General features: G+C 71.9%; 33 protein-coding genes (2 of these 33 only partly in view). 17 read left to right on the plus strand and 16 right to left on the minus strand.

What is annotated here, in order from left to right:
- Positions 1-387, plus strand: the final stretch of a protein-coding gene (locus WMF43_RS31655) for a hypothetical protein (RefSeq protein WP_437670440.1). 1422 nt of this gene lie to the left of the window's left edge; only the last 387 of its 1809 coding nucleotides appear in the window; the start codon falls outside the window, past its left edge; it ends in the stop codon at positions 385-387.
- A gap of 148 nt (positions 388-535) precedes the next feature.
- On the opposite strand, the gene WMF43_RS31660 is transcribed toward WMF43_RS31655, so the two are convergent.
- Together WMF43_RS31660 and WMF43_RS31665 are read right to left on the minus strand one after the other, a co-directional pair.
- Positions 536-1054, minus strand: a complete 519-nt coding sequence (locus tag WMF43_RS31660) for a hypothetical protein (RefSeq protein WP_437670444.1) — start codon at positions 1052-1054, stop codon at positions 536-538.
- Between the two features lie 800 nt (positions 1055-1854).
- The gene (locus tag WMF43_RS31665; protein WP_437670446.1) at positions 1855-2655 is read right to left on the minus strand and encodes a hypothetical protein; all 801 of its coding nucleotides are present in this window, start codon (positions 2653-2655) and stop codon (positions 1855-1857) included.
- A gap of 539 nt (positions 2656-3194) precedes the next feature.
- Between WMF43_RS31665 and urtA the strand changes: the two genes are divergently transcribed.
- The 5 genes from urtA (at position 3195) to urtE (ending at position 8324) form a co-directional block, all read left to right on the plus strand.
- On the plus strand, positions 3195-4496 hold the full coding sequence (gene urtA, locus WMF43_RS31670; RefSeq protein ID WP_437670448.1) for an urea ABC transporter substrate-binding protein: 1302 nt from the start codon (positions 3195-3197) through the stop codon (positions 4494-4496).
- Positions 4497-4595: 99 nt separating this feature from the next.
- Entirely contained in the window at positions 4596-5492 is an 897-nt protein-coding gene (gene urtB / locus WMF43_RS31675) for an urea ABC transporter permease subunit UrtB (RefSeq protein ID WP_437670450.1), read from the plus strand.
- Between the two features lie 13 nt (positions 5493-5505).
- Positions 5506-6678, plus strand: a complete 1173-nt coding sequence (urtC, locus tag WMF43_RS31680) for an urea ABC transporter permease subunit UrtC (RefSeq protein ID WP_437670452.1) — start codon at positions 5506-5508, stop codon at positions 6676-6678.
- 71 nt (positions 6679-6749) lie between these two features.
- Positions 6750-7619, plus strand: coding sequence for an urea ABC transporter ATP-binding protein UrtD (urtD, locus tag WMF43_RS31685; RefSeq protein WP_437670454.1), 870 nt, complete (start codon positions 6750-6752; stop codon positions 7617-7619).
- Positions 7620-7622: 3 nt separating this feature from the next.
- Positions 7623-8324, plus strand: a complete 702-nt coding sequence (gene urtE, locus WMF43_RS31690; protein WP_104983759.1) for an urea ABC transporter ATP-binding subunit UrtE — start codon at positions 7623-7625, stop codon at positions 8322-8324.
- A gap of 451 nt (positions 8325-8775) precedes the next feature.
- Here the strand turns inward: urtE and WMF43_RS31695 are convergent, their stop codons facing one another.
- Both WMF43_RS31695 and WMF43_RS31700 read right to left on the minus strand, forming a co-directional pair.
- Complete coding sequence (locus tag WMF43_RS31695; RefSeq protein WP_437670456.1) at positions 8776-9144, minus strand: hypothetical protein; 369 nt, start codon at positions 9142-9144, stop codon at positions 8776-8778.
- Positions 9145-10167: 1023 nt separating this feature from the next.
- Positions 10168-11235 (minus strand): hypothetical protein, encoded by a 1068-nt coding sequence (locus tag WMF43_RS31700; protein WP_437670458.1) that lies wholly within the window; start codon positions 11233-11235, stop codon positions 10168-10170.
- Positions 11236-11375: 140 nt separating this feature from the next.
- On the opposite strand from WMF43_RS31700, the gene WMF43_RS31705 reads away from it, so the two are divergent.
- The gene (locus WMF43_RS31705; protein ID WP_437670460.1) at positions 11376-12524 is read left to right on the plus strand and encodes a formylglycine-generating enzyme family protein; all 1149 of its coding nucleotides are present in this window, start codon (positions 11376-11378) and stop codon (positions 12522-12524) included.
- A gap of 17 nt (positions 12525-12541) precedes the next feature.
- Here the strand turns inward: WMF43_RS31705 and WMF43_RS31710 are convergent, their stop codons facing one another.
- Positions 12542-12967, minus strand: a complete 426-nt coding sequence (locus WMF43_RS31710; RefSeq protein WP_437670462.1) for a hypothetical protein — start codon at positions 12965-12967, stop codon at positions 12542-12544.
- Between WMF43_RS31710 and WMF43_RS31715 the strand changes: the two genes are divergently transcribed.
- The 4 genes from WMF43_RS31715 to WMF43_RS31730 all read left to right on the plus strand — a co-directional run bounded on the left by WMF43_RS31715 (position 12966) and on the right by WMF43_RS31730 (position 18580).
- Positions 12966-14585, plus strand: a complete 1620-nt coding sequence (locus tag WMF43_RS31715; protein ID WP_437670464.1) for a protein kinase domain-containing protein — start codon at positions 12966-12968, stop codon at positions 14583-14585. The genes WMF43_RS31710 and WMF43_RS31715 overlap by 2 nt on opposite strands.
- 264 nt (positions 14586-14849) lie before the next feature.
- Positions 14850-15827 carry a hypothetical protein gene (locus tag WMF43_RS31720; RefSeq protein WP_437670466.1) on the plus strand — a complete coding sequence of 326 codons (978 nt, stop codon included), beginning with the start codon at positions 14850-14852 and terminating at the stop codon, positions 15825-15827.
- Positions 15828-16137: 310 nt separating this feature from the next.
- Positions 16138-17037, plus strand: coding sequence for a hypothetical protein (locus WMF43_RS31725; protein WP_437670468.1), 900 nt, complete (start codon positions 16138-16140; stop codon positions 17035-17037).
- A 340-nt stretch (positions 17038-17377) separates the two neighbouring features.
- Positions 17378-18580, plus strand: coding sequence for a formylglycine-generating enzyme family protein (locus WMF43_RS31730; RefSeq protein ID WP_437670470.1), 1203 nt, complete (start codon positions 17378-17380; stop codon positions 18578-18580).
- A 16-nt stretch (positions 18581-18596) separates the two neighbouring features.
- Here WMF43_RS31730 and WMF43_RS31735 read toward each other — a convergent pair whose 3' ends face one another.
- Positions 18597-19565 carry an ornithine cyclodeaminase family protein gene (locus WMF43_RS31735; protein WP_437670471.1) on the minus strand — a complete coding sequence of 323 codons (969 nt, stop codon included), beginning with the start codon at positions 19563-19565 and terminating at the stop codon, positions 18597-18599.
- A 267-nt stretch (positions 19566-19832) separates the two neighbouring features.
- Between WMF43_RS31735 and WMF43_RS31740 the strand changes: the two genes are divergently transcribed.
- From WMF43_RS31740 to WMF43_RS31760, 5 genes are all read left to right on the plus strand, one after another.
- Positions 19833-21704: a DUF4215 domain-containing protein gene (locus WMF43_RS31740; protein ID WP_437670473.1), complete on the plus strand. Its 1872-nt coding sequence runs from the start codon at positions 19833-19835 to the stop codon at positions 21702-21704.
- Between the two features lie 45 nt (positions 21705-21749).
- Entirely contained in the window at positions 21750-22817 is a 1068-nt protein-coding gene (locus WMF43_RS31745) for a hypothetical protein (RefSeq protein WP_437670475.1), read from the plus strand.
- A 646-nt stretch (positions 22818-23463) separates the two neighbouring features.
- Positions 23464-24039, plus strand: a complete 576-nt coding sequence (locus tag WMF43_RS31750; protein ID WP_437670476.1) for an HPF/RaiA family ribosome-associated protein — start codon at positions 23464-23466, stop codon at positions 24037-24039.
- A 215-nt stretch (positions 24040-24254) separates the two neighbouring features.
- Positions 24255-25997 (plus strand): hypothetical protein, encoded by a 1743-nt coding sequence (locus tag WMF43_RS31755; RefSeq protein WP_437670478.1) that lies wholly within the window; start codon positions 24255-24257, stop codon positions 25995-25997.
- 233 nt (positions 25998-26230) lie between these two features.
- Positions 26231-26911, plus strand: a complete 681-nt coding sequence (locus WMF43_RS31760) for a hypothetical protein (RefSeq protein WP_437670480.1) — start codon at positions 26231-26233, stop codon at positions 26909-26911.
- A gap of 45 nt (positions 26912-26956) precedes the next feature.
- Here the strand turns inward: WMF43_RS31760 and WMF43_RS31765 are convergent, their stop codons facing one another.
- Positions 26957-29797 carry a protein kinase domain-containing protein gene (locus tag WMF43_RS31765; protein WP_437670482.1) on the minus strand — a complete coding sequence of 947 codons (2841 nt, stop codon included), beginning with the start codon at positions 29795-29797 and terminating at the stop codon, positions 26957-26959.
- A 143-nt stretch (positions 29798-29940) separates the two neighbouring features.
- Positions 29941-31524: a sigma-54-dependent transcriptional regulator gene (locus tag WMF43_RS31770; protein ID WP_437670484.1), complete on the minus strand. Its 1584-nt coding sequence runs from the start codon at positions 31522-31524 to the stop codon at positions 29941-29943.
- 591 nt (positions 31525-32115) lie between these two features.
- Between WMF43_RS31770 and WMF43_RS31775 the strand changes: the two genes are divergently transcribed.
- A complete protein-coding gene (locus WMF43_RS31775) occupies positions 32116-35148 on the plus strand; it encodes an nSTAND1 domain-containing NTPase (RefSeq protein WP_437670486.1) in 3033 nt (1010 codons plus the stop codon).
- A gap of 219 nt (positions 35149-35367) precedes the next feature.
- On the opposite strand, the gene WMF43_RS31780 is transcribed toward WMF43_RS31775, so the two are convergent.
- The 8 genes from WMF43_RS31780 to WMF43_RS31815 all read right to left on the minus strand — a co-directional run.
- Positions 35368-37539 carry a serine/threonine-protein kinase gene (locus WMF43_RS31780; RefSeq protein WP_437670488.1) on the minus strand — a complete coding sequence of 724 codons (2172 nt, stop codon included), beginning with the start codon at positions 37537-37539 and terminating at the stop codon, positions 35368-35370.
- A 602-nt stretch (positions 37540-38141) separates the two neighbouring features.
- The gene (gene ccrA, locus WMF43_RS31785; RefSeq protein ID WP_437670490.1) at positions 38142-39404 is read right to left on the minus strand and encodes a crotonyl-CoA carboxylase/reductase; all 1263 of its coding nucleotides are present in this window, start codon (positions 39402-39404) and stop codon (positions 38142-38144) included.
- Between the two features lie 116 nt (positions 39405-39520).
- Entirely contained in the window at positions 39521-40597 is a 1077-nt protein-coding gene (locus WMF43_RS31790; protein ID WP_437670492.1) for an HAD-IIIC family phosphatase, read from the minus strand.
- 13 nt (positions 40598-40610) lie between these two features.
- Positions 40611-41792 (minus strand): acyl-CoA dehydrogenase family protein, encoded by a 1182-nt coding sequence (locus tag WMF43_RS31795; RefSeq protein ID WP_437670494.1) that lies wholly within the window; start codon positions 41790-41792, stop codon positions 40611-40613.
- Positions 41793-41820: 28 nt separating this feature from the next.
- The gene (locus WMF43_RS31800; protein ID WP_437670496.1) at positions 41821-42078 is read right to left on the minus strand and encodes an acyl carrier protein; all 258 of its coding nucleotides are present in this window, start codon (positions 42076-42078) and stop codon (positions 41821-41823) included.
- A 29-nt stretch (positions 42079-42107) separates the two neighbouring features.
- Positions 42108-42959 (minus strand): 3-hydroxyacyl-CoA dehydrogenase family protein, encoded by an 852-nt coding sequence (locus tag WMF43_RS31805; RefSeq protein ID WP_437670498.1) that lies wholly within the window; start codon positions 42957-42959, stop codon positions 42108-42110.
- A gap of 24 nt (positions 42960-42983) precedes the next feature.
- Positions 42984-45566: an FkbM family methyltransferase gene (locus WMF43_RS31810; RefSeq protein WP_437670500.1), complete on the minus strand. Its 2583-nt coding sequence runs from the start codon at positions 45564-45566 to the stop codon at positions 42984-42986.
- Between the two features lie 116 nt (positions 45567-45682).
- Positions 45683-57671, minus strand: partial view of a type I polyketide synthase gene (locus tag WMF43_RS31815; protein ID WP_437670502.1) — the 3' portion only. Its footprint extends 4634 nt past the window's final position; 11989 of the gene's 16623 nt are visible here — the last part of the coding sequence; the start codon falls outside the window, past its right edge — the gene reads right to left on this strand; its stop codon occupies positions 45683-45685.

Below are 57671 nucleotides of genomic sequence, written 5' to 3' on the forward strand. Positions count from 1 at the left end.
CTCGGGGCGGCGGGCGAGCACCACTTCAGCCTCGCCTACCGGGCGAGCGCGGCGCCGCGCCTCGTGTTCGAGCCGGACGGCGGGCTCGCCCTCGCCGGCGACGTCGAGGGCCCGACCGACCTCGGCGGCGGTCTGCTCGACGTCGGCACCGGCGGCTTCGACATCGTCGCCGCGCGGCTCGACGCCGGGGGCCGCCACGTGTGGAGCCGCCGGTTCGGTCCGGCGCCGGGCAGCAGCGGCGGCCTGCGGCGCGCGGCGGGCGTCGCCGTCGACGCGGACCGCGGCCGCGTCCTGCTTGCGGGGACGGTGAGGGGGAGCATCGACCTCGGCGGCGTCGACGCGCTGTCGAACGCCGCCGACGTCCTGCTGGTCTGGATGACGCGGTAGGCGCTGTCGGACGGACGTCGCGCAAGCCCGAGCCGGAGCGAGCGAGCAGGCGCGCTCCAGCAGAGAGGGCGAGCTCATCGGCGGCTCAGGCTGCCGAGGGTCGTCCGACAGCGTCTGGGCAGGGAGAGGGTGAGCGCCTCTCAGCCGCTCACGGCCCGCAGTCGGCCCCGCACGTGGTGAGCGCCTCGCAGTCGTCCTCCTCCGCGCAGGAATCGAGGGCCGCGAAGTAGCAGTCGTCGTCCTGCTGGGCCTGCGCGATGCACGCCTCGCAGTTGGCGTTCTCCACCTCGAGCATGGCCGTATCGGTCCCGCAGACATCCGTGGTGGCATCCTCGGTGTTGCACTCGGTCGCGCAGACAGCGTCCTCCACGCAGCCGCAGTTCCAGTAGACCAGCTTGGTCAGGACCTCCACCTCGGTCGGGTTCGCCTCGGCACAGCAGTCGACGCACGCCTGCTCCTCCAGCTCCGCGCACGCGTTCACCTCGCCTCCACCCGCGCCGCCCCCTCCCTCGTCGCCGCCCCCGGTCGTGGAGGACGACGTCGTCGTCGAGCCGTCCGAGCCCCCGTCGCCGCCCGAGCCGCCGTCGCCGCCCGAGCCGTCGCCGACCTTACACGCCGCCATCGCGCACACGCTGACCAAGATCGCCGCGAAACCAAGAGCCTTCATGATCTACCTCCACACAAGAAGGGTTGCGCTGCTCGGACGAGCGTCGCGACGTCGCCGAGCAGCGCTTCCTTTGTTTTTCAGCGCCATTCGGGCGCCGGGGTTTGTTCCTACACCAAAAATTTTCGTGACGGTATCCGCTGCGTGCTTACAGCGGCGCGCCTCTGCCCTCAGGGGCCTGTCGAGCAGCGGCGCGCCGCAGATGTGCATCATGGTGTTCAAATCGTCCACCAGTCGCCTGTTACAGCAACAGCAGATCGTAGCACACGAGGTCTGAGGGCGATCAAGCACCCTCGCGCGGATAACCTGCTTTGAGGGAATGCACTACATGCCCTGCCGTCCTCACAAATCAGGTTCATGGACGGCTTGACCGGCAGAGCTCGCCTGAAAGCCGTCGCGCCTCACGCAGCCTCTCCCCAGCTGTCGAGTCCGCTCGTGTGTTGCGCGGCTGCGGCGATACCTCGCCTGATCCGAGGTCGCCCTCCAACAATCCCGGCAAGCCAGGGGTATCCGGGCACATCCGAGCGCATAACGGCGCGAGCAGCGCGCGAAGGCGATCTCACGTCCGGCGAACACCGCGGTTCGCCTCGATGGCTGTCAGGAGCGCGGGACTGCGGAGGAGCACTGGACGCCTCCTCCGGGCACGGAGGGCCGCGAGGTCTGCGCCTCCCGTGCAACTCGACTGCTCCGCAGCTCGTCCAGCACCGTATTCCGCTTCGCCCCTGGCTCGCGGAGACGTCAGGCCGACAGCGAGGGCGCTCGTCCCGCGCGCCCCCGTGCCCCTCGGCCGCGTCGTACGGCGACTATCCGCCGGTGGCGCGCCGCATGGCGCACGCGAGGTCGCCGTTGCAGGGATCCCCCGACGCGGCTGCGCCCCCCTGGCGCTTCGCCGGCGCCGCCTCGGCCGGCGCCGGGCTGCGGCTCGCCGCCGCCCGCTTCTCCGCCGTCTTCGCGCCGCCCCCGCCCGCCGGCGCCGCGGCCCGGGCCTTGTCGCCCCGCTGCGCGCGCTCGCGCGCCTTGTCGCCCTGCTTGCCCGAGGACGGCGCCCCGGGGATCGCCGCCGCCGGAGGCGCCTCGACCTTGGGCAGCCGCGCCCCTGCGGCGCGCGCCGCGTGCCCCACGCCGGCCTGCGCGGCGCCGTGGAGCGCCTCGCGCGGGGCGCCGATCCACGCCGCGGCGGCGATGACCGCGGCGCCGACGACCGCGAGCGCGCCGTAACGAAGGCGCCCGCCCGCCGCCGGCCGCCCGCCCCGCGGGAGCAGGTCGATCGGCACCTCGGACGGCACCGGCGTGAGATCGGGCGGCCTGAACGCCGGCAGCTCGGCGGGCGCGCCGAACGGGAACAGATCGAGGTAGCTGGCCCGCTCCTGATCGCCGCCGGCGGACAGCCCGTCGATATCCACCACGCCGGCGCTCCTCGCGCCCTGGTCCGACCTCGCGCTGGCCGTCTTCGAGGCGGCGGCCTCCTCCACGGCGAGCAGCGCGCTCAGCGAGATGATCACCGAGTTCTCGTCCCGCGGCCCCGCGGCGGCGCGGCCCTCCGCCCCGCCTCCAGGCGACGATCGTCCTTCCGTCTCACCGGCCAAGTGCTTGGTGCTTTCCATACGCTCCACCCCGCCTGCGCTCGCCCGTGTCGACCGAGCACAGGGCACAGACAGCGTCCACCACTCTACCCGAACTCAACCGCTCTTGATAGAGAGTTCTCGCCGCACTGGAGAGTGCGACTCCGCCGCACCGGCACCCGAACGGCGGTGGATCGTGCACGCGGCGCCGAGGGCTGCGCACACCATGCGCCGCTCGGGGCCGCGCTCGACGCCCGCGCTCGACGCCCGCGCTGTGTCCTGGAACCCAGGACGCGCCGGCAAAACGCGCTGCGTGGCCCGGCCGGCCGAGATTTTATCTCGAAGAAACCTCGTGGAAACACGAGCCTGGGCAAAAGGGCTACACCACGTCGTCGTGTCGCTGGCCGTCGCCCGAGGTCAGAGCTCTGCTGTGCAGGGCGGACCTCCGGCGCCCAGCCGGGAGCCTTCCGGCGGTCGCCGACTCCCACACTTCCAAACGGCTCTCGTGCATTCGGATCGCCGCGCCGCGTCGATGCAGGGCATCGAACGGGCTCCCGGCACCCAAGGAGGATGCGTTGAAGATGATCACGTCTGGTCTAAGCGGTGAGGAGCGGCCGGCGGTGGGCTCTTTCGGGCGGCGGGCGCTCGGCGTCGCGGCGGCGGCGCTCGCGGGCGCGGCCCTGCTCTCCGCGTGCGGCAAGGGGGGCGAGGAGGCGCCGGGGCCGGGCGCGGCGCCCGCGGCGGCCGCCCCCGAGGGCGCCACCATCAAGGTCGGCGTGCTCCACTCGCTGAGCGGCACCATGTCGATCAGCGAGGTCGCGGTGAAGGACGCGACGATCCTCGCCATCGAGGAGATCAACAAGGCGGGCGGCGTGCTGGGCAAGCAGCTCACGCCCGTGATCGAGGACGGCGCCAGCGACTGGCCGACGTTCAACGAGAAGGCGCGGAAGCTCGTCCAGCAGGACGGCGTGGCCGTCGTGTTCGGCGGGTGGACCAGCGCCAGCCGCAAGGCGATGTTGCCCTCGTTCGAGGAGCTGAACGGCCTGCTCTTCTACCCGGTGCAGTACGAGGGGCTCGAGCAGTCGCCCAACATCTTCTACACCGGCGCCGAGCCCAGCCAGCAGATCGTCCCCGCGGTCGACTACCTGCTCGAGAAGGGCAAGAAGCGCATTTACCTGCTCGGCTCCGACTACGTCTTTCCGCGCACGGCCAACAAGATCATCAAGGCCCAGCTCGCGGCGAAGGGCGGCGAGCTCGCCGGCGAGGAGTACCTCCCGCTCGGCGGGACCGAGGTCAGCACGATCATCAGCAAGATCGCCGCGGCCAAGCCGGACGCGATCTTCAACACGCTGAACGGCGACAGCAACGTCGCCTTCTTCAAGCAGTTCAAGGACGCCGGCTACACCGCCGACAAGGTGCCCGTCCTCTCGGTCAGCGTCGCGGAGGAGGAGGTGCGCGGCATCGGCGCCGAGAACATCGCCGGACACCTCGTGTCGTGGAACTACTACCAGACGACGGACACGCCCGAGAACAAGAAGTTCGTCGCGGCCTACAAGGCGAAGTACGGCGACGCCCGCGTCACGGACGATCCCATCGAGGCGGGTTATTTCGGGGTCTACCTGTGGAAGCTGGCCGTCGAGAAGGCGAAGTCGACGGACGTCGCCAAGGTCAAGGAGGCCGTGCAGGGCGGTGGCGTCGAGTACGCGGCGCCCGGGGGCCTCGTGAAGCTCGACGGCAAGAACCAGCACACCTGGAAGACGGTGCGCATCGGCATGGTGCGGAAGGACGGCCTCATCGATGAGGTCTGGAGCTCGGGCAAGCCGGTCCAGCCCGACCCGTTCCTCTCCGCGTTCGCCTGGGCGAAGGACCTCGCCGCGAAGTAGCGCGCTCGGGCCGCCGGGGCGCCGGGGCGCGCTGCCGCCCTGGCGAGCCCGGCGCCCTCTCGCTCTCTCCCTCTCTGCCAGCTGATCGGTGCTGCTCTCATGAACGAAGTCCTCCTCCACGCGTTCAACGGCCTGAGCCTCGGCTCGATCCTCCTGCTCATCTCCATGGGGCTCGCGTTCTCGTTCGGTCTGATGAACGTGATCAACATGGCGCACGGCGAGTTCATCATGGCCGGGGCGTACACGACGTACGTCATCGGCAAGGCCGTCGCGCCGCTCGTCGGGGGCACGGAGGCGGGGCTCTGGTTCCTGCTCGCGTTGCCCGCGTCGTTCCTGGTCGCGGGCCTGCTCGGCCTCGTGCTCGAGCTCACGATGATCCGGTTCCTTTATGGCAGGCCGCTCGACACGCTGCTCGCGACGTGGGGCGTCGGCCTCGTGCTGCAGCAGGCCGCGCGGAGCCTGTTCGGCGCGTCGAACGTGCAGGTGTCGAGCCCGTCCTGGCTGAGCGGCGGGCTCGCGCTCTCGGGCGGGGTGCAGCTGCCGTACAAGCGCGTCTTCCTGATCGCGCTCGTGATCGCGTGCATCACCGCGGTGTACCTTTATCTCCACCGCTCCGCCGGCGGGCGGCGGCTGCGCGCGGTGATGCAGAACCGGCAGATGGCCTCGTGCCTCGGCGTGCGGGCGCGCCGGGTCGACGCCGCGACGTTCGCGCTCGGCGCCGGGCTCGCCGGGGTGGCCGGGTGCGCGCTGACGCAGCTCGGCTCGATCGGGCCGTCGCTCGGGACGAACTACATCGTCGACGCCTTCATGGTGGTCATCCTCGGGGGGCTCGGGCGGCTGCCCGGCACGGTGATCGCGGCGCTCGTGATCGGCGTCGCGAACACGCTGCTCGAGCTCTCGACGACGGCCTCGCTCGGCAAGGCGCTCGTGTTTGCGCTGGTGATCGCGTTCTTGCAGTGGCGGCCGACAGGCCTGCTCGCCCTGCGCACCCGATAGAGAGGACACGGACATGGGCCCTAGAGACTCGACGCTTCGCACGTTCCTCTGGACCTGGGGGGCGCCGCTCGCGCTGGCGCTGCCGCTCCTGGTCGCGCCGCTCGTGCTCTCCGACTTTCGCCTGAACCTGCTCGGCAAGTTCCTCACGTTCGCCATCGTCGCGCTCGGGCTGGATCTCATCTGGGGCTACGGCGGGATGCTGAGCCTCGGGCAGGGGCTCTTCTTCGGCCTCGGGGGTTACGCGATGGCGATGTACCTGAAGCTGGAGACGTCCGGCGCGCGCCTGCCCGATTTCATGAGCTGGAGCGGCCGCGAGGCGCTGCCGTTCTTCTGGGAGCCGTTCCGTTCGCCGATCGTGGCCGTCTCCGCCGCGGTGCTCGTGCCGATGGCGGTGGCGTCCGCGGTCGGTTACCTCGTGTTCCGGAGCCGCGTCCAGGGCGTGTATTTCTCGCTGATCACGCAGGCGCTCACGCTGATCGCGTCGATCCTGTTCATCGGCCAGCAGGCGGTGACCGGCGGCACGAACGGGATCACGAACCTGAAGACGATCTTCGGGTTCGCGCGCGGCGGCGCCGGGACGCAGACGGTGCTGTATTTCGTGACGCTCTTCTGCCTTGGCGCGCTGTACCTCCTGTGCCGGAGGCTCACCCAGTCGCGCTTCGGGCGGCTGCTCGTGGCGATGCGCGACGACGAGAACCGGGTGCGGTTCCTCGGCTACAACCCGGTCGCGCTGAAGACGCTGGTGTTCGCGCTGTCGGCGGGCATGGCGGGCGTCGCGGGCGCGCTGTTCGTCTGCCAGGTCGGGCTCATCTCGCCGTCGTCGATGGGCGTGATGCCGTCGATCGAGATGGTGACCTGGGTGGCGGTCGGCGGGCGCGGCACGCTGGTCGGCGCGGTGCTCGGGGCGATCCTCGTGAGCCTGGGCAAGAGCGCGCTGAGCGAGTCGTACCCCGAGGTCTGGCAGCTCGGCTTCGGCGTGTTGTTCGCCGCGTCGGTGATGCTGCTCCCGACCGGCGTCGCCGGCTTCGTGCGCCGCGCCGCGGCGAAGCTCGGGCGGCGCGACGCGAGCGCCGCCGGCGCGGGCGTGGGTGCGGCGCGCGACAAGGTGGCTGCGGCGGGGGCGGCGAGCGCGGGCGAGGTCGACGCGGGGGCGGGCCCCGAGGCGCCGGCGGCGCCGGTGCGCTGAGGGTGAGGGCGCGGATGGGCGGGGACGGAGATCTTGGCGTGGAGGGTGGCGACGTGGAGACGAGCGACGGAATGAGCCGCGGCAACATCGTCGAGGTGCAGCAGGTGACGGTGAGCTTCGACGGCTTCAAGGTGCTGGACGGGCTCGATTTCTCGATCGGCCGCGGGGAGCTCCGGTTCCTGATCGGCCCGAACGGCGCCGGGAAGACGACGCTGCTCGACATCCTGACGGGCAAGACGCGGCCGTCGAGCGGCCGGGTGGTGTTCTTCGGAGGTGGGGAGTCCGGGCGAGAGGCGGTGGAGGCGCACCGCCTGTCGGAGCACGCGCTGGTCCGGCTCGGGGTCGGGCGGAAGTTCCAGACGCCGGCGGTGTTCGGCAGCCTGACGGTGCTCGAGAACCTCGAGGCGGCGATGGGCTTCCGGGAGAGCTCGCCGCGGCTCTTGCGCGGGCTGTCCGAGCGGCAGGAGAAGGAGATCTCCGAGACGCTCGACCGCATCGGGCTCCGGCGGCGCGCGGACGTGCGGGCCGCGGTGCTCGCGCACGGGGAGCGGCAGTGGCTGGAGATCGGCATGCTGCTCGTGCAGCAGCCGAAGCTGCTTCTGCTGGATGAGCCGGTGGCGGGGATGACCCGGCGCGAGCGGGATCGCACGGGGGAGCTCGTCCAGGAGATCGCGAAGCACCGGTCGGTGCTGGTGGTGGAGCACGACATGGAGTTCGTGCGAAAGTACGCGAGCACGGTGACGGTGCTGCACGCCGGCAGGCGGCTCTGCGAGGGACCGGTCGAGGAAGTGCAGCGCGACGCGAAGGTGATCGAGGTCTACCTCGGGCGGGCGCACGGCGCGGGGGCGGCGCACGACGCCGGGGCGACGCGAGGCGGCGCGGTGGCGGCGCACGGCGCGGGGGCGGCCCGAGGCGGCGCTGCGGCGGCGGAGGAGCGGTAGGACATGCTGGTCGTCGAGGATATCGCGGTCTATTACGAAGAGAGCTGCATCCTGTCGAAGGTCAGCCTGGACGTCGCGCCCGGACGGGTGTCGTGCCTGCTGGGGCGCAACGGGGTCGGCAAGACGACGCTGCTCAAGGCGATCATGGGCGTGCTGAAGCCGCGGCGCGGGAAGGTGATGCTCGACGGGGCGGACATCACGTCGAGATCGCCGAGCGACCGGGCGCGCGCGGGGATCGGGTATGTGCCGCAAGGCCGGGGGATCTTTCCTTATTTGACGGTGCGCGAGAACCTGCTCATGGGGTTCGAGGCGTACAAGGACCCGACGCCGAGCCCGGCGGCGCTCGAAGAGATGATGGCCATGTTCCCGATACTGAAGAAGTTTCAGGGGCGGGCGGCAGGGACGCTGAGCGGCGGGCAGCAACAGCAGCTCTCGCTGGCGCGGGTGCTCCTGAGGAAGCCGAAGCTCCTGCTGCTGGACGAGCCGACGGAGGGGATACAGCCGTCGATCATGCAGGAGATCGGGGAGGTGATCAAAGGCCTCGGGAAGAAGGGGGATATGGCGATCCTGCTCGTGGAGCAGTTCTTGGACTTCGCGCTGTCGACGGCGAGCGAGTACTTCATCATGGACGGCGGGGGGATCGTGCGGCGGGGGGACGTGGCGCAGTTCGACGACGAGATCGCGAGGGAGTTCCTGGCGGTGTGAAGAGAGGGCGGCGTGCCGAGCGGGACGCGCCGCGGGGTGGGGCCGGGCTCGCCGGCGTGGCGCGGGCGGGCGCTGGCGATCCGCCAAGGCGGGGGCGGGAGAGCTGAAGCTCAGAACACCGCCCGGCATGTCTCCCTTCGGGTCTTGATGACTGAGACGTTATGGTGCGCGCCACACAAGGCGCGCCTGAGGCGTCGAGCCCTCTGGGAGCTTATGGCACCTCGGTCGGTGCTCAGCGCGCCCGCCCGCGCCACGCCGGCGAGCCCGGCCCCACCCCGCGGCGCTTGCCGTTGTAACGTGAAAAGAGGGTCGAGGGGGGCGCGGAAGGCTGCGGTCACTGCAACGGCCTGCGGCCCGAATCGTTGCGGTTGTTGTTCCTAGAGGAGCACTCCGCCCGAGCGGCTCCTCTTGCCACTCCACGGACTATTGGCGGCGCGGTCGTGCGTGGGGATTATGCCAGCGCGTCTTCTGCGCTGGGCGCGATCACGGCCCGGTCATGCCAGCGGTGCAGTGTGACCAGATCGGAGCAGGCGTCGATCTGCGCCTCCAGCTCCGTGCTGAGCGCGAGCCCCCGCCGCGCCAGCACCCTGCGCAAGCCGGCGCGCGCTTCGGCGAGCTGGCCCTGCTCGATCCCCTTCTCGATCTCCTCCTTGAAGAACTGCTCCTTAAACTCCGGGCTGTCGGCGAGCAAGGTTCGGAGGATCCACTGCCTGCGCGCCTCGATCTCCGGGTCGCCGGAGCGCCCAAACTTGCGCATCAACTCCTCACGTACCTCCGGTGGCATCGGCCTGTGCTGTACCATGTTGAGCACACATTCCATTTCTCGCCGCGGTGCGACCCACCGGGCGAAGTCGTCGAGGCCTGTCCCGAGCGCGCTGTCAGGAAGGGCACCAGCTCGTCGCACAAGGGCAGCTCGCTAGCGGCGATCCACAGAAACGGAAACGACGAGAGCCCGATGCAGTAACAGCCGGCTGCGCAGCGCTCCAGCACCCACACGGTGTGCAGCCAGGATGACACGTGAGGAGCGACCAACCATAACGGCTCCTCGCCCATCCAGGGCGGCGAGCACTCCTCGACGCGCTCGACCTCGCGCGCCTGCCGGCGGAGCAGCACCCGCTTGAGCTCCACCACGCTTACGCGGGTACCGACGACCTTCAGCTCGACCAGCACGTCCTCGTGGTCTCGACCCTCCGGCCAGGGCACCGCCAGGGACGCCAGGTCCTCGGGATAACCCCCGCAGATAGCCGTCGGCCAGCAGGCGCTCACGCCCTACGTCGCGCGCCTACCGCCAGGCGAGGCCGGCTTCGGGGCATGTGCCGTCCCCGCCGCGAACGTCTGCTTCGCGGCCCCATCCAGTTTGCCCATGCCGCTCTGGTATCAGCGCGCAACCGGCGATGCACGTCCAATAACCGCTCTGCCTGGCAGATATAGAGACACGATTCCGGCAGCGCGCGCGTAAACACGCGACCGGAGGCGACCGGGAGAGAGGGTGCAGTCAGGGTCGCGAGCACATCCAGAGTCGGCGCGATCACGGTCGCGTCGAGCGCGATGCTCCATAGTCCACCCTCGCGGCGCCGCAGCCCTCGGGGCGCGAAGAGCGCCTGCGCCGCCCGGCGGGCGCGGGACGGAGCCGGCGATACCCGGCTCGAGCAGCGCCGCGGCACCACGCGGCGATGTCTGGGTCGGGTGCGATGACGATTCAGCGAAGTTCAAGGTCCGGCAGCACGCGGAGCGCTCGGCCGCCCCGCCGACGCTCGCGGTCGGCCGCGAACGCCTGGCCGCATCGCCTGGCCTCCACGATCGACGCTGGGGAGTCGGCGAGGCCGGAGGATGGCGCGGGGATCTACGCCAGCGCGTCTTCTGCGCTGGCCGCGATCACGGCCCGGTCATGCCAGCGGTGCAGGGTGGCCAGCTCGGAGCAGGCGTCGATCTGGGCCTCGAGCTGCGCGGTGAGCGCGAAGCCGCGGCGTGCCAGCACCCTGCGCAGCGCCGCACGCGCTTCGGTGAGCTGGCCCTTCTCGATGAGCTGCTCCTTGACCTCCGGGCTGTCGGCGAGCAGGGCTTGGAGGATCCACTGCCGGCGCGCCTCGATCTCCGGGTCGTCGGAGCGAGCGAACCGTCGCAGCAAGTCCTCACGGGTCTTCGATGACATCGGCAAGTATTCTAGCATAGAGATCACCCATTCCACATCCCGCCGCGGTGCGACCCACCGGGCGAACTCGTCGAGGGCCTGTCCTGAGCGAGCGATCAGGAAGGACACCAGCTCGTCACGCAGCGGCAGCTCGTTGGCTGCGATCCAGAGGAACTGAAACGGCGAGGGCCCGACGCGGTAGCAGCCGGAGGCGAACCGCTCCAGCGCCCGGACGGTGTGCAGCCACGACGGCAGGTGGGGAGCGACGACCCAGAGCGGCTCCTCGCCCATCCAGCGCGGCTCGCGCTCCTCGACGCGCTCCACCTGGCGCGCCTGCCGCCGCAGCAACGCGCGCTGGAGCGCCACGACGTCGACGTGGTCGCCGGGCATCTTGATCTCGACGAGCACCTCGTCATGGTCGCACGCCGCCGGCCAGGGCGCGGCGAGGGCAGCGAGGCCGTCGGGCCGCAGCACGCGGAGGTAGCCGTCGGCCTGGACGCGCTCGAGGCGGATCTCGGGCGGCCGGTGCCATGCGGCGGAGCCGGCGGTGAAGCGCGGGGCCTCCTCGGCGCAGGTCTGCTTCGCGAACCCCTCGAGATTGCCCACGGCGGAGGTGATATCAGCGCTCCGGGAGGAGTGCATTCGAAATATCGCCTCTGAATGGGTGAAATAGAGACACCATTTCGGCAGATCGCGCGTAATGGCGTGAGTCTGCGTATCCTGCTCGCGGGCGGCTCGCCCGACCTGCGGTGTTTCCGGGGCTGCTCGGGCGCGTTCCATCTCGGCCCGAGACTCGCTCGACACGAGGGGGCGGCCGCGGAGCGCCCCGGAGCCGCGCGACGGCTGGCGTGCGCAGCAGGGCGCGGCACCGGTTATGCGCGGCGGTGGACAACCCTGGCGCTGGGACTGTAAGACGAGGCATGGGGAAGATGAAGCGCGCGGCATGGCTTTGGTCGGCGTGGGCTTTCACTGCGGGCGGGTGCGCGGCGCTGGTGGGGCTGGACGACGGGTATTACTTGCTTGACGAAGGCAACGGTGGGACTCGCAGCTGCACGCCCGGCGGCCAGGAGGACGTGCGCTGCTGGGAGAACCGCCCACAGCGGTGCGATGAGAGCGGGCAGTGGGAGGACGCGGAGCCGTGTCCGAAGGCGGCGCCGGTGTGCCGCGGAGGGACGTGCATAACGCCGCCGAGCTGTGACGGGTTGGCTGAGGCATGTGGGCCGGAGGGGAGCAGCGAGGAGAGCTGCTGCGCGAGCGTGGCGGTCCCCGAGGGGAGCTTCAACCGGAGCAACGATCCAGAGTATCCCGCGACGGTAAGCGGATTCTTGCTGGATCGCTTCGAGGTGACGGTGGGTCGCTTCCGGAGGTTCGTGGAGGCGTATCCCGAGAGCAAGCCCGTGCCGGGCTCGGGGCAGCACCCGCATATCGAAGGGAGCGGATGGAATGTGGAATGGACGGAAATGTTACCTGCGAATGAGGCGGAGCTGACGGCCGACGTGAAGTGCAGCTCGACCTACCAGACGTGGAGGGATACCGACGAAGGTACCGAGCATCTGCCGATGAACTGCTTGAGCTGGTACGTGGCGTTCGCATTCTGCGCATGGGACGGAGGCCGTTTGCCAACAGAGGCGGAGTGGAACTACGCGGCCGCTGGTGGGGAGGAGCAGCGGCCGTATCCATGGTCGAACTCGGCCAGCGATGACAAAGTCGATGACAGTCACGCGGTGTATGACTGCATGGCAGATCGGGTCATGCCGAGGTCGTGCGCGTTCAGCGACATCCAGCCGGTCGGGTCGAGGTCGTCGACGGGAGATGGGAGGTGGGGGCATGCCGATCTGGCCGGGAATATGTGGGAGTGGGTTCTGGACTGGCACGCAGAATACCCGGACGCATGCAACGACTGCGCCAATCTGAAGGGATCTTCATATCGGGTTTTCCGGGGCGGTGGCTGGGGCGACGGTGAGTCGGGTCTGCTCTCCTCCCGCCGCGGCAGCGACGACCAGTCGGGCAGCGACAACCCCTCGGACAGAGACAGCTTCGCCGGGGTCCGATGTGCGAGGACACCGTAGTTTTTGGGCACGATGTTTTAGACAACATGGCACTTCGTTTGCAACTCGATCTTAATCAAGCAAGGATCCCGACCGATGTCGGACGACGGCAGCTGGAATGGATGAAACCGGGGTCCGGGGGCGGAGCTCCCGGACCGGCTGCCGCGCCAGTGACCACCGTCCGCATGGAAGCGCTGCCCGCCTGCGTGGCAGAACGCGTCGCCCAATACCCCTGCCATCACTGCTTCACCGTGGCCGACCACCTCTTCCACACCTGGCTCCACATCATCGAGAACGTCGGCGAGGCCTGCTGTCGCCTCGACGAGCGCGCCGACCTCGCCGTCGCCTCGTCCGCTCGCGTCCTCATGCGGCTCGCGCAGAATGACGCCCAGCACCTCGACGAGGACGTCCGCGGCGCGCGACGGGCAATTCTTCAGGAGGTGCACGAGGATCTCGTGCGCCATGGACGGTATCGCTACGTTGCTGGAACGCGGACGCACCGGAGGTCAAGCATCAGCAGATGCCGCGGTCCGAAGACGCAGCTCGCTGACGCTCGCGTGCAGCGTCTCTCAGGCCTCGTGGCTCCTTGACGCCGCCCGCCCGGCGCGCGAGCCTTACGCCGTGTCGGTCATACTTGCGGAGGGGACCGTCTTCGCGCGCCGTTACCGCGTGGTGCGCCTCATCGCGGCCGGCGCGATGGGGGCCGTCCACGAGGTGGTGCACCTCGAGACCGAGCGCCACCGGGCGCTCAAGGTGATGCACGCGCACCTCTTCCAGAGCGAGGAGATGCGCGAGCGCTTCAAACGCGAGGCGCGCATCGCGGCGAAGGTCGACAGCGAGTACATCGTCGACGTCTTCGACGCGGGCATCGACGAGGCGACCTCGATGCCCTTCCTGGTCATGGAGCTGCTCCGCGGCGAGGAGCTCGGCGAGCGCCTCAAGCGCGCCGGCCGCCTGCCGCCACAAGAGGCGATGACCTACCTCTACCAGACCGCGCTGGCCCTCGAGCGTACGCACGCCGCGTCGATTGTGCACCGCGACCTCAAGCCCGCGAACCTCTTCCTGTCGCAGCGGGAGGACGGCTCGGTCCGCGTGAAGATCCTCGACTTCGGCATCGCCAAGCTCGTCGCCGAGGGCACGACCGCGGCCGGCGACACGAGCAGCCTCGGCACGCCGATCTACATGCCCCCCGAGCAGTTCCTCGGCGGCACGAGGCTCACCGCCGCCGCGGATATCTTCGCGCTCGGCATGATGGCCTATACGCTGCTCGTGGGCATCCCGTACTGGCAGCCCGAGGCGAGCAGCGCCGAGAACGTGTTCGCGTTCGCGATGGTGGCGGCCCGCGGCCCCGATGAGCCACCGGTGCAGCGGGCGCGCTCGCAAGGCGTGGTGTTGCCGCCGGGCTTCGACGCGTGGTTCGCCCGGGCCACGGCGGGTGATCCGGCGGCGCGGTTCCGCCGGGCCATGGAGGCGGTGCAGGCCCTTGGCGAGACGCTCGGCATCCCCGTAGACGGCGGCCGGGGGACCTTCCAGAGCGCGCCGTCCTGGCCCGGGGTGGTCCCCGCCGCCATCGCGCTGCCCGCGCCGCTGGTGACGACCGTGCCTGCACCGCCAATGAGCCCGGGGCGCGACGCGCGCTCGCCTGGCCTGACGCTCGTGGGAACATCGACCGGCGCCGCCGTCTCCGCCCTGCCGTCCAGGCCGGCGAAGCCGAGCCGCGGGCCCCTCGTCGGCGGGCTGGCGGTGCTGGGGCTCAGTGTGCTGCTGGGTTCTGGAAGCTGGCTCGCTCTGCGCGCCGGGCGCGGCGGTGTGCCAGCGGCAGCGGGGCCGGAAGTGACCACCGAAAGCGCGGCAACCCCAGAGCTGACCACCGCGGCGCCAGCTACGACCACCGCGGCGCCAGCTACGACCACCGCGGCGCCAGCGCCAAGCGCTGTGCCTCAGCCCGTGTCGTCTCCGGCGAACACCCCGCCACGCGAGCCTACGTCCAAACCCACGCCGACCGGACCCAGGCCATCGTCAAGCTACAAAAAAACCACCCCGGCCCCTGTACCGTCGCGTTCGCTGTACGGACGGTTTTGACCTGACTGTCCGCCGCCATGTCGCCGCGCTTCAACGGCCCGATTTGCTCCGGATGACCTTGCATGTTGTCCAGAAAGCAGGAAGCCGTTCATCTAGCCTTCTCCCCTGCTGACTTGATGTTCAGCATCGTCCACGACCCGCGCGTGCGCGCGCACGTGTTCCGACGTCTCCTACCCCGCTGAGCGCCAGAGCATGCCCCCTAGGTTTCACAAGTCTACGCATCGCCTGGCCGCCCTCGGCCTGCTTCTGCTCTCCGCTCCCGCGATGGCGCAGGACCCAGCGGCCGCCCAAGCGCTCTTCGATCGAGGCGTCGCCCACATAGATGCGGGCCGCTACGAAATGGGATGCACGGCGCTTGCCGAGAGCCAGCGCCTCGACCCCCAGCCCGGCACGCTGTTCACGCTGGCTTCCTGCGAGGAGTTGCGGGGCCGCACAGCCACTGCCGTAGTGCGCTACGGGGAGTATCTGGTGTTGTTCCACCGGATGACGTCAGCCCAGAAGGCGCAGGCGAATCAACGCAAGCGGGCGCAGGTAGCTGCAGACGCGCGCAAGAGGCTCTTACCGCGCGTGCCGAGGCTCTCTCTATCCCTTTCACCGGGAGCACCAGCTGGAACCGTGGTGAAGCGCGACGGCCACGTGCAAGCAGTGGCCGTGCTGGGCATCGCGTTGCCGGTGGATCCGGGAGAGCATTTGGTATCGACCCAGGCTCCGGGAGGATCTGTGTGGGAGCAACGCATCACACTCGCAGAGGGCGAAAAGAAGGAGCTGGTGCTGAAGGTGAACGCAGCACCGCCGCGGGTCGCCCATGAATCGGGAGGGCCCGATGCCGGACCGCTGCCTGTATCGGGCTCGCCAGCGCCCTCTGCGGGCCGTCGAACGGCCGTCTACGTGGCGGGCGGGGTCGGCGCCGCAGGGCTCGTGGTGGGCGGGATCCTGGGGGCGCTCGTGATCGGCAAGAAGGGGGTCGTCGACGAGCACTGCGGCAGCAGCATCCAGGCCTCGGACGAAAAGGCCTGCGACGCGACAGGCGTCGACGCCGCGAGCAGCGGGAGCTCGATGGCCACGGTCAGCACCATCGCCTTCGGCGTGGGCCTGGCCGGGCTCGGCGCGGCCACGGTGCTGTACTGGACCGAGCCGAAGCACGCCACCAAGACGGCCGGCATGAGCCCGAGGTGGGTCGGCGCAGGGGTGCTTAAGGCAGGGCCGGCGGGGGCAGTCGTCGGCGCGATAGGGAGTTTTTGACGCGGGCGATGGCGCGTCCGTGGCTGGCGCCGGTCGAATAGCCACCGACACATAGGCGGCACTGTGCAGAGCCGACGCTCGCGGTCGGCCGCGAACGCCAGGCAGGCCCGCACATCCTCCGCGGTCTAATCGGGGAAGTCGGCTAGAATCTCCTCTACGGTCATGCCAGAGGCCTCAGCGTGCCGCCCCGCGCGCCTCACACGCCCGACCCGCCGCTGGGTTCTTGCCGGCGCTTTGACGCCCCCGTTCTCCCCTCACTACCCTGCTCCGCTTGCCGCTTGCGCATCACCCCAAAGACCCAGGAGCAGAGATGAGCCCTGAACCCAAGAGAATGAACGACCTCCTCGCCGACGCGAAGCCGACCCTGCTCGAGCTCCCCTCGGAATCGCTGGAGCGGCCGCGCGTCTCGCGCGAGCGCGCCCTCCAGCTCACCGCGGCGCTGCGGCAGGAGTTCGCGCCGCTCGTGCCGCTGCTCGCCGAGGAGCTCTCCCCGGCGAAGGCCAAGAAGCGCAAGGCCGACTTCGACGCGCTCGAGCCGCGAGCGCTCGTGTTCTACGCCGCGGATCTCGCGGTCGAGGCGCCGTGGACCTCGACCCAGAAGGAGCGTCGGTCCGCGCTCGCGCGCAAGGTCCGCGAGCACGACGAGCTCCTCTCGTCGTGGGCCGTCCCGCTCTTCCGCAAGAACGACGAGGCGAGCGCGGTCGTGGCCGACATCCAGCGGGGCAAGGGCATCCGCGACGACGCCGAGGACACCGTCCGGCTCGTCGCCCTGTTCCGCAAGCACTGGCCGGCGGTCAAGGGGCAGACGCCGATCAAGGAGAGCTACCTCGACGAGGCCGAGGCCGAGGCCACCGAGCTGCTCGCCCTGATCGACGTCGGCGAGACCTCGGCCAAAGGCTCGCCGCGGGATCTCCGGCAGCGCGCCTACACCCACTGGCTCGCCGCCTACCTCGAGGTTTTCCACCTCGGCCGCTACCTCCAGCGTCACGACGCCGCCGCCGCGGAGCGCTTCCCGGCCGTGGCCGCCGAGCGCGGTGCCGCCGAGCGCGGCGCCGCCGCGCCCCAAGCCGCGCCCGGTCCGGCCACCCCGGCGAGCCCCCCCGCCCCGGCGCCCCAGACAGCGCCGGCGTCCCCGGCGTCCCCGGCAACACCGGCGTCCCCGGCAACACCGGCCGGTGACGGCGACAGCGACGGCGCAGTGCCCGTCTGATTCACGCCACCGGCCGCGGGCCACGAGGTGTGCCGCGGACCATCCCAGGATGCCAACCTGAGCCAGCCGTGGCCCGGCCAGCAATCGCAAATTGACGGATCGTGCGGACGCTCACACCGGGCCGGATCCACGGATGCCCGTTCTTGCCGCTGCTAGCACGAAACAGCATCCGCCGAACGCCGCAACCAAGACCGGTCACCCACCTCGCAAGCGCCCCGTGGTCTGGCTGGCCAGCATCGGCACGGGCGCCCCTCTGCGGACGCCATGCTGTGCCACACGCTGTACGTCTGGTATCAGTCGGCATACAAGGCGACATGAATCAGTCGGCATACGAGGCGACATGAAGAGCGAGCGCGCTAGGTGGTGGTGGGCAGCGTCGGCCTTCATGGCCGGCGGGTGCACGACGCTCCTTGGATTGAACAAGGACTACCACTCGCTGGAAGGCGGCGGCGGCGCCAGCGCCGGCGGCGGCTTCGAGGGCGGCGCCGGGGGCACGGGCGACGGCGGCGCGGGCGACGGCGGCGCGGGCGACGGCGGCTCGTGTATGCCCGGCCGGGAGCGATGCTTGGACAACGGACTACAGCAATGCGACGACCGCGGCCAATGGAGCGCGCCGGGGCCGTGTCCTCCGGAAACGCCCGTGTGCCGCGGAGCCGCCTGCGTCACGCCCCCGAGCTGCGACGGGCTCCCCGCCACCTGCGGCCCCGGGAGCACCGAGAGCTGCTGCGCGACCGTTATCGTGCCCGGAGGCACCTTCCACCGGGACAACGATCCAGCATACCCCGCGACGGTCGGCGCCTTCCTGCTCGACCGCTTCGAGGTGACCGTGGGCAGGTTCCGGAAGTTCGTCGCGGCGTACCCCGGGAGCCAGCCGGCCGCGGACGCGGGCGCACACCCGCGCATCCCCGGGAGCGGGTGGTACCCGTCCTGGAACGGCGAGCTGCCGCCGGACGCGGCGGCGCTCAGCGCCGCGGTGCTGTGCAATCCGGACCACCCGGACATGCGGACGTGGACCGACGAGGCCGGCGACCGCGAGCACCTGCCGATGAACTGCATCAGCTGGTACGTCGCGTTCGCGTTCTGCGCGTGGGACGGCGGCCGGCTGCCGACCGAGGCCGAGTGGAACTACGCAGCCGCCGGGGGCGCCGAGCAGCGGCAGTACCCGTGGTCGAATCCGCCGGAGTCGACCGACATCGACGCGAGCTACGCCTCCTACGATTGCCGCGACAGCGCCGCCCCGGGCTGCACGTTCCAGAGCGACTTCGGGGACATCGTGCCCGTCGGCTCCAGGTCGCCGAAGGGCGACGGCAGGTGGGCGCAGGCGGATCTCGGCGGGAGCATGCGGGAGTGGCTGCTCGACGGCTACGCGAGCTACCCGGCCGAATGTGTCGATTGCGCCAACCTGACGGACACCGCGGAGCGGGCGGTCCGCGGCGGGAGCAGCTTCGGAACGCCGGAGTACCTGCTCTCGTCCAAGCGCGTCCACGTCGCGCCGTCGGCCCCCTTCTACAGCCTCGGGGTCCGGTGCGCGCGGACACCGTAGCTCCCGGCGGACGATCTCAGCTAAAGAAGTCGAACGCCGTCCCGGCGCCCTTGCTGCGCGCGGCGGCGTAGACGACGCGGGCGAGCGCGACGTCCTGGATCGCGAGGCCCGTCGAGTCGAAGACGGTGATGGCCGCATCGCCGCGCCCCTTCAGCTTGCCCGCGACCACCTCACCGAGCGTCCCCTGGATGTGCTCGCGGTGCAGGGCGCCCTCGTGCAGCGGCACGTTGACCTCGCCGCTCTCGGTCGCCTGCGCCCAGTCGTCGATGATCACGCGAGCGGCCCGGAGGATCTCCGGATCCAGCTCCTGCTTGCCGGGCGCGTCGGCGCCGATCGCGTTGATGTGCGCCCCGGGGCGGACCCACGCGCGCTGGACGACCGGCGCCCGCGCCGGCGTGGAGGTGCAGACGATGTCGCACCCGGCGGCCTCCTCCACCGACACGGCGCGCCCGCCCGCCTCGGCCGCGAACCGCTCGCTCGCCTCGGGCGACACGTCGGCGGTGAGCACCTCCAGCGGCGCGCGGTACAGCGCGCGGTGCGCGTCGAGCAGGAAGCGCGCCTGCACACCGCAGCCGACGAAGCCGATCGTGCGGGGGTCCGGGCGGCCGAGGTGCTTCGACGCGATCGCCGCCGCCGCGCCGGTGCGCACCGCCGTGATGCGGGTCGCGTCCATCACCGCGAGCGGCGCCGCCGTCGCCGGATCGCTGAGGATGTAGAGCCCCATGACGGACGGCAGGCCGAAGCGCGCAGGGTTCTTCGGGTGCGAGTTGACCCATTTCACGCCGGCCGACCCGTCCACGTAGGCAGGCATCGCGCGGAGATCGCCGTCGTGGGCCGGGAGGCCCAGGTACACCTTCGGCGGCATCGCGGCCTCGCCGCGGCCGTGCGCCGCGAACGCCGCTTCCACGGCGGCGATGGCCGTCTCCATGACGAGCAGGGAGGCGACATCGGACTGGGAGAGGAGCAATGTGCTGGCGGGCTTCATCCAGCGTGACCCTACGCGAGACCGCCGCGAAACGCACGTGTCCCGGAGGCAAGCAAGGGCATTGCGCCCTGCGCGCGTGATTCTCCCCACGAGCCGCGGCGCCGCTCGAAAAACGCGGCGGCGCACAGCCGCGCACCGGAAGCAGACGGCGCACGCGAGAGGGGGGTTGGCAGGCGATGCGGTTGCGCCGAAGATGGCATCGCGCTGCGCCGTGGGGTGCGACCCACCTCGCGTCTCGACAGTTCCCTCTTTCGTTGGAGCGGGTGGATGAACGTACGACTTGTTGCGGGTCTTTTCGTGCTGGCGCTCTCGGCGGCCGCAGGATGCGGAGACGACGGCGACGACGGCTCCGGTGGCAACGGCGGCTCTGGCGGAGCCGGCGGCATCGATGCGACCGGCACCGGAACTGGAACCGGCACCGGAACTGGAACCGGCACCGGCACCGGCGGCGGCGGTGGCGAGCCCACCGGCACCGGCGGCGGCGGCGGCGAGCCCGGCACCGGCGGCGGCGGCGGCGAGCCCGGCACCGGCGGCGGCGGCGGCGAGCCCGGCACCGGCGGCGGCGGCGGCGAGCCCGGCACCGGCGGCGGCGGCGGCGAGCCCGGCACCGGCGGCGGCGGCGGCGAGCCCGGCACCGGCGGCGGCGGCGGCGAGCCCGGCACCGGCGGCGGCGGCGGCGAGCCCGGCACCGGCGGCGGCGGCGGCGAGCCCGGCACCGGCGGCGGCGGCGGCGAGCCCGGCGCCGGCGGCGGCGGCGGCGAGCCCGGCACCGGCGGCGGCGGCGGCGAGCCCGGCACCGGCGGCGGCGGCGGCGAGCCCGGCACCGGCGGCGGCGGGACGGGCGACGGGTACGGCGCCTGCGCCTCGGCCGACCAGTGCACCGGGGACCTCTGCCTCTCCGAGGAAGAGCACGGATTCCCCTCCGGACTCTGCTCGAGCTTCTGCGAGCCCTCGGAGGAGCCCACGTCGAGCGGCGATTGCGACGGCGGGGTCTGCCTCGGCATGTTCGAGGGCGAGGGCGCCTGCGTGCCGCTGTGCAGCACGTCGGCCGACTGCCGCGACGGCTACACCTGCACGGACCTCAGCGGCGGGATCATGGCCTGCCTCCCGGGGTGCACCTCGGACGCCCAGTGTCCCGCCCGCGGCGCGTGCGACATCGCGACGGGCCTCTGCCAGTACGGCGAGGACTGCACCAACGGCGAGGACGACGACGACGACGGGGACGAAGACTGCGAGGACGACGACTGCAGCGCGACCTGCGCCACGCTGCTCGCGGCCGCGTGCGCGGACGCGACGCCGGTCGCGTCGACCACGGTCACCGGCGACACGTCGGAGGGCACGAGCCTGACCCACGGCGAGTGCAGCACCAACCAGGCGAAGGAGCAGATCCACCTGTACACGCCGCCCGCCGGGCAGTCGGGCACGCTCGTCGTCGAGCTCGAGTCGCCGACCGACCAGGCCGTCTACGCCCGCAGCACGTGCGCGGACGCGACCACCGAGCTCGACTGCTCCGACGAGAACGCCCCGTTCGGCGGGGAGCCCGACCGGGAGACGATCGAGATCCAGGTGAGCGACGGCGAGACCGTGCCGATCTTCGTCGACGCCTACCGGGCGGCGTACGCCGGGCCCTACACGTTGACCTTCGCGTTCTACCCGCCCTCCGTCTGCGGCAACGGGACGGTCGACCGGGGGGAGCAGTGCGACGACGGCAACCCCGCGAGCGGCGACGGCTGCTCCAGCACGTGCGCCTTCGAGCCCTCCGGGGCGTGCGCGGCCGCGACCGAGCTCATCATCGGCATGAACCCGGGGAACGCCGCGACCGGCACGACGCTGTTCGAGGGACTCTGCGTCGGGGGGACGGGCCTGCCGGAGACGGTCCACACGTTCACGCCGCCGAGCGACGGCACGCTCACGCTGGTGCTGTCCTCCGAGACCGACCTGGGCCTGTACGTGCGCAGCACCTGCCTGGACGAGGACTCCGAGGTCGCCTGCATCGACGACTCGATCGGCGGCTACAACGAGACGCTCGAGGTCGAAGTCACCGGCGGCGAGCCCGTGTTCGTCTTCGTCGACACCTACTCCAGGTTGTACAACGCGGGCCCCTACACGCTCGACGTCTCCTTCGCTCCCGCGCCCTGAGCGCCCGCGCCGCCCGGCGCGCCAGCCCCCCGCGCCTCGGGACGGATGAGCTACGCTGCGCGCGTGCTCCCCGTCCCGACCCCGACCCGCCCGCCCCACCGCAAGCTCGCCGTCGCCGCCCTGCTCGCCGCCTGCGCCTGCCAGCCGGCGCCCCCGCCCTCGTCTGCGCAGGACGTGGCGGCGCGCCACGGCGCCGCCGGCGCCCCGCAGCCGGCCGCCCCTGCCGACGCCGCGCCGGCGGGGCAGCAGCCCGCCCCGCCCCCCCGGGACGCCGCCGCGCCGCCCGCGCAGGCGGCCGCCGACGGCGCGGCAGGCGAGGCGCTCGAGGCGAAGACGCCCGTGAAGCTCGCCCCGCCGCCGTTCGTGCAGACGCTCGTCCGGCCGGCGCCCGGCGGGGGCGCCGCCGCGCCGCGCCTCGTGAAGGTCTCCGAGAAGAAGAACGCGATCACGGACGAAGCGGAGTGGTTCACCAGGAACGGCGTCGCGCTGCCGCTCCTGCAGGTCCCGGACTCCCCCTGGAGCGGCCCCGGCCCCCTCCCGGCCTCCGTTCCCGCCCGGTACCGCGAGCACGTGCTCGTCAAGGCCATCGATCACGGAGACCACCTCGCGCTCTTCTACGGCCCGAGCCCGAGCGACGGGCGCCTCCTCGCGATCCTGGACAAGGCGCGCAAGGTCGTCGCGTTCTTCGACGTCGACAGCTTCCTCACCCCGACCGAGTTCGAGCCCAAGGACGCCTCGTTCGTGCGCGGCGAGCTCCGCTGGGCCGAGGCCAGGGACGGCGTGCTCTACGTCGCGACGGCCCACCGCACCTACGCGGCCTCGTCGAAGGGCAAGAACGCATACCTGTCAGCCCTTGATCTCGCGTCAGGGCAGCTCCTCTGGCAGAGCGCCCCGCTCGTCTGCAATGCCGGCAACTTCGTGCTGCGCGGAGATCACCTCCTCTGCGGCTACGGCTTCACGGCGGAGCCCGACTTCCTCTACGTCCTCGAGCGCACCACCGGCAAGATCGCCTCGAAGATCCCGCTCAAGAGCGGGCCAGATGTCCTCATCGAGAAGGACGGCAAGCTGTTCGTCCGCACCTACGACACGGACTACGTCTTCGAGATCCGCTGAAGCGGCGCGCAGGCGGCCGGCGAGCTCATGAACGAGCCGCCGGCGCGGCCCGTCCGGAGCAGGCAGGCTCACGCCCGCGGCAGGCCGAAGCAGCGCCGCAGCCGGCTCCACGGCGCCCGATGACGCGAGACGCCCCGCGTGTCGCAAATTGTCTCAGCGGGTCGAGGCGCCCCGCTCCCACCCTCCTTGCCCTGCCACCTGACGAGTCCGCTCGTGACGTGGCAGCGCGCCGCGCCCCCACGCTGGAGGTGCGGCATTGCGCAAACCTTGCGCCGCTCCGACGCGCGGGTGAGCACCGGGCTCGGCCGCGCCGCGGGGCGGCCGTGGCAACGAACTTGCTACTGCTCCTTTTGCGCACACACGAGGTGTTCATGGTCGCGAAGAGCAATCACTCGGAACCTGCGCCGCAGGCGAAGCAGAACCCCCCCGACGATCTGCAGCGCGACGTGAACCCGAACCACATGGCCGGGCAGATCCGGAGCGGCGCGCGCTCCGGGCCACAGCGCGGAGGATCTCGAGGCCGAAGCAGTACTGGTGCCCGAAGCGGAAGTACCCCCTTAGGAACTGGAATCGCCTGGTGAGGGTCAGCGACCCGCAGCGACTGCAGTAGTGACGCGTCCCATCGACACGCACGAAAGGAGCGAGCATGCAACTGGAGCTCACGTTCCGACATATCGATAAGAGCCCCGCCCTCGAGGAGCTGATCCGGGAGCAAGCGGACAAGATTCAGCGCTTCAATGATCATATCAACAGCTGCGCCGTGGTGGTCGAGCTCGACCACGCGAGCCAGGGCGCAGGCACCGAGTACCGGGTCCGCGTCGACCTCCACGTGGCCGGCAAGCAAGAGATCGTGTGCGAGGAGCGGGCCGCGAGGAACCTGCTGCAGCCGGCGGTGCGCGACGTCTTCCAGCGCGCCGGCCGCCAGCTGAAGAAGCTCGCGAGCGCGCAGCGGAGCGAGGTGAAGGCGCACCCGGCGCAGGACACGGCCGGCGTGATCACGAAGCTGTTCAACGACTACGGGTTCATCACGACCATCGACGGCCGGGAGATCTATTTCCACGAGCGGAGCATCGTGTCGGCGCCGTTCGCCGATCTGAAGATCGGGATGGGCGTCGCCTACACCGAAGAGGACGGCGACGAGGGGCCGCAGGCGAGCACCGTGCGCGTCGTGGACGCCCGCGGCGGAAACCGCGGCCGCGAGGAGATACCGACCCTCAGCTGAACCGGCCGCAGGCGGCGCAAGCTGCGGTGACGCAGCTTCGCGACGCGGGAGGCCGGCGTCCGGCGAGGCGGCGGGGCGGCGGGGCGGCCGAACGGCAGCACGACCCCGCCGCCCGCGCGCCGGCGATCGGGGCTTCTTTCCCTCGAGAAAGAGCGGTATCCGGGATCTGGAGACTCGGTCTCGAGCGCCCAGCGCGCCGTTCCCCGGAGAGCCCCATGAACCTCGAACTGCTCCTCGCGCACGCCGACGACCACCGCCCCGTCCTCGCGGAGGGCATCCCGCCCGCCGCGCTCTCGGCCGCGCCGCGGCCCGAGGAGGTCCCGCTCCCGACGCACCTCCGCTACGACGCCGCGGATCCCGAGTCCCTCCCCGACCAGCGCTGGGGCGTCATCGCGCCCGAGGGGCCCGCGGGCGACCGCCTGCTCGGCGCCGTCGCGCCGCTCTGCCAGGCGCGCCGCGAGGCCCAGGGCGGCGCGGACGTGCGCGTCTACCGCGTCCCCGCCGGCATGGGCCCCGCCGACGCGGCCCGCTGGAAGGAGGAGGTCTACTGGGACAAATCGGTCCGCGAGGAGGACCTGCCGCGTTATCTGCTGATCCTCGGCGACGCCGATCAGGTGTCGTGGGATCTGCAGCTCCGCCTCGCCAGCGACACCTTCATCGGCCGCGTCGCGTTCGCGGGGGAGGGCGGCTACGCGGCCTACGCGGACAAGGTGCTCCGCTGGGAGCGCGCCGAGGCCGCGGCCGCGGCGCGCGCGGTCTTCCTGACGGTGCGCGACGGCACGGCGGCGACGACGCTCGGCCACGAGGCGCTGATGAAGCCCACCCTGGAGCTCGCGAGCGCGCGCAAGGCGGAGGGGGCGTTCCCGGCGAGCGAGATCGTCGCCGTGGGCGAGGACGTGCCCTCCCCGCTCGACGCGCTCCTCGAGCACGCGGCGCGGCGCGAGCCGGGCATGCTCTTCACCATCAGCCACGGCGTCGGGGCGCCCCGCGGCGGCTGGAGGTCGCTCGCCGAGCAGCGCGCGCTCCAGGGCGCGATGGCGCTCGGCCTGGGCCAGCGGCTCGCGGCCGAGGACCTCCGGAGCAGGCCTTTCCTCCCCGGCGGCGTCTGGTTCTTCCTCGCGTGTTACGGCGCGGGCACGCCGTCCGTGAGCGCCTACCGCCACTGGCTGGAGCGGATGCGGGCGGCGGGGCAGTACGCCGGCCGCGTCGACGCGGTGCTCGCCGGGCTGCCGGTGGGGAGCGCGCCGCCGTTCGTCGCGGCCCTGCCGCAGGCGGCGCTCGAGAACCCCGACGGGCCGCTCGCGGTGATCGGCCACGTCGACCTGGCCTGGACCTACAGCTTCCAGGACGCCGGCGCGCCGTCCGGCAGCCGCCCCGCGCGCTTCCAGGGGATCTTCCGGGCGCTCGCGGACGGCGGCCGGGCCGGCGTCGCGCACCACCAGCTGCTCCGCTTCTTCGCCGAGGCGAGCGTCGAGCTGACGACGCTCGACAACGAGGAAGCGCGGGCCGGCGCGGCCGCGGCGAGCGGCGCGGAGCTCGGCAGGAAAGCCCACCTGTGGATGCTGCGCAACGACCTGGCCGGCTACGTGCTCCTCGGCGATCCGGCGGCGCGGCTCCCGATCGCGCGGGCGCCCGGCCAGCACGCCGGCAAGGGCGGGCGCGCGCCGCAGCCGGCCGTCGCGTCGACGATCGGCTTCGCGCCGCAGCCGGCGATCGCGTCGACGATCGGCTTCGCGCCGCAGCCGGCCGCCGCGTCGACGATCGGCTCCGCGCCGCAGCCGGAGCGGAAGGGCGCCCTCGATCCGCGGCGCATGGAGGAGGCGGTGCTCGCGCTGCTCGGCGGGGCCGAGGCGCCGGACGCGATCGCCGCCCGCGCCGGGATCAGCGGCAGCGAGCTCCGGCGCTGGGCGGACACGTACCGAGACGCGGGGCGCGCGGCGCTGGCGAAGATCGGGTGACGGGCGCCGCGCGGGCGCGCGGGCGCGCGGCGCGTCCCGGCGTACGACGGAGCGTACCCAGGGGACGCGCGCCCGGGGCTCCGGCGGGGCGCGATCCCGGCGATCGGCGCGGTTCACGCGCCCTGCGCCGTGGATCCGACTTGGCCCTTCCGTTGCTCTAGCGAGGGGCAGAACAGCGAAGCGCTCTGCCGATCTCGCAGGCGTGAACGCGCAGCCCAGGTAGGAGAGGATCCATGGTCGACATTCTTCCGATGAACCAGGTGGTCGAGATCGTGGGGAACGACGCGAATCACACCTCGCTCGGCCACGCGTTCGCCACCGTGAACGAGAACAAGCAGCAAGTGCAGCACTGGCTGCTCGGCCCCGGCTACAAGCACACCGCCCCGCCGAACGGGACCGTCTACCTCATGCAGCCCCGGAGCTCGGAGTGGGCCAAGATCCGCGACGTGCAGTCGTTCGTGGAGAAGGTGCGGAAGACGTGGGCGAAGGGCAGCCAGTACGTGGAGGCCAATTGCTTCCGGAAAGAGGGCCTGACGGTCCTGCCCAGCCTCGAGGAGCTGAACAAGCTGGCGCCCCCGTTCCCCAAGCAGGATCAGGCGGTCCCCTTCCAGTTCGACACCGGGTGGGGCAGGATCTTCAACAAGCAGCGGACGCTCGGCTACGTCCTCGCGTCGTGGTTCGATGACATCCACCTCCGCGAGCACTGGATGCTGTTCGACGGCTACACGCCGCCCGCCGGCGACGTCGCGATCGGCCTCGGCCCGCGCGATCTGCAGACCGCCGCCGTCTCCGCCTCCTTCGCGGCCGGGGCGGTGCCGTCGGAGAGCCCGTTCGCCCTCGTGATCGTGAGCTGCACCTACCACGATCAGCCCCCCAGCGCGCAGCGGTATCAGCCCCCCAGCGCGCAGCGGTGATCGCTGGCGCGAGGGGTGCCTTGATCGCCGCGCGCCGCCGCGCGCTCACGAGCCGACGCTGACGGAGAGGGCCTCGAGGGATTCGTCGACCGAGAGGATATCCATTCGAATCCCCCAGAATCGCCGCTCTATCCCCCGGAGCATCGCGGCGATTCCCTCGGGCCCTCCCGGGCGCGCGCCGCGCGGGGCGAGCAGCCCGAGCGCCTGGACGCCGACCCCGAGCCCCGTGCACGCCGCGGCCCCCTCCGAGAGGGCCTGCACCTCGCCCTCCTGCGCGGGCGCGCCGCACCGGAGCGCCAGGCAGCGCAGGAGCAGGACCCCTTCCCGGTACATGCCCGCCCCGGACCAGAGCCGGCCGCCGCGGGTCGCGAGGTCGATCGCGGTCTCGAGCTGCCCGGCGCGGAAGGCGGCGGCGGCCTCGGTCATGCAGACCAGCGCCTCCAGGTCGGCGAGCCCGAGCTGCGCGACCGCCTCGACGAGCTCGATGTCCGCCCCCCGGGTCGCGCCCATGCGGTAGGCGGCGGCGCGGCGGATCCGCTCGGCGGACGCCGAGAAGACCGGGTGCCGGCAGCGCCGCGCCATCGCGAGCGCCTCGGCGACCTGCGCGCTGGCCTGCTCGTGGCGGAACGCCTCCAGAAGGGCCGACGCGGCGTTGAGCCGCGCGGCGATGCGATCCACGAGCCACGGCTCCCCCTCCGCCGCCTCGGCGTGCAGCGCCGCGGCCTCCTCGAAGCGGCCCTGCCGGTAGCGGACGCGGCCCGTCCACACCGCGAGCCGCGCGCGCGTCGCCGGGTCGTCCGCGGCCTCTGCCCACGCGGCGACGCTCGCGAGCACCGCCTCCTCGACCTCCAGCGGGCCGCTGCGCGCGGCGATCATCCGGATGCCGTGCCGCCGCCGCTCCAGGCTGGGATCCGGGAGGCGCGGCAGCCCCTCGGCGATCCGGAGCGCGCGCTGCGGATCGGTGCTCAGCGCGTGCCGCGCGCGCCCGAGCTCGATCAGCGGCGCGATCTGCTCGCGCGGCGCCTTCGACCGGCAGAGCTCGTAGAGCGCGCGATCGAGCGACACCGGCGTCCACTGGGAGAGCGCGATGTCGAGCCACACCGACAGCACCCCGAGCTCGCCGGCCGCCCGCGCCGGGCCGTCGCACCGGCGCAGCGCGTGCAGCCCCTCCTCCAGCGCCGCCACGGCCCAGCCGAGCCGCCCGTTCTGCGCCCGCTGCGTCGCCAGCGCCACGGCCTCCTCGGCGACGCGCCTCGGCTCGGCGCCCCCGGCGAGCAGGTGGATCAGCCGCCGCTCGGAGCCCGGCGGCAGCGTCGCCGCGAGCACCCGGTGCGCCGCCTGCTTCCGCGCCGCCGGCCAGGTGTCTTCAACCCGCGCACGTGCGAGCGCCTCGAAGCGCCCGCCCTCGGCCCGCCGCACGGCCTTGCGGGCCACGAGCTGCTCGACCCCCGCCGCGATCTCGCTCTCCGGCCGCTCCATCATCTGCGCGAGCACCCCGAGGTCGGCGTTCGGCGACGCGACGCCGATCCAGCCGAGGATCTCGCTCAGCTCGGGGGGCAGCGGCGACGCCGGGTCCTCGGCCGGGGGCGGCGGCGTCACCACGAGGAGGCCCGCCTCGAGCCGATCGATCGCGTCGCGGCTCACCACGAGCAGGTCCTGATCCCACCGCGCGAGGCCGGCGCGCACCCAGGCCATCACCTCGTCGGCGACGCGCGCGGGCTCCCCCTCCGTCCGCGCCCAGAGCGCCCGCGCCGCGTCCTCGCGGAGGTGGAACAGCCGGTCCGGGCCGGCGAACAGCGCCCGCAGCGCCTGCTCGTCGAGCGGCTGCGCGCGCTCGTCGAGCGGCTGCGCGCGCTCGTCGAGCGGCCGCGCGCGCTCGTCGAGCCAGCGCAGCGCCGGCGCGACGGGCAGCGGCTCGCCGCGCAGGAGGCCGATCACCGCGGCCGCGGAGCGCGGCCGGTCCTCCGGGTCCCTCGCCAGCAGCCGGTCGACCACCCGGGCCACGGCGGCCGGCGCCGCGGGCGCGACGTCCCGGAGCGGCGCCGGCGGCACGAGGAGCCGCGCCCGCAGGATGCCCGCGACGTGGGGCTCGTTGTGCGGGATGACGCCGGAGAGCGCCTCGTAGAGCATCACGCCGATCGTGTAGAGGTCGGTGCGCGCCGTCACCGGGTCGCCGTTGATCTGCTCGGGCGCGAGGTAGAGCGGGGTGCCGACGATCTCGTCGTCGCCGGTGATCGAGGAGGGGTCGACGAGCGACTCGAAATACGAGATGCCGAAGTCGAGGATCGTCGGCCGGCCCTCGGCGCTCACCAGCACGTTGGCGGGCTTGAGATCGCGGTGGATCACGCCGGCCGCGTGCATCCGCGACAGGGTCTCGAGCAGGGCGATCGCCACGTCGGCCAGCTCGGGCCAGGCGCGCGGCGCCGCGCCCTGTGAACCGTCCGCGCTGTCCGCGCTGTCCGCGCTGTCCGCGCGGTCCGCGCGGTTGCCGCGTTTTCCCGGGAACGGGGCGCCGTCGACCCGCTCCATGACGAGGAACGCGCGGTCGTCGTGCACGCCCTCGTCCAGCAGCCGGACGACGCCGGGCAGGCGCAGGAGCCGGAGCGCCGCGATCTCGCGCCGCACGCGCGCGGCGTCCGCCCCGAACCCGGCGCCCAGCAGCTTGATGGCGACGACCTCGCGCGCGAGCTCGTCGTCGGCCTCCCAGACGTCGCCTTGCCCCCCGCGGCCGATGCGGCGCCGGAGGCAGTAACGATCCGCGATCCGCTCGCCCGGACGGGGGCCGCGGGGCATCGGCGTCGTGCTGGGGACGAGCTCGTCCCCGGCGGCGGGTGTGGTGTGCAGCGCGGCCTCGCCGTCGCTCGTCCCACCGTTCCCCGACGTCATCCACTCTTCTATAGCGGCCGACTATTCCGTTAGACAGCCGGGTTTTTCCGCATCGCGCGCGTTCCGTTCGGCGCGATACCCGGCTCCTCGAGCCTCCGCCCCGGGCCGCCTCGCCGGCGCTCGTCAGCGCTCGTCAGCGCTCGTCAGCGCTCGTCGCCGTCGCCCATGCCCCCGAAGAGGCGCCCCCTCTCGTCCGTGAGCCCGAGCGCGTTGCAGAGCGCCTCGACCTTGTCCATCTCGCGCTTCAGCGACTTGTGGTGGTTGCGGCTCTGGACGATCGCCTCTTTGCCCAGGAGGCGGAAGGCCTCCTCCCGGCTCCCGAGCTGGTGCGCCGCGGTGCCGAGGACGAACCCGCGCAGCGCGTCCACGAGGTCCAGGTCCAGCGAGCCGCCGCTCGCGCGCCGCCGCTGCGCCTCCGCCACGAACGCCGCGGCGGTGAGCTGGAACAGGTCGAGCAGCGACTTCGGCCCGCCGCCGGCCTCGTACCCGAGCGCGCGCTCGATGTGGCGCGCCTCCAGCGTGAGCACCTCCGGGGGCGCGCTCCGGTCCATCTGCGCGAACGCGTAGGCGCGGCGGACGATGTTGTCGAGCTGACGCAGGTTGCCCGGCCAGGGCTGGGCCAGGAGGACGCGCTCGGCCTCGGGCGAGAGGCGCGCCTCGCCCGCCTTGCCGCCCGCGCGGTGCCGCCGATCGAGCATGTACTCGGCCCAGCGCCCGATCTCGTCGCGCCGCTCGGCGAGCGGCGGCACCTTCACCGGGAGCACGTTGATCCGGTAGTAGAGGTCCTCGCGGAAGCGCCCGGAGCGGACCTCGGCGTAGAGGTCGGCGTTGGTGCCGATCACGAACCGCACCTCGGCGGTGCGGTCCCCTGCGCCCTCGCCGAGCGGGCGGTAGCGCCGCTCCTCGAGCACGCGGAGCAGGCCGGCCTGCGCCTTGAGCGAGAGCTTGTCGATCTCGTCGATGAACAACGTCCCGCCCTCGGCGCGCCCGATGCAGCCCACGGTGTCCTTGAGCGCGCCGGTGAAGGCGCCCTTCTTCCAGCCGAAGAGCTCCGCCATCTGGAGATCCTCGGGCACCGTGGAGAGGTCGAGCGTCTCGAAGCTCTGGCCGCGCTTCGAGGACTGCTCGTGGCACCAGCGGGCCAGCCGCGACTTGCCGGCGCCGGTGGGGCCGCTCAGAAGCACGGTCTCTTCCTGCTGGGCGAAGACCCGGAGCATCTCGATCACGCCGGCCATCGACGCGCCGATCACCGGGAGGTGCTCGTCGGGCGCGGCGGCCTCGACGGGGCGGAGCGGCAGCGTGCAGAGGTAAGGGGCCGCGACCGCGGCGAGCACCTGCGCGGCGTCGCGGCACGCGGCGAAGAGCGGGCCCCGGCCCATGGCGGCCCGGCAGAGCGCCTCGATCGAGAACATCCCGTCGATGGCGCCGCGGGGGGCGCGCAGGGGCAGGGCGAGCACGTGCGTCGCGTCGCGCTGGAGCAGCCGCGCGCGGCTCTCCTTGCTGTCGAAGTTCGGGGCGCCCTCCCCGTGGGCGAGCGCGACCGCGCCCGTGAGGCCGACGTCGACCGTGCCGAGGGTCACGTCGATCTCGACCGGCGCCTCGTGCTCCGAGATCCAGCGCCACGCCGTCGCGGACGGCATCGACGTGGGGCTCGCCTTGGACGCGTCCGGCCTGCTCTCGACGACCAGGAGGCGCCGGTAGCCGTCCCCCGGACGCAGGTGGACCATGCCCCGCAACACCCGGCCACGTTTGGCGAAAGGCGAGCTGGCAAACGCTTCGTCCGCGAGCTCGAGCAGCGCTTCCAGCGTGACCGTGGCGGCGTCCTCGAAGGTCGACGCGCGAGACAGAGCGGAGATGAGGGGCGCGAGCTTGTGTTCCAGGCACCCCTCGTTACCACGGAAGCGCCCCCGCCGGTCAGGTCGTCGCGCCGCCACACGACCGGGAGGGCTCCGGCCAGCTCGGGCGCGCTCCGCCGCGGCCCTCGGCCCCGCTCCGCCGCGGCCCTCGGCCACGTCGTCGTCCCACCGCAACCGAAATCGTAACAGCCACCGTCACAGCACTGACGGCCGGCGCGTCCTCCTGGACGAGAGGACGTCCACTCAAGACGCAGCTACGGCGTCATTTCCTGAAATTCCGAGAGCTTGGTCCCGTCCTCAACGGTGGAACGGGGATTGCCAATGTCCGTCGGAATGAGGCGAGGTGGGAGAATCAGCAAGCCTGAACACGAGCCGTTCCGGTTCGAGGCAGGCAGCTCGGGAGCGGAGCGCGCGCGCGAGGACCGCCGAGGCAGCCCGCGCCTGCTCCGGAGAGGGACAGCCATGGAGACGACGTCGCTCGATCTGACGCTGGATCTCGCGCGCGCCGAGGACACCGACGCGCCGTTCGCGTTCCGCTTCACCCGCCAGTCGTACGTGATGTGCAGGGAGGACGGCGTCTTCGAGGGCGCGACCTTTCCGTGGGACGACGAGGTGCTCCGCGACCTCGCGGCCCTCCAGCGCCCGCGCCCGGAGCCGCTCGCGCGGCAGCGCTTCGGGGAGCGGCTCCGCGACTTCCTCGCGCAGGCCGACTGGGGCGCGCGCGAGGAGGAGATCGCCGCGGCGCTCCGCGACGGCCGCCGCGTCCATCTGACGATCCGCTCGTCGGCCGCGGAGCTGTACGCGCTGCCCTGGGAGCTGCTCACGCTGCGCTCGAGCGGCCAGCACCTCGGCGAGCTGCGCGGCTGCCTGCTCCGGTACGAGTGGCCCGGCACCGAGACCGCGGGCCCCGAGCCCGGCCAGGAGGCCGAGGGCGGGCGCATCGTCTTCGCCTGGTCCGCGGCCGGCGGCGCCGTGCCCGCGGAGGCGCACCTCGAGGCGCTGCGCCGCGCCTGCGCCGAGGGCCACTGCGCCTTCGACGCGGCCAGGGACGTCGTGCCCCACGCCTCGCCGGCGGCCCTCTACAAGGCCCTGAGCGGGGGCGGCCCGCCCGTCTCGGTGCTCCACATCCTCTGCCACGGCGGCCCGCTGGCCCCGAGCGCCGAGGCGTTCGGGCTGGCGTGGGACGCCTCCGAGCCCGGCGGGGCCCCCGTGATGGTCGACGCGGGCGCCCTCCGCAGGATGCTCGAGCCCCACCTCGGCACGCTGCGCCTGGTCGTGCTCTGCAGCTGCTACGGCGGCGACGCGGGCGCGCCCGGCAACGCGCTCGGCAGCGTGGCGCAGGCGCTCCACCGCGCCGGCGTCCCGGCCGTCGTGGCCTCGCGTTATCCGCTCACCACACACGGCTCGGTCGCGCTGGCGGAGGTGCTGTACCGGGAGCTGCTCGTGGGCTCGGCGTCGCTCGAGGAAGCGTTCCTCGCGGCGCGCGAGCGGCTCGGCCGCGAGGCGTCGAGCGACGACTGGGCCTCGCTGCAGCTCTACGCCCGGGCGGCGGACGGCCCGGATCACCGGCCGGTCGTGGTGCGGCCGTACCGCGGCCTGCGCCCGTTCGAGGCCGAGCACCGCCGGTTCTTCTTCGCGCGCGATCAGGAGACGGAGGAGCTCGTGAAGGCGCTCGGCGCGGGCGGCCGCCTGGTCACCGTGGTGGCCCCGTCGGGCGCGGGCAAGTCGTCGCTGGTGCGGGCGGGCCTCGTCCCCGCGGTGCTGGAGGGGGCGCTCGGGCCGCGCCCGTTCCAGGTGCGGATCCTCCACCCCGGCGCGAGCCCGCTCCGCGCGCTCGCCGCCATGGTCGACTCGCTCGGCGCCCCCGAGGAGGAGCGCGCGCCCCGGTCGCTGAAGCCCTCGCTGGCCGGCCCGCCGGCCGAGGTCTCGGGCGCCGCCGCGCAGCGCCCCGAGGGGCTCGCGGGCGTGCTGGAGCAGCGGCTCTCGGCCCTCCCGGGCGATCCGCGCCTGCTGCTCGTGGTGGACGAGCTCGAGGAGCTGTTCACGAGGGCGGAGGACCGCGCCGAGGCCGACGCGTTCGTGGCGGCCCTGGTGCACGCGGCCTCGGCGCCGGGCGATCGCGTGCGGGTGGTGCTCACGCTCCGCTCGAACTTCCTGGCGCAGTACCTGGAGCTCCACCCCGAGCTGGCGAAGGCGCCGCTCGTGCCGATCCCGCCGATGAGCGACGCGCAGCTCCTGGAGGTGACGGTCGGCCCGGCGGAGCGCGTGGGGCTCCGGTTCGAGGAGGGCCTGGTCGACGCGCTGCTCGCGTCGCTGCACGAGGGCGCGGCGGCCGCGGCGCACGGCGCCGGCGCGAAGCTGCCGCTGCTCGAGTTCGCGCTGGAGGCGCTGTGGGAGCGGCGCGCGGGGGGCTTCATCACCTGGGAGGCGTGGGAGGAGATCGGCGGCCTGAACGGGGCCATCGCCAGGCGCGCCGACGAGGTGCTGGCCGGCTGCGCGGACGAGGAGCAGCGCCGGCTCTCGCGGGACCTCTTGACGCGCCTGGTGCACCTCGGGCGGGACACGGAGGACACGCGGCGTTACGCGTCGCGGGAGGAGCTCGAGTCGCTCGCGCCGGGCAGGGCGGCGGGCGCGGAGCTGGAGCGGTGGGTCCGCGCCCGGCTGCTGACCGCGAGCGAGGACGAGGTGGTGGTGGCGCACGAGGCCGTGATCCACGGGTGGGGGACGCTGCAGGGCTGGATCGCCGAGGACCGCGAGGCGCTGCTCACGCGGCAGGAGCTCGGGCAGGCGACCCGGCGCTGGGAGGACGCGGGGCGGAGCCCGGAGGAGCTGTGGCGCGGCTGCCGGCTCAGGGACATGGTGGGGCTGCATCGGGCGGGCCGGGTGCGGCTGTCGACGGCCGAGGCGGCCTTCCTGGAGGCGGCGCAGGCCGCGGCGGTGAAGGTGCAGAGGAAGCGGCCGTGGTGGCGCTCGCTGCAGCTCGGCGACGCGGCGGCGATCGTGGCGCTCGGCGCGGTGGCGATCGCGGGGCTGGGCGCGGCGGCGATCGTGGCGCTGCGCGCGGCGAGGCTCGCCTTCGACGCCCTGTTCATGAGGTCGATCCACCAGGCCGACCCGCAGGCCGTCCCGTCGTGGCCCTCGCCGTGGCCCGGCGGCGCGGCGGCGCTCGTGGCGCTGGGCGCGGTGACGTTCGCCCTCGGCGCCCTGCTCGCGAGGGCGCTCCGCCAGGTCGGCCCGCAGGCCGTCTCGATCCCGCCCGCGTCTGCCTCGTCGCGGATGGCGCGCGTCGTGGTGCTGCCGCCGAACACACGCGGCGTCATCCGCCAGGGACCCGGCGCGCACGAGGAGGGGGTGACCGGTGTCCCCGCCGGCGCGGAGGTGACCGTGCTCGAAGAATTCAATCCGGACAGCAAAAATCCAGCGAACTGCTGGTACCGCGTGCAGTACAGGGGCGAGGAGCTCTGGATGCACCGGAACATCGTCTCGCTGAATTGAGCTGCGCGCCGCGCAGCGCGTGTGTCCCCGGCGACGCGCGCGCGGCGAGGCGCGGGTGCCACGCCGCGCGGGCACACGGGCGGCGCGCGCGCGGGCACACGGGCGGCGCGCGCGCGGGCACACGGGCAGCACGCGCGCGGGCACACGGGCGGCACGCGCGCGGGCACACGGGCGGCACGTGCCTCCAGCCGCAGGGGCTCGATGGCACGTGCGTGCCGGTCAGATCGTCGAGCCGCGCGGCAAGGACGGGAGGGGCGCGGGGAGGGATGGCATGTCGGCCGGGGGCGCGGCGATCGGCTCGTTGCCTTGCTCGGGAGGGGCCGTGTCGTCGTCCGTCGGGGGCGCGGGCGGAGGCGGCGTCCTGGGTGGCCGCGCCGTGCACTCGTCGAGCTTCCTCTTCATGTCGTGGAGCCGGTCGGAGGTCTCGGCGAGCTGCTCGTCGAGCCAGCTCGCGCGCGCGGACTCGCGCCGCAGCTCGGCGAGGGTGGTCCTGAGCTCGTGGTCCCTCGCGCGGAGGGCGGCCCTTGCGCGCTCGCCGTCCCGCTCGGCGCGTCCGAGCTGCGCGAGCAGGCGCTCGCGCTCGGCCTCGAGGCCGGCGATCTCGCGCGCCATGGCGCTCTTCGACTGCTCGTACCGGGCGTCGGCCTCGGCCTTCGCGGTGGACGCGGCCTCGGCGGCGCGCCTGGCCCGGAGCGCGGCCTGCTCGGCGAGGCGCTTGGCCTCGGTCATCGCGTCCCTGGCGGAGTTGGCGCTCTTCGCGTCGTCGCTCGCCTTCATCGCGAGGGCGAGGGCCTCGGCCGTCGCGCTCTGCGCCTCGCTCATCTTCTGGAGCGCCTCCTGCGCGGAGGCGCGGGCGGCCGCCTCGAACCTGCTGTGGTCGCGCGCCGCGCGCTCCGCTGTCTCGGCCGTGCGCCGCGCCCGGGTCGCGTGCATCCAGAAGACGGTGGTGGTCGCGACCATGCCCATCAGGACGATCACGCCGAGGGCGAGGAGCATGCGCGTGAGGCGCTCGCGGCGCGCCTCGGCCGCGGCGGCGGCGTCCAGGAAGCCGCGCTCCGCCGCGGAGAGGTCGTCGATGTCCCGGGCCCACGCGGAGAGCTCGTGCAGCGCCTTGCCGCGCGGCAGGAGCCTCGGCGCCTTGCCGCCGAGGGTCCACCTGGAGAGCGCCTCATCGAACTCCCGCTTCGCCCGGCCGAGCCGGTGCAGCGCGGCCGCGACCTCCGCCATGTGCGGTCGCGCGTCCGGATCGAAGGACAGCACCCGGTGCACGAGGGCGGCGAGATCGGGCGGGGTCGCGGCGTCGAGCGGCGGCGGCCACGCCCCGCTCGGCGCGTCGGGCGTCCGGCCCTCGAGCAGCTCGTACAGGATGACGCCGAGGGAGTAGACGTCGGCCTTGGCGTCGACGCTCCCCGAGTGGCGCTCCTGTTCCGGCGCCATGTAGCTCCTCGTCCCGAGCCCCCACACGCCCTCTTGCGTGAACGGCATCGTGGGCTGTCCGGCGCCCTCGCTGCGCGGCCCGGCCAGCTCGAGGGCGGCGTTCGCCGCCGCGAACGAGGCGACCGCGAACGAGGCGACCGCGAACGAGGCGACCTCGACCGGCACCTCGATCGGCGCGTGGATCATGGCGGGCCTCCCCGAGCTGACCCCCGGGAGGCTCCGGAGCGCTTCCTCGGCGTGCGCGTCCCAGTCCCGCGTGTCCCCGTCGCGCCTGGCCACTTCGGCCGCGCCTCCAGCCGCGGTGCCCGGGACGGTCCTCGACGGCGCCGACAGCTCGGTGCGGATCGTCGGCGCGCGGGTGGAGGCGAGGCTCCCGTTCGTGTCGAGCTCCATCACCTCGGGCAGCCCGCCCCACAGGACCTTCGCGATGCCGAAGTCGAGGATCTTGACGCGGCTGCCTCCGGGCGCGAGCTCGTCGTCGACGACCATGATGTTCTCCGGCTTCAGGTCGCGGTGGACGACCTTGGAGGCGTGGGCGGCGGCCATGGCCGAGGCGATCTGGTAGCCGAGCCGCACGACCTGCCGCGGCCGTTCCGCGGCGGGCACCTCGTGCACCCACTCGCGGAGCCCTCGTCCATCGAGGTATTCCATGACGATGTAGGGCGACCCGTCGTCGAGCTCACCGGAGTCGAACACCCGCACGATGCCTGGGTGGTTGATGATGTTGACGGCGATCGCCTCTTGCCGGAAGCGCGCCACGACGTCTGGCCGCCGCGCGTAGTCGCCGAGCAGCACCTTGATTGCGGCGCGCGCCCGCGTCTTCGGGTGTCGCGCCCGGAACACCCGCCCCATCCCCCCGCGCCCGAGCTCCCCTTCGACGAGCCACCCGCGCAGGCTCCCAGGCCCCCGCCCGGCCTCGTCCTGCCCTCCCTCGAAGGTGGCCCGCATCTCCATGCCCCACCCATCCTGCACCTGCCCGTTCCCCGACGGAAGCCCCAGCAGTCAGCCTCCCGGCCTTCCCTATCCATCCCAATCCCGACGCGCGCGCCGGCGGGTGGGTGTGTACGGCGGGGCGGATGGCCAGCGCCCACCCGCCCCCGCCGCACACACCCACCCGCCGGCGCGTTCGGCCGGGCACTCCTCCCCGTCTGAGCGGCACGTGTTCACTGCGGTCGAACGGCGCCGCGAGGTGCCGTCAGCGAGCCGGGGCTCAGCCGGACGGGGAATTGAGGCCCGCGTGATATCGAATCTTCGTTTACGGGCAGTATGCTTGACCCTGCGAACCACGGGGAGAGAGCATGAAGCAATACAAGGTCATCAGGGTAAAGCGCAAAATGAAGCAGTATCCTGCCAAGAGCCTACAAAATGAAATATTTGGACCGATAAAGGTCGTGCACAAGATCGACTTCAACCCGAAGAAGTTCATGAAGCGACTGATGGACTTCTGGTTCTAGGGTTCCCCGGCCGGGGAGCTCCCTCGAGCGCGCCGGGGGATCTCGTGCGGAGCGGCGTGCTCCTGGACCGCGCGCGTCGAGGGCGCCGGGCCGCGCCGGAGATCACGCCTTGTTCGTGGGATGTATCCCTGCTCCCGGGGCGCGCGCCTGGACCAGCACCGACATGTTCCCGGGGGCGTGGAGGTTATCCATCATCTTGACGTGCGCGAGCGGGATCTCGGACCAGGGGAACGTCTCCGACAGGCAGGGGTCGATGCGCCTCTCTTGAACGAGCCTGTTCGCCTGGGTCGCCTGCATCAGCGTGGCGAAGTGGCTCCCCTGAATGCGCTTCTGTCGCATCCAGACGAACCGGGCGTCCATCGTCAAGTTGAAGCCGGTCGTGCCGGCGCAGATGACGACCATCCCGCCGCGCTTGACGACGAAGCAGCTCACCGGAAACGTCGTTTCGCCGGGGTGCTCGAAGACCAGATCGACGTCGGTCTTGTCCCCCGTGATGTTCCAGATCGCCTTCCCGAAGCGGCGCACCTCCTTGAGGTACGCCGCGTAGGCCTCGCCCTCGGCGACAGCCTGGAGAGGCCCCCAGCAGTTGAACTCGGTGCGATTGATCACGCCTTTTGCCCCGAGGGACATGACGAAATCACGCTTCTTGTCGTCCGAGATCACGCCGATCGCGTTCGCGCCGGCCATGCGCACGAGCTGGATGGCCATGGATCCGAGGCCGCCCGCCGCCCCCCACACCAGGATGTTCATGCCGGGGCGCAAGGTGTGCGGAGGGTGCCCGAGGAGCATCCGATAGGCGGTCGCCAGCGTCAGCATGTACGAGGCGCTGGCCTCCCACGTGAGGTGCTTGGGCCGCTCCACGAGCTGCCGCCCCTGCACCAGCGCGAACTGGGCGAAGGATCCGTGAGGCGTCTCGAAACCCCAGATCCGCTGCGTCGGTGAGAGCATGGGGTCGCCGCCGTTGCACTCCGCGTCGTCGCCGTCGTCCTGGTTGCAATGAACGACCACTTCATCACCGACGCGCCACCGCTTGACCATGCTCCCCACGGCCCACACCACGCCGGACGCGTCGGATCCGGGCACGTGGTACGGGTGACGATGCACGTCGAACACGGAGACGGGCTTCCCGAGCGCGGCCCAGATGCTGTTGTAATTGACGCCGGCGGCCATCACGTGGACGAGCACCTCGTCCGGACCGACGATGGGGGTCGGCACGACCTCGACCTGCATGGCGCTCCGCGGATGCCCGTGCCGCTCGCGGCGGATCACCCATGCGTACATGTTCTTGGGCACATGGCCCAGAGGGGGCGCCTCGCCCACCTCGTAGAGGTCTTTCAGGCTCGATCGAGGCTCCGACGGATGCACGCTGGTCAACATAACTCTCCTGATGAGGCTACTTTGCCGGCAATCGGCCGGCGAGTTTCAGAGGCGCGCGGAGACCGGGCCGCCCGGATCACCTCGCATGGATCGTGGCCCCTCGCTCAAGGCTCGACCTCGACCCTCATGTAGGGTGGAAAACCTTGGATCTGCGAATAATCGTTCACCATGACCGCGCGGTCTCCGTCCTTGCTCACCTCGCGGAAGCCCGCGAACTTGTAGGTGACGTACATCATGCGGTTCCTGTTGTTCGAGACGAACTCCGCGCGGAGCTCGACGCCGGCGTCCCTGGCGCGGCCCAGGATGTGATTCAGCAGCACCGTCCCGACGCCGCGAGACATGACCCTACACGACATGAGCAGGAGCTTGAGCGTCCAGACGGCAGGACCGCGCTCGACGAGCGCGAGGCCGATCTTGCCGTAGGTGCCATACCTGTCCTCGAGCGAGGCGATCAGCAGGTCGTGCTCGGGGGATCTGCGGAAGTGATCGAGCTCGTCGTAGGAGTAGGTGTCCCCGGTCGTGTTGAGCTGGTTCGTGCGCAGGGTCAGCTCCTCTGCGCGCTTCAGGTCCTCCTCCTTCGCCCGCGCGATGATGAAGCGCATGTCGAGCGAGGCGAGGAACTGCTCCGGCGTGCCGCCGTGCGCCTCCTCGACCTTCTTGCGCTCGATGTCGGCGAGGTACATCTTCCGCCTCACCCGTGAGTCGTCGGTGACGAAGCGGGGGTTCGCCTCGGGGAGCTCCGGGATCTGCGCGACGTCGGCGGCGTCGACGCAGCGCGTCGACGGGTGCGAGAACTGGACCTCGTCGCGCTCGAAGGGCTGGTCGTCCACGAAGGCGATCGCGTCGAGGCCGATGTTGAGGGACCGCGCGATCGCCTCGATGGAAGCGGACTTGCTGTTCCAGTTGACCTGCGGGTAGAGGAAGTACTCCGCGATCCCGAGCTCCGTGAGCTTGGCCATCGCGAGATCGTGATCGTTGCGGCTGGCGATGGAGTGGAGGATGCCGCGCTCGTCCAGCGCCTTGATGACGTCGATCGCGGCGCGCCGCGGCGTGACCTCGCGATCTTCGAGGAGGATGCCGTCCCAGAGCGTGTTGTCCAGATCCCAGACGACACACTTGAGGACATTCCTGTCTTCTCCCGCGCCGGACTGCTCCTTCTCGGCTCTGCGCTCCACGTGCATGGCTCCTTCGACGTCAGACACCGGCTGCTCCGCTCGACTGTCCAGCGCGGCTCCGCAGCGCGCCGTACTCTTGATAGCCATACTCGGCGATGGTGATCTGCTGGATCTGCGAGCTCCCCTCGATGATCTCTCCGATCTTGGCGTCGCCCAGGTAGCGCTGGAGGGGGTAGTCGCTGCTGCATCCGTTGGCGCCGTGGAGCTGCACGGCGTCATCGGCAGCCCGGGCCGCCGCCGTCGACGCGAAGTACTTGGCGATCGACGTCGCGGCGAGCGCGCCGGGATCCCTCGCGTCCCGCAGGCGCCCGGCCTCCAGGCAGAGCAGCCTGGCCGCGCTGAGGTTCGTGATCATGTCGGTCACCAGCCGCCGCACCAGCTGGTGCTCCTTGAGCCGGACGCCGAACTGCTCTCGCTCGCTCGTGTAGACGACGCAGGCGTCGAGGCACGCCTGGAGGAGCCCGACGGAGCCCCATGCCACGCTGTACCGCCCGGAGTCAAGCGCGGCGGCCGCGACGTGCGAGATGCCGAGCCCCCGCCTCCCCACGAGGTTCTCGTCGGGGATGCGGCAGCCGTCGAAGTGGACGCTCGCCGTCATGGACCCGCGGAGCCCGAGGAGGCCCTCTATGGGCTCGATCGAGACCCCTGCCCGCTCACGCTCGACCAGGAACGCGGCGGGCTCTCCCTCGCACCGCGCGAACACGAGCAGCACGTCCGCGAGCTGACCGTACGTGATCCACTTCTTGTGCCCGTGGAGCACGAAATCCCCTCCGTCGGGCGTGGCCTCCGTCTTCACGCTCTTCGCGTCGCTGCCCGTGCCCGGCTCGGACAAGCCCAGCGCCGCGATCGCCATGCCGGACGCGAGCCTCGGGATCCATACCTCCTTCTGCGCGCGGGTGCCCCAACGCAAGATCGACTGGGCCACCATGGTGTGCACCGTCAGGAGGCTGCGCAGCGAGGAGCAGCCGCGCCCGACCTCGCCGACGAGCAGGCCGAAGGTCACCATGTCTCTGCCGCCGCCGCCGAGCTCCCGCGGAAGCGGCAGACCAAGGTAACCGCGCTCGGCGAGGCGCCGGATGATCTCGGGGCGCGTCCGTTGCTGCCTGTGGTGATCGTCCCCGAGGGGGACGATCTCCCGATCGGCGAAGGACTGGAACTCGTCCAGCGCCTCCGCCTGCTCACGGGTGAGGTGGTGTCTCATCTTGGCTCTCCCGGTACCACGCCGCGCCTCAGCCGCCCGTCGCGCCCGCGGTCTTTCGCTGCACCAGACGGGAGATCGCCTCGATCGAGCGGAAGTTGTCGAGCTCGAGATCCTCGTTCTCGATGGTGATGCCGAACTGGTGCTCGACGAAGGTGACGAGCTGCATCGCGAACATCGAGTTGACGAACCCCAGGCTGAAGATGTCCTCGCGCTCCTGCAGGGCGTGGCCTGGAAAGAAGCGCGCGAGGTACTGCGAAACCGTCGTCCTGATCTCTTGCGTGCTCATGCTGCGACCCTTTCGCGCGCCGTGACGGCTCACGCGTACGTATAGAACCCGCGCCCGCTCTTGCGCCCATGGAGCCCCGCGTCCACCATCTTCTTCAGCAGCGGGCAGGGCCGGTACTTGTCGTCGTTGAAGCTCTCGTAGAGGACCTCGACGGAGTAGAGGATGGTGTCGAGCCCGATGAGGTCCGCCGTCTCCAGCGGACCCATCTTGTGACCGAAGCAGGTCTTGAAGATCCGATCGACGTCCGCTGCGCTCGCCGTGCGGTCCTGCACCAGGAAGATGGCCTCGTTGATGGTCAGCATCAGCACCCGGTTCGACACGAAGCCGGGAGAGTCCTCGACGAGGATGCTCTCCTTGCCCATCTCGGCGAGGAAGCGCCTCGCGTCCTCGATGGTCTCGTCCGAGGAGTGATAGCCGCGGATCAGCTCGACCATCGGCTTCATCGGGACGGGGTTCATGAAATGCATCCCGACGACCTTCGGCGCCCGCTTCGTGACGGAGGCGATGCGGGTGATGGAGATCGCCGAGGTGTCCGCCGCGAATATCACGTCCGGCCGGCAGATCGCGTCGATGCGCTCGTAGACCGCCTTCTTGATCGGCCACTTCTCGGTCACGTTCTCGACGACGAAGCTGACCTCGGCGAGCTCCTCGTCATCCGTCGTGAAGCGGATGCGCTCCAGGACCTGCTTGGGATCGACCGCCGCCTTCCTGTTGAAGAGCGAGAACGCGCGCAGGCCGTTCCTTATCTCCTGCCTGGCTCGATCGAGGATCGGCTCGGAGACGTCCACGAGGACGACCCGGTGCCCCGTCTGGGCGAGGTTCTGCGCGACCCCGGACCCCATGACCCCTGCGCCAATGACCCCCACGATCTCGTAGTTCATCGCTGACTCCCTCGGACGTCGACGTCACTGCCCTCTGCGGACTGCGTAGACGTTGTGAATGTTGGTCCCCACGTACAGGGCGTCCTGCTCGGAGACGACCGCGAAGCCGCGCCGCTCGAGCAGCGCCTTCACGCGGTCCACCCTGCCCTCGATGTCGTGTACCTCGAGGACGATCTGGGCGATCTTCGGGAAGTCTCCGGCGTCGATGCCCTCCAGCACCTCGAGCTCGCACTTCTGCACGTCCACCTTCAAGAGGTCGATGCGCGGTACGCCTCGCTCCCGGATGATGTCGCTCAGGCGCCGGAGCTTGGCCGTGAACGTCTGGGCTTCGAAGCGCACGTCGAGGAGCTCGTCCTGGTGGGCGGCGACCTGATCCACGCCGGCGACGCCGATCCGGCGCTGGTTCTCGATGATGGCCCGGAGGTTGTGCTTCTCCTCCGCTTCGTCGGCGTGGAACGAGGACATGCCCGAGCTGTTCGGGTAGAACGTGAACGAGGCCTCCCGGACGTCGTTCGAGAGGCCGATATTGAACAGCTCGGCCCGGACGCGGTTCCGCTCCACGTTCCGGCTCAGGATCGCGAACAGCGGCGGCGCCGGCTCGAAGGAGTAGATGCGCGCGTCAGGGGCCTCGGTGTGCGTGAAGAGGGTGAAGAGGCCGATGTTGGCCCCGACGTCGAAGACGATCGCGTCCTTCGGGATGCGGATGCCATGCTTCACGTACGAGCGGTGCTCGAAGATGTCCTCGTAGAAGTGGCGGGTCTCGCCCTCGTTCTGGTGGTTGATCTCGATGCCGTTCGGGAGCCGGTACTGGAGCTCTGCCCGGCGCGGCGCCCCCGTCGCCGCGGCGCGCTCCGCCGCGCCGGCGGCGACGTCCTTGCCCGCTTGCATCGCCTCGATCAGCTCGGCCATCGAGGCGAGGGTGCGCCTCTCGTAGACACGGCGCAGCGGGAGGTTCACGCGGAAGGACTTCTGGACGCGGAGGACGAGCCGGGTGGCGATGAGGGAGTTGCCCCCGCGCTCGAAGAAATCGTCGCCCCGGCCGATCGGCTGCGCAGGGAGCAGCTTCTGCCAGAGAGCAGCCAGGTCTCGCTCGACCTTGGTGCGCGGCGGCTCGAAGGCGTCCGCGGGCTTGGCCGCCGGCGTCATGGCCTCCGTGGCCGCCGTGACCGGAGAGGGAGCCGGGGCGCTCCGCTCGACCTGCAGGTGAATCGGCTGAAAGTGCCTGTCGTCCAGCGCCGCGCCCGCGAGCCAGAGCCGGCTCAACGCCTTGAGCAGCACCGCGCCGTCGGGCTGGACGTCGTAGGCGTGCCTCATCGAGGGGACGATGACCCGCTCCGATGGGGGCTCGCCTTCAGGCCGGAGGAGCACGAGGCTGCTCAGCGTCTGCCCCGGACCGACCTCGAGGAAGAGCCGCTCTGGCCTCTGGAGCAGCTTGCCTATCCCGTCGGCGAAGCGCACGGGGCTCGAGAGGTGCGCTGCCCAGTACGCCGGATCGGTGGCCTGCTCCGCGGTGATCAGCTCGCCGGTGACGTTCGAGGCGTAGGGGATCTGCGGGGGCTTGAGCGCATAGGTCTCGACGAGCCGGGTCAGGCGCTCCGCGATGGGATCCATCATCCTGGAGTGGAACGCGTGCGACGACTGGACCCGCCGGGACGCCGTGCCTTGCTCCGCGAGTCGCTTCTCGAGGGCGAGCACCTCTTCCCTCGGCCCGGAGACGACGCAGAACTCGGGACCGTTGACCGCGGAGAGCGAGAGGTGGTCGCCGAGGAGCTGCCTCACCTGCGCCTCGGGCAAGCTCACGGCGAGCATGCCTCCCGGGGGTAGATCCTCGATCATCTGCGCGCGCCGCGCCGTGAGCGTGAGCGCGTCCTCGAGCGACAGGACGCCGGCGATGCACGCGGCCACATACTCGCCGAGGCTGTATCCGATCATCGCGTCGACGCGAGGCGCCCACTTCTGCCACACCTTCGCGAGCGCGTACTCGACGACGAAGAGCGCCGGCTGGGTGAGGCGCGTCTGGTTCAGCAGCACGTCCGCCCCGCTCGGCGCCTCGCGTCCCCGTCCGAGCATCTTCCGGAGGTCGATGCCCTGCTTGGTCGCCCCCTGCGGCTCGTCCGCCGGGGCCGAGGCGCCGCCGGACGCCTCCGGCCCGGGGTAGATGACGCTGCGGATGTCGAGGCCGATCTCGGGCTTGAGGAGCTCGGCGCACAGGTCGACCTGCTCGCGGAACGTGGGCTCGCATCGATAGAGGTCGCGACCCATGTTGATGTAGTGATCGCCCAGCCCTGGAAACATGAACACGAGCGGCCGATCACCGGGCTCCGCGACGCCGGTGGAGGTGCGCTTGTCCACGGGTCCAAGACCCGCCGCCTCGCCCACGGCATCCTGGAAGAGGAGCGCCGCGCGGTGGCGAGCGGCGCCGGGGGCCATGTGGAGGACGCGGACCATCACCTCGGCGTGCGGCTCGGGCTGGCGCGCGCGCAGCGCGTCGACTGCAGCGTCGAGGTCCGCGCCGTCGCCCGCCGAGAGCAGCGCGACGTGCCACGGGCTCGGCTGCCTGGAGGGTCCTTGAAAGCCAGGGCGAGCGATCGGGAGTGTCGGGGTCATCGTCACGTTGATTTCCTTTGATGAGCTATCGAACGCTTGACTGGAGGGCGTCTGGCGAGCGGTCGAAGAGCGGCGTTTCGCTGCGCCGACCTGCCGTGTCCTCGCCGCATGCCCGCTCAATCCTCTTGCTCCGCTATCCCGAGCGCTTCGGACGCGCGCAGGCCTCGATCGGCATGCCGCTCCTCCGGGAGCGCGGCGAGCCAGTCGTGGACGACCTTCGCGGTGACGCTGGCGCCCTCGGTGATGAGGTCGAAATGGTGGAAAGGCACCATCGCGTGCGCGGGGGACAGGCCTGCGCGGAGCCATGTCGCGAGGAGGTCCTCGCCCGTGGGGAACACCTCGAACACGGCCCCCGTGACCGGGATCATGCCGCAGGCGAGGAAGATCGGGGCGAGGATCCTCGCCGGGCTCCAGCCGTCGAAGAGCTTCCGGTAGTACGAGCCTGCGGTTACCTCGAAATCCCTCGCCGCGAGGAAGATGTCCTTGTAGTCGTCCGGCAGCCACGCCCACTTCTCCGCGTTCTTGCCGATGGCCCCGGCCCCGGGCAGCGCGTCCAGCAGCACGACCGCCGCCGGGAAGATCCCGAGCCGCTCCAGGTAGGCTGCGAGCTCGTAGGCCAGCCATCCTCCGGACGAGTAGCCGACGAGGGCGAACGGGGCGCCGGCGGTGCACTGCCGGACCGCGTCGGCGTGGCTCCGCAGGACGCTCGCGAGGTCGGGCGGCAAGGGCTCTCCTTCGTAGAACCCCGAGCACAGGAGGGCAAACACGTTGCCAGCCCCGTGCTCGCGCATGGCGTTGGCGAACCGCACATAGCAGAAGCTCCCTGACGAGCCTGCCCCTCCCAGCTCCGGCACCATTGGCGGTATGCAGATCAGGTTCAGCTCGGCCGTGCCGGTGACGTGCCGCACGATCTTGGAGCCAGCGGCCTTCGAGCCGGGAGGAGCTTTGGCCTCCTGAGCGATTCGGAGTCGGGTGGCGATGGCGACGATCTCGTCCGCGAGAGAGGGATCGTCCGACTCTTCGGCGGAGAGGATGAGCCGAGACAGACCGGACCTGAAATCGACGGCGGCCCCGGGCGCGCGCTCGGGCGCACGCTCGGGCACGGGAGCCGCCGCGTCGATGTGCGGGGCGAGGGCGCCGAGCAGGAAGCTGGCGAGCTGCTGGGGCGATGGGTGGTCGAAGACCATGGTCGCTGGCAGGGTCATGCCGGTCTCGCGCTGGAGTTGCCGGCGGAGCTCGACCGCCATGAGGGAATCGAGGCCAAGGTCGACGAAATTCCCGTCAGGGTCGATCAAGGAGACGTCGGTGTGGTCGAGGATCGCCGCGACGTTGACCTGCACCATGTAGACGAGCCGCTCGAGCCGCCGATCCTCCGAAAAGCTGCGGAGCGCGGCGAGGAGCGAGGCGTCGCCCTCGCCGTTCGTCGACGCGTCCAGCGCCGAGATGGCCTGCCTTGCCTCGGGGATCTCGTCGAGCAGCGGGCGCGGGCGCGCCGCGGCATAGATCGGCGCAAACCGCGACCAGTCCATGTCGGCGACGACCACCGTGGTCTCATCGTGCTCGAGCGCCTGCTCCAGCGCGGCGATGGCGGCCGTGGGCTCCTGCGCGCGCAAGCCGCGTCGTTTCAGGTACTCCCGAGCCTCCGTACCGGCGGCCATGCCTGCGCCGTCCCACATCCCCCACGCGATCGAGGTGCCCGGGAGGCCAAGCGCGCGGCGCTGCTCGACCAGCGCGTTCATGAAATCGTTCGCTCCGGCGTAGGCGCCCAGCGTGGCGCTCCCCCAGATCCCGGCCACCGACGAGTAGGTGACGAAGGCGTCGAGAGGGGTGTCGCGGAGCAGCTCTTGCAGGTGAATCGCCCCCACGACCTTGCCCGCACCCACATCGAGGACCTCCGCGCGGGTGATCCCGGCGAGCGGCGTATGCCGTTCGACGCCCGCGAGGTGGAAGACCGCCCGAGGGGTCGCTCCTTCCCTCTCGAGGCGCTGGAGGACGGACGCCAACGCCTGCCGGTCCGCGAGATCACACGCCTCGAGGGTGACGCGTACCCCGAGCTCCGAGAGCTCCGCAGAGAGCTGCAGAGCACCGGGGGCGGCGGGGCCACGCCGGCTGAGCAGCACGAGGTGCTCGGCGCCGCGCTGGGCGAGCCAGCGAGAGACGTGGGCGCCGAGCCCGCCCGTCCCCCCGGTGACGAGCACGGTCCCTCGCGCCCTGAAGGCCCGCAGAGGGGCCGTCTCCCCGAGCGGCGCGCGCACGAGCCGGCGGGCGAAGAGGCCGGCTGGCCTCAGCGCGAGCTGATCTTCGTGCGCTCGATTGCCGAGCGCAGACGCGAGCCGCTCGCTCGCCTTGGAGTCCAGCGTGGGAGGCAGATCGAGCATTCCCCCGAAGCGCTCGGGGTGCTCGAGAGAGAGCACGTGGCCGATACCCCAGCTGAGCACCTGGAGCGGGTGCGTCGGTGCCTCTGCGCGCGAGACCGAGACGGCTCCGCGCGTGAGCAGCCACAGCGGCGCCTGGATGGCGGCGTCGCCGAGCGCCTGGACGAGCGTGAGCGAGAGCGTCACGCCGCTCTGCAAGGCGGGCTGCTCGGGCAGCGGGGTCTCGTCCAGCGCGAGCAGCGAGAGCACGCCGCGCGCCGCGACGCCCTCGCCGAGCGCCTGGCGCAGCTGCGCGGCCAGCCGGGTGCGGTCGGTCTCCGCCGCGGAGACCGCGCAGACCACGACCGTCGCGCCGGCCGCCGTGAGCGCTTCCGTCAAGGGGGCGACGAGGTCAGCGGCCGTCGACACCACCAGCAGCCACGTCCCCGACACGTCTCCCTTCGGCCCCAGCGACGCCGGCTTCCAGAGGACACGGTAACGCCACGCATCCACCGTGCCCTGGTCCTTTTGCTTCCGCCGCCACGTCGACAGCGCCGGCAGCAAGCTCGCGAGCGATGCCTGCTGGTCCTTGTCCTCCACACGCAGCGTCTGCGCCAGGGCGTCGACGTCGCTCCTGTCCACCGCCTCCCAGAAGCCAGCGTCGGCCGCCGAGGATGAGCCCTCGGCGGCTTCGGCGCGGTGCGCGCTCGTGTTCTCCAGCCAGTAGCGCTCGCGCTGGAACACGTACGTGGGCAGCGCCACCCGCCGCGCGCCGAGCGGCGCAAAGTAACGCTGCCAGTCGAGCGCGACCCCTCGCGCGTGCAGCCCTCCCACCGCCGCGGTCAGCGCCTCCACCTCGGCGCTCCCCTTGCGCAGCGACGGCAGCAACACCGCCCCGCGCTGCGCCTCCTCCGACAGGCAGTCGGCCGCCAGGCCGCACAACACGCCATGCGGCCCCACCTCCAGGAAGCTCGTCACTCCCTCCGCTTCCAGCGTCCGCACGCCCTCCAGGAAGCGCACCGCTTGCCTCACGTGCATGACCCAGTAGTCCGGAGAGCTCAGCTCCTCCGCGCTCGCTCGCCTCCCCGTCACGTTCGACACCAGCGGGATGCTCCCCGCCGAGAACCGCAGCCCCTCCACCACGCTGCGGAACTCCTCCAGCATCCCCTCCATGTGCGGAGAATGAAACGCGTGGCTGACCATCAGCCGCGTCGCCTTGCGGCCCTGGGCTTCCAGCTTCTTGCCCATCTCCACCACGGCCTCTTCATCCCCGGACAGCACCGTCGACCGGGGGCCGTTGAGCCCGGCCACGTCCACGCGGCCCGCGTGCCCGTTGAACAGCCGTCGCGCCTCCTCCTCCGAGGCCTGCACCGCGATCATCGCTCCCCCGCGCGGCAGCGCCTGCATCAGCCGACCACGCGCCGCCACCAGCGTGCACGCGTCCCCGAGCGACAGCACCCCGGACACCTGCGCCGCCGCGATCTCCCCGATCGAGTGCCCCAGCAGCACATCCGGCTTGACTCCCCAGCCCTCCCACAGCCGATACAGCGCCACCTCCAGCGCGAACAGCGCGGGCTGCGTGAACGCCGTCTGGTCGAGCAGCGCCGCCTCGTCCGAGCCCTCGGCGCTGAACATCACCTCGAGCAGCGGTCGGTCCAGGTGCCCGTCCAGCTGCGCGCACACCGCGTCCAGCGCGTCCCGGAACGCAGGATAGGCGTCGTACAGCTCGCGGCCCATCCCGGGGCGCTGGCTGCCCTGGCCGGTGAACAGCATGGCCAGTCGACCCCCCTCCCTCGCCTGCCCCACCGCCATGCCCGCACAAGGCTTGCCCTCGCCCAGCGCGCCCAGCGCCGCCCGCAGCGCGGCAGCCTCACTCGCCACCACCACCGCCCGGTGCTTGAAGTGCGTCCGCGCCGTCGCCAGCGAATACGCCACGTCGCTCAGCAGCTGCTCCGGGTGCGCCTCGACATGCGCGCACAGCTCCGCCGCTTGCGCCCGCAGCGCTGCCTCCGATTTCCCGGACACCACCACCGGCAACGGCCCAGCCCACCCCGCGCTTGCTTGCGCGGCAGCGTCCTCCTCGGGGGCCGGGGCCTCCTCGAGGACGATATGCGCGTTGGTGCCCGACAGGCCAAACGCGGATACGCCCGCGCGCCGGGGGCGACCGTCCGGGCGGCGCGGCCATGGCTCGAGGCTGTCGACCACACGCACCGGCAGCGCGTCCCACTCGATGTACGGGTTGCGGGGCGCCGTGTGCAGCGTCGCCGGCAACGCCTCGTGCCGCAGCGCCGCGACCATCTTGGCCAGGCCCGCGAGCCCCGCGCCGCTCTCCAGGTGACCGATGTTGGTCTTGACCGCGCCCAGCCGCAGCGGCTGGTCCGCAGGACGTCCTTGACCATAGACCGCGGCCACCGCATGCACCTCGATCGGGTCGCCCAGCGAGGTGCCCGTGCCGTGGCACTCCACGACGTCGACCTCCGCCGGCGAAAGCCGCGCGTCCTGGAGCGCTGCCCGCAGCACCTTCTGCTGCGAGGTGCCGTTGGGGGCGGTGATCCCGCTGCTCTCCCCGTCGTGGTTGATCGCGCTGCCCCGGACCAGGGCGAGCACCGGGCGGCCCTGCGCGCGCGCGTCGCTCAGGCGAGAGAGCGCGACGACCACGACGCCCTCGCCCCGGCCGTACCCGTCGGCGCTCGCGGAGAACGTCTTCGAGCGGCCGTCAGGAGCGAGCGCCCGCGTGCGCGAGAGGAGCTGGAAGATGTCGCCGGTGAGCATCACCTGCACGCCCGCGGCGAGCGCGAGGTCGCATTCGCCCTTGCGCAGCGCCTGGCAGGCGAGGTGCAGCGCCACGAGCGACGACGAACAGGCGGTGTCGACCGAGAGCGCCGGACCTTGCAGCCCCAGGGTGAAGGCGAGGCGACCGGCGGCAAACGAGGTGGCCGTTCCCATGATGGTATAGGCCTCCCCCTCGCCGGAGCTCCCCTGGAGGAGCGCGTACTCGCTCGGACCGATACCCACGAAGACGCCCGTCTGCGAGTCCTTCAGCGACGCCGGGACCACTCCGGCCTGCTCCAGCGCCTGCCATGCCGCCTCGAGCAGCAGGCGATGCTGCGGATCGATGTGCTTCGCCTCCCGTGGGCTGATGCCAAAGAAGGCGGCATCGAACAGCTCGAGCCCGTCGACGAACGCCGCCTCGCGGACGTAGCTCTTGCCCTTGACCTCGGGGTCCGGATCGTAGAGCTCGTCGGCGTTCCAGCGCGCGGCGGGGACCGGCCCGACCGTGTCGATGCTCTGCGCGAGCACGCTCCAGAAGCTCTCCAGATCCACGGCGCCTCCGGGCAGCCGCAGCCCGACGCCGACGATGGCGATCGGATCCTCGCTGGCCGCGGCGGCCACGCCCAAGCTCCCCTCCCCCTCTGCGGCGCGCGCAGCCTGACCGAGGCGCGGCAGGAGGGCGTCATGCAGAAACCGGGCGAGGCGCCGGGGCGAAGGGTGGTCGAAGACCACCGTCGCTCGCAGGGCCACCGAGATCTCCTGCTGGAGCCGTCGGCGGAGCTCGACCGCCATGAGCGAGTCGAGACCAAGGTCGGAGAAGCCCCGGTCGGGCTCGATCGAGCCCACGTCGGCGTGCCCGAGGACGGCGGCGACATGGCGCTTGACCACGGCGAGCAGCTCATCGAGCTGCTCGGGCGCCGGCAGGGGGCGGAGGCGGGTGAGCAGCGGCGCCTCCCGCTCGTGAGGCGAGAGCGGATCCGGCCCCGCGAGGGCCTGCCCCACCTCGGGCAGCTCGTCGAGCAGCGGGCGTGGGCGGGCCGCGGCGAACGACGGGGCGAAGCGCGCCCAGTCGAGATCGACGACGACCAGCGTGGGCTCTCCGTGGTCGAGCGCCTGCTCGAGCGCGGCGAGCGCGAGCTCGGGCGCCATCGCGCGCAGGCCGCGTCGCCGCAGCTGCTCCTGGACCTCGGCGCTGTCGGCCATGCCTCGGCCAGCCCACAAGCCCCATGCGATCGAGGTCGCCGGGAGCCCGAGCGCGCGGCGCTGCTCGGCGAGCGCGTCCAGGAAAGCGTTCGCCGCAGCGTAGATCCCCTGATTGGCGCTCCCCCAGACGCCGGCGATCGAGGAGAACGTGATGAAGGCGTCGAGGGGCGTGTCGCGGAGCAGGTCGTGCAGGTGAAGAGCGCCTGCGACCTTGCCCGAGGCGACGGCGACGAGGTCAGCCTGGCTGGCCTCGGTGAGCGCCATCTGCCGTTCGACGCCCGCGGCGTGTACGACCGCGCCGAGGGTGCTCCCTTCGGCCTTGAGGCGCTCGAGCAGGGCGGCGAGCGCCTCTCGGTCGGCGGCATCACAGGCGGCGAGGGTGACGCGCGCGCCGAGGCTCGAGAGCTCGGCCGAGAGCTCGGCGGCGCCGGGAGACTCAGGGCCACGGCGGCTGAGCAGCACGAGGTGCTCGGCGCCGCGCCGCGCGAGCCAGCGCGCCACATGGGCGCCCACGCCGCCCATTCCGCCGGTGATCAGCGCGGTCCCGCGCGCCCTGAAGGCCGGTACAGGGGCCATCTCCCCCAGCGGTGCCCGCAGGAGCCGGCGCGCGAAGATGCCTGTAGGACGCAACGCGAGCTGATCCTCGGCCGATTGATTGCCGAGCGCGAGCAGGAGCCGCTCTTTCGCCTTGGCATCGAGCGCGGGCGGCAGGTCGAGCAGACCACCAAAGCGCTCCGGATGCTCGAGGGAGACCACGCGGCCCAGACCCCAGAGGAGCGCTTGCAGCGGTTGCGCCAGCGGCTCCGCGCGCGCGACGGAGACCGCTCCGCGCGTGAGCAGCCACAGCGGCGCTCCGATGCCGGCGTCGCCGAGCGCTTGCACCAGGGAGAGCGTGAGCGCGAAGCCGCTCTGCAGGGCCGGCAGCGCGGGAAGGGGGGTTTCGTCGAGCGCGAGCAGCGAGAGGACGCCACGCGCCGCGACGCCCGCGCCGAGGGCCTCACGCAGCCGCGCGGCGAGCCGGGCACGGTCGGCGTCGGCCACGTCGATCGAGCAGACGACGACCGTCGCGCCGGCCGCGGCGAGCGCTTGTGTCAGCGGCGCCGTGAGGTCATGGGCGGTCGACCCCACGAGCAGCCAGATCCCCGAGAGGTCACTCCTCGAACCGAGGGAGAGCGGCTTCCAGGCGATGCGGTAGCGCCAGGTGTCCACGGCGCTCTGCCCCCTTCGCTCGCGCAGCCAGGTCGACAGCGCCGGCAGCAAGGTGGCCAGGGCAGCCTGCTGGTCGTGGTCCTCGACCGAGAGCGCCCGGGCCAGGGTGGTGATGTCGCCCTTGTCCACGGCCTGCCAGAAGCCTGCGTCGGTGGGAGCAGACCGCCCGTCCGCGGCCTCAGGGGCGCGCGCCTTCGGCGCGTCCAGCCAGAAGCGCTGCCGCTGGAAAGCGTACGTGGGCAACGCGACACGGCGGCCTGCGGGTGAAACCTTCGCCCAGTCGACGGCCAGTCCCCGGGTGTGAAGCTCGCCGAGCGACAGGAGCAGGCGCCCCAGGTCGCCTTCGCCCTGCAGCAACGAGAAGACCACGGCGGCCGAGAGCCCCGATTCCTCGACCGTGTCGTGCAGGGCCATCATCAGCACCGGATGCGGGCTGACCTCGACGAAGAAGCGGTGTCCACCGGAGAGCAGCCGCTGCGCGGCGTCCGCGAAGCGGACCGGCTGCCGGAGGTTCCGGTACCAGTACCCGGCGTCGAGCTCGCTCCCGTCAAGCGCATCACCCTGCACGGTGGAGTAGAACCGGAGGACGGACGACCGCGGCGCGATCCCGGCGAGGAGCTCCGAGAGCTCTCCGCGGATCGCCTCCACCTGCGCGCTGTGAGAGGCGAAGCTCGCGCGCAGCTTGACGGCGAAGACCTCTCTGGATTTGAGCTCGCCGAGCAGGAGGTCGATGGCGTCCCGATCTCCGGAGACGACCGTGGAGCGAGCGCTGTTGACGCCAGCCACGGAGAGCCGGCGGCCAAAGCGCCTGAGGATGCCCTCGACCTCGTCGACCGGCAGCTCGATGGCCGCCATGGCTCCCTTGCCGTCTTCGAGCCTCTTGACCGCGCGGCTACGCACGGCCACCACCCTGGCGGCGTCCTCCAGCGAGAGCGCTCCCGCGACGCAGGCGGCGGCGATCTCCCCCTGGCTATGGCCGACGACGGCCGATGGCTCGACGCCCAGCGAGCGCCAGAGCGCGGCCAGCGAGACCATCATCGCGAAGAGCACCGGCTGCATCACGTCGACGCGATCCATGGACGGAGCGTCCTCTTCGCCGCGAAGCACGCCGAGCAGCGACCAATCGACGTGGGGAGAGAGCGCGCGCTCGCAGGCCTCGATGGACGCGCGGAAGACCTCGGACGTCTCGAGCAGCGCGTGGGCCATCTCCGGCCACAACGAGCCATATCCCGGGAAGACGAAGACAACCCCGCCCTGCGCCGTGGCGTCACCGAGCACGAGGTTGTCCGCCGGTTCATCCGTGGCGAGGGCAGCCAGGGCGTCGAGGAGCTCTGCGCGGTCGCGGGCGACCACCGCCGCGCGTCGCTCGAAATGCGTGCGCGTGGTGGCGAGGGAATACGCCACGTCGACGAGCTGCAGGTCCGGATGGCTCACGAGGTGAGCCCGCAGCCGCTCGGCCTGGGCGCGCAGCGCCTCCTCGGTCTTGGCCGAGACGGGCAGAAGCAACGCGGGCGGGGCTGCGGCTGCCGGCTCGACCGATGTCACCGGCTCGGCCGCAGGAGCCGCCTCGATGATGACATGGGCGTTGGTGCCGCTGATGCCGAACGAGGACACGCCCGCGCGGCGAGGGCGGCCGCTCTCTGCCCACGCGGTGGGCTCGGTCAGGAGCCGGACCGTGCCCGGAGACCAGTCGACGTGAGGCGAAGGCGGCTCCGCGTGCAGGGTCCTGGGCAGGAGCCCATGCTGCATCGAGAGGACCATCTTGATGACGCCGGCGACGCCAGCGGCCGCCTGGGTATGGCCGAGGTTGGACTTGATGGTACCCAGCCACAGGGGGCGCTCGCTCGAGCGGCCTTGCCCGTATGCCGCGAGCAGCGCGTGCGCTTCGATGGGGTCGCCGAGCGCGGTGCCGGTGCCGTGGGCTTCCACCACGTCCACGTCCGCCGGCGAGAGTCCGGCGTTCTCGAGGGCCTTCTGGATCACCTGCTCCTGGGCGGGGCCGCTCGGCGCCGTCAATCCCTGGCTGCGCCCGTCCTGGTTGGTGGCCGAGCCGCGGATGAGCGCCAGCACCGGATGACCGTTGCGGCGGGCCTCCGAGAGCCGCTCCAGCAGCAGCATGCCGCCGCCTTCGGAGAAGCCAGCGCCGTCGGCCGCCGCCGAGAAGGCCTTGCAGCGACCGTTGGGGGCGACCCCGCGCTGCCGGCTGAACTCGACGAACAGACCTGGCGTCGACATCACCGTGACCCCGCCGGCGAGCGCCAGGGAGCAGTCGCCCGCGCGCAGCGCCTGGCAGGCGAGGTGAAGCGCGACGAGCGACGAGCTGCAAGCCGTGTCGACGGTGACGGCGGGGCCGCGCAATCCAAGGGTATAAGCGATGCGCCCAGAGGCCACGCTCCCTGCGCTGCCCGTGCCGAGGTAGCCCTCGTAGTCACCCGGAGCGTGCTCCAGGCGCGCGCCGTAGTCGTGGTAGATGACGCCGACGAAGACGCCGCATGGGCTGCCCTGCTGCGCATCGGGGCGAATCCCGGCGCGCTCGAGCGTCTCCCAGGAGAGCTCCAGGAGCAGGCGCTGCTGCGGGTCGATGGTGACGGCCTCACGGGGGCTGATGCCGAAGAACGCAGGATCGAAGTGATCCGCGTCGTACAGGAAGCCGCCTTCGCGCGCGACAGACTTGCCCCGCTGGTTCGGGTCGGGGTCATAGAGTTCGTCGAGGTTCCAGCCACGATCAAGCGGGAAGGAGGAGATGGTGTCGATGCCGTCGGCGAGGACCTGCCAGAGGGCTTCAGGGGTCGTGACCCCGCCCGGGTAGCGGCACGCCATGCCCACGATGGCGATGGGCTCGTCCGCCGCTGCGTCCGGGAGCCCCTGACGCGCAGGCGCCACAGGCCGCGGCGACCCCTCGTTGGGCAGAAGCTCGGCCGAGAGCTTCTGCACCAGCGCCGAGGCGGTCGGGTAGTCGAACAGCAGCGTCGAGGGCAGGCGCAGGTCGGTGGCGGCGCCCAGCCGGTTGCGCAGCTCCACCGCCATGAGCGAGTCGAGCCCGAGCTCCTGCAGCGGCCTCGCCGGGTCGAGGGCCTCCGGATGGGATAGACCAAGCACCGGCGCCACCTGGTTGCGCACCAGCTCGAGCAGCGTCCTGTCACGCTCGGTTGCAGGCAAGGCCGCGAGCCGCTGCTTGAGCGACGAGGCCGCGCCGCGACCATGCGCCGCCGCGCGCCGGGGCGACGTGCGCACGAGCGCGTGAAGAAGCCGCGGCGCTGAGGCCTGGGCCCGCAACGCCCCGAAATCGAGCCGGAGCGGCGCGAGCAGCGCCTCGGGGCGCCCGAGCGCCGCGTCGAACAGGGCAAGTCCCTCCTGGGGCGACAGGGGCAACACGCCCTGGCGGCGCAGCCGCGCTTGATCCGCCTCGGCAAGGCGCGCCGCTCGGCCCACTTCTCCCCACGCTCCCCACGCGAGGCTCTGACCCGAAAGCCCCTGCGCCCGGCGATGCGCCGCGAGCGCGTCGAGGAACACATTCGCTGCCGCGTAGCTGCCTTGCCCCGCGTTACCAAAGACCCCGGCGCCCGACGAGAACAGCACGAACGATGACAGGTCCAGCGGGCGCGTGAGCTCCGACAGGTGCATCGCCCCATCGACCTTGGCCAGAAACACACGATCCACCCGCCCCGGGTCCAGGGCGCTCAGCACCCCGTCGTCCAGCACGACCGCGCCGTGGATCACCGCCGTCAGCGGGTGGTCCTGCGGAACGGACGCCAGCAGGTGCGCCACGGCCTCTCGGTCCGACACGTCACACGCCGCGATGGTGACCTGGGCGCCTTTGCCTTCGAGCTCGGCTTGCAGCGCTCCGGCTCCCGGAGCCGAAAGGCCCTGACGCGAGGTGAGCAGCAGATGGCGGACCGCATGTGTGTCCACGAGGTGGCGCGCCAGCAGCGCGCCGAGGCCCCCCGTTCCCCCGGTGATCAGCACCGTCCCCTCCGGCGCCAGCGCGCGAGGGAGCGTGAGCACGAGCTTGCCCACGTGACGCGCCTGTCCGAGGTAGCGGAACGCATCGCGCGCACGGCGCGCGTCCCACGCCTGGACCGGCAAGGGCTGGAGCACCCCGCGCTCGAACAAGGTCACCAGCTCCCGGAGCATCTGCTGAATCCGCTCGGGCCCCGCTTCGCCCAGCTCGAAGGCCCGGTAGCGGACTCCAGGGTGGGTCCTGGCGATTGACGACGCCTCGCGGACGTCAGTCTTGCCCATCTCGATGAACCGCCCGCCGCGCGGCAGCAAGCGCAGCGACGCGTCCACGTACTCGCGCGCCAGGCTGTTGAGCACCACGTCGACGCCCTGCCCCTGCGTGCTGCGGCGGAAGTGCTCCTCGAACTCGAGCGTACGCGACGAGCCGATGTGACTGTCCTCGAGCCCCTGGGTGCGCAGAACGCCCCACTTGCCCGCGCTCGCCGTCCCGAACACCTCGGCCCCCAGATGACGCGCCAGCTGGACCGCGGCCATGCCCACGCCTCCGGCCGCGGCATGCACGAGCAGCCGCTCACCGCGCTGGAGCCGCGCCAGCTCCACCAGCGCG

Source organism: Sorangium sp. So ce131 (assembly GCF_051519095.1).
In the GTDB taxonomy this organism is placed as follows: Bacteria; Myxococcota_A; Polyangia; order Polyangiales; family Polyangiaceae; genus Sorangium.

What these genes read in the sequence shown, in the direction of transcription:
- WMF43_RS31800 (WP_437670496.1), bottom strand. Translation starts at nt 42,078, where the DNA reads ATGAGCACGCAAGAGATCAGGACGACGGTTTCGCAGTACCTCGCGCGC.
- WMF43_RS31810 (WP_437670500.1), bottom strand. Translation starts at nt 45,566, where the DNA reads ATGACCCCGACACTCCCGATCGCTCGCCCTGGCTTTCAAGGACCCTCC.
- WMF43_RS31730 (WP_437670470.1), top strand. Translation starts at nt 17,378, where the DNA reads ATGAAGAGCGAGCGCGCTAGGTGGTGGTGGGCAGCGTCGGCCTTCATG.
- WMF43_RS31750 (WP_437670476.1), top strand. Translation starts at nt 23,464, where the DNA reads ATGCAACTGGAGCTCACGTTCCGACATATCGATAAGAGCCCCGCCCTC.
- urtC (WP_437670452.1), top strand. Translation starts at nt 5,506, where the DNA reads ATGGGCCCTAGAGACTCGACGCTTCGCACGTTCCTCTGGACCTGGGGG.
- urtB (WP_437670450.1), top strand. Translation starts at nt 4,596, where the DNA reads ATGAACGAAGTCCTCCTCCACGCGTTCAACGGCCTGAGCCTCGGCTCG.
- WMF43_RS31795 (WP_437670494.1), bottom strand. Translation starts at nt 41,792, where the DNA reads ATGAGACACCACCTCACCCGTGAGCAGGCGGAGGCGCTGGACGAGTTC.
- WMF43_RS31805 (WP_437670498.1), bottom strand. Translation starts at nt 42,959, where the DNA reads ATGAACTACGAGATCGTGGGGGTCATTGGCGCAGGGGTCATGGGGTCC.
- WMF43_RS31665 (WP_437670446.1), bottom strand. Translation starts at nt 2,655, where the DNA reads ATGGAAAGCACCAAGCACTTGGCCGGTGAGACGGAAGGACGATCGTCG.
- urtD (WP_437670454.1), top strand. Translation starts at nt 6,750, where the DNA reads ATGAGCCGCGGCAACATCGTCGAGGTGCAGCAGGTGACGGTGAGCTTC.
- urtE (WP_104983759.1), top strand. Translation starts at nt 7,623, where the DNA reads ATGCTGGTCGTCGAGGATATCGCGGTCTATTACGAAGAGAGCTGCATC.
- WMF43_RS31735 (WP_437670471.1), bottom strand. Translation starts at nt 19,565, where the DNA reads ATGAAGCCCGCCAGCACATTGCTCCTCTCCCAGTCCGATGTCGCCTCC.
- WMF43_RS31705 (WP_437670460.1), top strand. Translation starts at nt 11,376, where the DNA reads ATGGGGAAGATGAAGCGCGCGGCATGGCTTTGGTCGGCGTGGGCTTTC.
- WMF43_RS31765 (WP_437670482.1), bottom strand. Translation starts at nt 29,797, where the DNA reads ATGACGTCGGGGAACGGTGGGACGAGCGACGGCGAGGCCGCGCTGCAC.
- WMF43_RS31760 (WP_437670480.1), top strand. Translation starts at nt 26,231, where the DNA reads ATGGTCGACATTCTTCCGATGAACCAGGTGGTCGAGATCGTGGGGAAC.
- WMF43_RS31720 (WP_437670466.1), top strand. Translation starts at nt 14,850, where the DNA reads ATGGCGCAGGACCCAGCGGCCGCCCAAGCGCTCTTCGATCGAGGCGTC.
- WMF43_RS31710 (WP_437670462.1), bottom strand. Translation starts at nt 12,967, where the DNA reads ATGGCGCACGAGATCCTCGTGCACCTCCTGAAGAATTGCCCGTCGCGC.
- WMF43_RS31790 (WP_437670492.1), bottom strand. Translation starts at nt 40,597, where the DNA reads ATGCACGTGGAGCGCAGAGCCGAGAAGGAGCAGTCCGGCGCGGGAGAA.
- WMF43_RS31755 (WP_437670478.1), top strand. Translation starts at nt 24,255, where the DNA reads ATGAACCTCGAACTGCTCCTCGCGCACGCCGACGACCACCGCCCCGTC.
- WMF43_RS31700 (WP_437670458.1), bottom strand. Translation starts at nt 11,235, where the DNA reads ATGGAACGCGCCCGAGCAGCCCCGGAAACACCGCAGGTCGGGCGAGCC.
- WMF43_RS31715 (WP_437670464.1), top strand. Translation starts at nt 12,966, where the DNA reads ATGGACGGTATCGCTACGTTGCTGGAACGCGGACGCACCGGAGGTCAA.
- WMF43_RS31725 (WP_437670468.1), top strand. Translation starts at nt 16,138, where the DNA reads ATGAGCCCTGAACCCAAGAGAATGAACGACCTCCTCGCCGACGCGAAG.
- WMF43_RS31775 (WP_437670486.1), top strand. Translation starts at nt 32,116, where the DNA reads ATGGAGACGACGTCGCTCGATCTGACGCTGGATCTCGCGCGCGCCGAG.
- WMF43_RS31745 (WP_437670475.1), top strand. Translation starts at nt 21,750, where the DNA reads ATGAGCTACGCTGCGCGCGTGCTCCCCGTCCCGACCCCGACCCGCCCG.
- WMF43_RS31740 (WP_437670473.1), top strand. Translation starts at nt 19,833, where the DNA reads ATGAACGTACGACTTGTTGCGGGTCTTTTCGTGCTGGCGCTCTCGGCG.
- urtA (WP_437670448.1), top strand. Translation starts at nt 3,195, where the DNA reads ATGATCACGTCTGGTCTAAGCGGTGAGGAGCGGCCGGCGGTGGGCTCT.
- WMF43_RS31770 (WP_437670484.1), bottom strand. Translation starts at nt 31,524, where the DNA reads ATGGTCCACCTGCGTCCGGGGGACGGCTACCGGCGCCTCCTGGTCGTC.
- WMF43_RS31695 (WP_437670456.1), bottom strand. Translation starts at nt 9,144, where the DNA reads ATGGAATGTGTGCTCAACATGGTACAGCACAGGCCGATGCCACCGGAG.
- WMF43_RS31780 (WP_437670488.1), bottom strand. Translation starts at nt 37,539, where the DNA reads ATGGAGATGCGGGCCACCTTCGAGGGAGGGCAGGACGAGGCCGGGCGG.
- WMF43_RS31660 (WP_437670444.1), bottom strand. Translation starts at nt 1,054, where the DNA reads ATGAAGGCTCTTGGTTTCGCGGCGATCTTGGTCAGCGTGTGCGCGATG.